Below are 56776 nucleotides of genomic sequence, written 5' to 3' on the forward strand. Positions count from 1 at the left end.
CGCGAACCCGCCGGGCGCCGCCGTCGGCAGCTCGGCCGTGGGCTCGGCGGTCCCGGGCGCGGTCACCGGCAGCGGCATGGTCGGCCCGGCCGGCTCCGCCGTGGTGGCGGGCGGAACCGTGCCCGCGGCCAGGGTCGCGTCGCCCGGCGCGGGTGCCGGGTACCCGACCGGGGCCGGGTAGGCCACCGGCGGCACCGGGCCGGGCGGCGCGGCGACGGCACCGGGCGGCGCGGCGCCGACCGGCGGGCCACCGGGGCGCTCGCGGTTGAGCAGCAGCGCCCCGCAGACCAGGATGGCCGCGCCGAGCAGCACGGCCCGGAACGCGTCGGTGACGATGAAGGCGAAGCTGACCGCCACCAGAATGCTGAGGACGATCACGGTGACCGGGGACATGCTGGACCGTCCCCGGCCCAGCATCGACTCGACCGGCGAGGCGCTGTCGCCCTCACCTGGGATGATCAGCCAGGCGGAGACGTACACCAGGATGCCGATGCCACCGAAGAAGCCGAGCACCGCCAACAGCACCCGCCAGAGCACCGGGTCGGTGTTGGTCGCCCGGCCGATCGCCGCGCACACGCCGGCCAGGTAGCGGCCGTCGTGCGGGCGGACCAGCCCGTACCGCGAGGTGAAGCTGGTGCCCCCGCCCGGCGGTGGCGGGGCGGCGGTCGCCGTGGTGGGCGGCGCGCCGATCGGGTCCCCCGGCGGGGGCGGCGGCCCGCCGGCCGGCGCGGACGCCACGGGCGGCGGCGTCGCCCCGGGCGTCGGGGACTGGGCGGCTTCCTCGGTCATGTCCTCGATCCTGCTCCCCGCTTCGCGTCGGCGACCTCAGGAGGAGACCCTGACGCCACCCTGAGATCCGGGACGCCCGGATGTCGGGGGCGTCCCCGTGGTCGGACGGCGGCGTGCCGTGTGACGATCGAACCGGCGCCGGCAGCGGACGGTCGCCCACACCGTACCCGTCGTGACCAGGGAGCCCCCGATCAGCGCCGTGACCCAGCCCCCTCGCCTCTACCGCGCCCCCGAGCACCGGATGGCCGCCGGGGTGGCCGCGGGCATCGCCGAGCACCTCGGCATCTCGGTGCTCCGCGTCCGGGTCGCCTTCATGGTGCTGCTCGGGCTGAGCGGTCTCGGTCTGCTGCTCTACGCCGCCTTCTGGGCGGTCGTGCCGCTACGGCCGGGTGACACCGCCGTACCGCCGCGCCGCGACGTCGCGCAGCTGCTGCCGTTCGTGGCGATCGGGCTGGTGGTGCTGCTGCTCCAGATGGTGCTCTTCGACTCGGTGGGCGCGGCCGGGACCGCCGGCTGGCTGGTCGCGATCATCGCGGTCGGCGCCGGCGTGATCTGGCACCAGTCCGCCCCGGAGCGGCGGCGGCAGTGGGGCGAGACGATGCCGGTGCCCTGGCTGAGCGCGGTGGTCGAGGAGAGCGACCGGCGGGCGTTCGTGCTGCGGTTCATCGGCGGCGGTGTGCTGGTCGCGGTGGGCATCATCGGCGTCGCCGCCGTCTACTCCCCGGCGCAGAACTTCGACGCGGTGCTCAACGGCGTGATCTTCGCGCTGGTCGGGCTCGCCGGCGTCGGGGTGGTCGCCGCGCCGGTGCTCTGGCGGACGTGGAACCAGCTCCGCTCGGAGCGCGAGGGGCGCATCCGCGAGCAGGAGCGGGCCGAGCTGGCCGCGATGGTGCACGACCAGGTGCTGCACACCCTCGCCCTGATCCAGCGCAACGCCGGTGACGTGAAGACCGTGCAGCGGCTCGCCCGGGGTCAGGAGCGCTCGCTGCGCAACTGGCTCTACAAGCCGGCCGCCTCCCCGACCGAGCGTTTCGCGGCGGCCCTGGAGCAGGCGGCGGCCGAGGTGGAGGACACCTTCGCGATCACCGTGGAGACGGTGGTGGTCGGTGACCGGGAGACCGACGAACGGGTGGGCGCGCTGGTGGCGGCCGCGCGGGAGGCCCTGGTCAACGCCGCCCGGCACGCCGGCGTGCAGACCGTCTCGCTGTACGCCGAGGTCGAGCCCGAGCAGGTCAGTGTCTTCGTCCGGGACCGGGGGAAGGGCTTCGATCCGGATACCGTGGAGGACCACCGGCACGGAGTCCGGGGCTCGATCATCGGGCGGATGAAGCGGCACGGCGGCCGGGCGGAGATCCGGTCCGGGCCGGGGGAGGGGACCGAGGTCCGGTTGATCCTGTCGATCTCCCGGGACTCGTCCACGGCGGAAAGGGACAGGTGATGGTGGACCAGACGACGGGCCCGGTCGAGGAGACGGGGGCCGCCCCGGAGCAGCTGCGGGTCTTCCTCGTCGACGACCACGCGATGTTCCGGGCCGGGGTACGCGCCGAGCTCGGCGCGCACGTCGAGGTGGTGGGCGAGGCGAGCACGGTGGCCGAGGCGGTCAGCCGGATCGCCGTCACGGAGCCCGACGTGGTGCTCCTGGACGTGCACATGCCCGACGGCGGCGGCCGGGCGGTGCTCGAGGCCATGCGGCGTACGCACCCGCAGGTGCGGTTCCTGGCGCTGAGCGTCTCGGACGCCGCCGAGGACGTGATCGGGCTGATCCGCGCCGGCGCCCGCGGCTACGTCACCAAGACCATCTCGCCGGACGAGCTGGCCGCGGCGATCCGCCGGGTCGCCGATGGCGACGCCGTGTTCAGCCCCCGGCTGGCCGGGTTCGTGCTGGACGCCTTCGCCGCCCGGCCGGACGCGCCCGTGTCCGACCCCGAGCTGGACCAGCTCACCAACCGGGAGCGCGAGGTGCTGCGCCTGCTCGCCCGGGGGTACGCGTACAAGGAGATCGCCAAGGAGCTGTACATCTCGATCAAGACGGTCGAGACGCACGTGTCGAACGTGCTGCGCAAGCTCCAGATGTCGAACCGCTACGAGCTGTCCCGCTGGGCGGCCGACCGCCGCCTCGTCTGATCGTGTCCGCTGCGCCGGCCCGGCCGCCGCTCACTCCGTCCGGAGGACGGTGAACGCCTCGGCCAGGCGGCCGGGCGGCAGGCCGGCGTCGGCCGCGATGGCGGCGAGCTGGTCGCGTACCCACGTGTCCACGTCGAGGTGGGCCGTCTGCGACCGGTGGGCACGCATCGCGGCCACCTTGCGCTCGTAACAGTCCGTCACGTCGACGGCATGATCGGGTGCCGGTCCGCCCGCGTACCAGACCTCCCGCACGACCCACGGCTCCAGGCCGGCGGCGAGCAGGTCGGGGTACGCGAACGGGTTGCGGGCGTCCGGGTAGATCGCGCAGGTGACCGCCTCGCCGACCGCCTGGTGGTCGGGGTGGCCGGGCCCGGCGATGTGCTCCCACCGGCGCAGCGGAGAGCTGGTCAGCACCCGGTCCGGGCGGAACCGGCGGATGGCCGCGGTGAGGTCCCGGCGCAGTTGCGGCGTCGGCGCGAGCGTGCCGTCGGCGTACCCGGTCAGCACGTCGACCTGGCGGACGCCGAGGGCGGCGGCCGCCACGCGCTGCTCCTCCGCCCGCTGCCGGACCAGCTCCGGCCGGGGCGTGTCGTCGTAGCCCCCGGCGTCACCCTGAGTGACCACGAGGTACGCTACGTCGATGCCGCTGTCCGTCCAGGTGGCCACCGTGCCCGCAGAGCCGAAGTCGACATCGTCCGGATGGGCGAAGATGGCGAGGACCCGGCGCACGTCGGCCAGGGGCGTGGCGGAGGGCGGAAAGGTCATCGTGGATCGAGCGTATCCGTCGCAAATGGGCCGGGCGGCGGCGTTCCCGCAGCTCCTACCATGCGCGGCTGGGCGCGGCGACGTCGCCTCCGGGTCGATGTCGGCGCCGTCCCGGCCGGGTATCGGGTTGATAACACGCCTTCCCGCCAGGACGCATCGAGTGTCACAGTGGCAGGCACCTCACAACCCCCTCGTGAGCCGAGCGCCCTGAGGAGGCACTCCCATGCGCGGGAAATTCCTGAAGGTGGCGGTCGCGGCGACCGCCACCGCCTTGTTGGCCACCGCTTGCAGCGGTGGCGGCAACGACTCGGACGACGCCGCTGGCAAAGCCGGCGGCGAGCTCCGCGTGTACGCGGCGGAGCCGGCGTTCCTGCTGCCGTCCGCCGGTGACGACGAGCCGTCGATCTACGTGATCCGCCAGCTCTACCGTGGTCTGGTCAAGTACAACGCCGAGACCGCCGCTCCGGAGAACGACCTGGCCGAGTCGATTACCTCGGACGACCAGAAGCTCTGGACGATCAAGATCAAGAGCGGCTACACCTTCGACAACGGTGAGCCGGTCAACGCCGACGCCTTCATCCGGTCGTGGAACTACGCGGCGTACGGGCCGAACGCCCAGAACAACGCGTACTTCATGAAGCGGATCGCCGGCATCAAGGACGTCTCGTCCGAGGACCCGGACGGCGAGGGCCCGAAGAAGGCCCCGGAGCCGAAGTCCAAGGAGCTGTCCGGCCTGAAGAAGGTCGACGACCAGACCTTCACCGTCGAGCTGTCGGAGCCCTTCTCCGGCTTCCCGACCACGATCGGCTACTCGGGCTTCTTCCCGATGGCCAAGGCGTGCGTCGAGGCCGCGGACAAGTGCAACGAGACCCCGATCGGCAACGGCCCCTACAAGATCGAGGGCAGCTGGCAGCACAACGTTGCCATCAACCTGGTCCGCAGCGACACCTGGAAGGGTGACGCGGGCAAGCCCGACAAGATCACCTACCGGATCTTCGCGGACGTCGACGCCGGCTACGCCGCCTTCCAGGCCGGCGAGCTGGACGTGATGTACACCCTGCCGCCGGCCCGCTACAAGGAGGCCAAGGCCACCTACGGCGACCGCCTGTACGAGCAGCCGGGTGACAACTTCACCTACGTCGGCATGCCGATCTACCAGCCGGAGTTCAAGGACAAGCGGGTCCGCCAGGCGCTCTCGCTGGCGATCGACCGGCAGTCCATCATCGACGCCGTCTTCGACGGCCGGTTCACCCCGGCCACCGGCTACATCGCGCCGTCCTTCCAGGGCGCCCGCGAGAACGTCTGCACGTACTGCAAGAAGGACGTCGAGAAGGCCAAGCAGCTCCTGGCCGAGGCCGGCGGCTGGCCGGCCGGCAAGAAGCTGACCCTGTGGGCCAACGCCGGTGCCGGCCACGAGAAGTGGCTGCAGGCCGTCGGCGACCAGATCAAGGCCGCGCTGGGCATCGACTACGAGCTGAAGGTCAACCTGCAGTTCGCCGAGTACCTGGAGACCGCGGACAGCAAGAAGTTCACCGGTCCGTTCCGCCTCGGCTGGGGCCCGGACTACCCGTACCTCGAGACCTACCTGGGTCCGCTGTACAGCACGGGCGCCGACAGCAACAACTCCACCTTCGCCAACCCGGAGTTCGACTCGCTGCTGCAGCAGGGTGGTTCGGCCAAGTCCATCGACGAGGCGATCCCCTTCTACCAGAAGGCGGAGGACATCCTGGTCGAGGAGCTGCCGGTCATCCCGATGTGGTGGGGCAAGGTCGGCGCGGTCTACGGTGAGAACGTGGACAAGTTCGTCTGGAACGCTGTCTCGGACGCCGACTACGGTGCGACCTCGCTGAAGCAGAACTGAGCTTCAGTTCCCTGATCCAGCCGTAACACGACGTGGCGGCAACGGTCACCCCACCAGGGCGATCGTTGCCGCCACGTCAGCGCCGAGAGGAGACCCCGACATGGGGCGCTACGTCATACGACGGTTGCTCCAGTTCATCCCCACCGTGCTGTTCACGATGTTCCTGCTCCACTACATCACCTCGCTGGCGATCCAGTTCAGCGGGAACCCGGTCCGCGCTCTCTTCGGTGACCGGACCCCGCCGCCGGCCCTGCTCCAGGCGGTCACCGACCGCCTCGGCTACGGCGACCCCTGCCTCGACCAGAAGGGGAACCCCTGCTTCGGGCTGTTCCTGGACCGGTTGCAGAAGATCTTCAGCTTGAATCCGGACTTCGGTGTCAACCTGCGCCTGCGGCCGGTCACCGAGCTGGTGGCCGACGCCCTTCCGCACACGCTGAAGCTGCTGGTGATCGCGATCGTCTTCGAGGCGGTCGTGGGTATCGCCGCCGGTGTGTGGGCGGGGCTCCGGGGCGGCAGCTTCGCCGACAACCTGGTCAAGATCAGCACGGTCTTCGTGATCTCCGTGCCGATCTTCGTGCTCGGCGTCGTGGTGCGGGAGTTCGTCGGGGTCAAGTTCGGCAACATCCTGCGCGACCAGGCGTGGATCCCCGAGGTCCTCGCCAACGGTGTCTTCAGCCCGGGCTTCAAGCCCGACTACCCCTTTGCCAGCCTGGTCATCCCCGGCATGGTGCTGGGCGCGGTCTCGCTGGCCACGACGGCGCGGCTCACCCGGACCAGCATCATGGAGAACATCCGGGCCGACTACGTCCGCACCGCGCGGGCCAAGGGGCTCGCCAACAAGCGCGTCATCGGCGTGCACACGCTGCGCAACTCGCTGATCCCGGTGATCACGTTCCTCGGTGTCGACATCGGATCGGCCATGGCCGGCGCGGTGGTCACCGAGACCATCTTCAACGTGCCCGGCATCGGCCGGCTGGTGACGCTCTCGGCCCGCACCGGTGAGTCGTCCGTGGTCATCGGCGTGGTGACCATGCTGGTGCTGGTCGTCCTGATCGCCAACCTGCTGGTCGACCTCCTGTACGCCGTGCTCGACCCGAGGATTCGCCATGACTGACGGCGGCGTGGTCAGCGAGCGGCGACCGGCGATCCTGGTCGCTGACGGCAGGGCGAAGCGAAACGAGGTGTGGACATGAGCGACTTGACGAGCGCCGGCACCGCCATCGGCGGCGGCCCGGTGGGCGGCGACGGCCCGATGCCGGACGCCCGGGCAACCGGGGGCAAGGAGCGCAGCGCGAGCCTGTGGGCGGACGCCCGGCGGCAGTTGGTCCGTGATCCGGTGTTCATGATCGCCTTCCTCTACGTACTCGTGGTCGGCTCCATGGCGGCCTTTCCGAAGCTGTGGACCAGCCAGGACCCGGGTGCGTGCAACACCGACCGGTCCCGGGTCACGCCGAGCGCGGACCACCCGTTCGGCTTCGACATCCTGGGCTGCGACTACTACTCGCACGCCATCTACGGGGCACGGCCGTCGATGGTGATCGCGATCATGGCCACCGGCGCGATGGTGACGGTCGGCGGTGCACTCGGTCTGCTCGCCGGCTACTACGGCGGCTGGGTCGACGCGATCATCTCCCGGCTGATGGACGTCTTTCTCTCGCTGCCGTTCCTGCTCGGCGCGATCGTGTTCCTCACCGTGATCAAGCGGCAGAACATCTGGACCATCGCACTCGTGCTGTTCCTGCTGAGCTGGCCGACGATCGCGCGGATCATCCGCGGCAGCGTCATCTCCTCCAAGGACCTGGACTACGTGCACGCGGCCAAGGCGGTCGGCGCCGGCAACGGTCGGCTGATGTTCCGGCACATCCTGCCGAACGCGGTCGCCCCGATGCTCGTGTACGCGACCATCGTGCTCGGCGCGTTCGTCGCCGCGGAGGCCACGCTGACCTTCCTCGGTGTCGGGCTTCAGCCGCCCGCGGAGTCCTGGGGCATCATGATCTCGGCCCACCAGGTGTACTTCCTGGAGGACCCGTGGCTGCTGCTCTTCCCCTGCGGTCTGCTGGTCGGCACGGTGCTGTCCTTCATCCTCATGGGTGACGCCCTGCGTGACGCCCTCGACCCGAAGTTCCGGTGAGTCCCGTGAGCACTGATGTGAACGTCAAGCTGGACGCCCTGCCCGGCCTTGACCCGAACGCCATGCCGCTGCAGGTCAAGGACCTCCACGTCGAGTTCCGCACCCGCAACGGCATCGCGCACGCGGTCAACGGCGTGAGCTTCGACCTGCGGCCGGGTGAGACCCGGGCCATCCTGGGCGAGTCCGGCTGCGGCAAGAGCGTCACCGCCCAGGCGATCATGGGCATCCTGGACAGCCCGCCCGGCTTCGTCACCGGCGGCCAGATCCTCTACCGCGGTGTCGACCTGCTCAAGCTGCCGGAGGCGCAGCGGCGCAAGGTCCGGGCCAACAGAATCGCGATGATCTTCCAGGACGCCCTGTCCGCGCTGAACCCGGTCTTCACCGTCGGCTTCCAGCTCGGCGAGATGTTCCGCAAGCACCGCGGCATGTCCCGCAAGGACAGCAAGGCACGCGCGATCGAGCTGCTCGACCTCGTGAGGATCCCGGCGGCGAACCAGCGGGTGAACGACTACCCGCACCAGTTCTCCGGTGGTATGCGCCAGCGCGTCATGATCGCCATGGCGCTCGCGCTCGACCCGGAGGTGCTGATCGCCGACGAGCCGACCACCGCCCTGGACGTGACGGTGCAGGCACAGATCATGACCCTGCTCGCTGAGCTCCAGCGCGAGCGGAACATGAGCCTCGTGTTGATCACGCACGACATGGGCGTCGTGGCCGACGTGGCCGACCGCATCTCGGTGATGTACGCCGGTCGGGTCATCGAGGAGGCGCCGGTCGAGGACATCTACGCCAGCCCGGCCCACCCGTACACCAAGGGCCTGCTGGAGTCGATTCCGCGACTGGACCTCAAGGGCCAGGAGCTCTCGGCCATCAAGGGGCTGCCGCCGGCGCTGACGAACATTCCCAAGGGCTGCGCGTTCAACCCGCGGTGCCGGTACGCGCAGGACGTCTGCCGCCAGGACCCGGCGCCGCCGCTGTACCAGGTGTCGCCGGCCCGGACCGCCGCCTGCCACTTCTGGAAGGAGGTCAAGGGCGATGTCTGACATCGTGCTGGAGACCCGCGACCTGGTGAAGCACTTCCCGCTGACCCGGGGGATCGTCTTCAAGAGGCAGATCGGCGCGGTCCGCGCGGTCGACGGGATCAACCTGCAGCTGCGCCGGGGCGAGACGCTCGGCATCGTGGGCGAGTCGGGCTGCGGCAAGTCCACGCTGGCCCGGATGCTGGTGGGTCTGGAGACCCCGACCTCCGGTGACCTGTTCGTGCAGGGCCGGAACATGTCGAAGGTCAGCGCCGCCGAGCGGCGCCGCGGCCGGCGCAACATCCAGCTGGTCATGCAGGACCCGTACACCTCGCTCAACCCGCGGATGACCGTCGGCGACATCGTCGGTGAGCCCTTCGAGGTGCACCCCGACGTGCTGCCGAGGGCGAAGCGGCGGGCGCGGGTACAGGAACTGCTGGAGCTGGTCGGCCTCAACCCCGACCACATCAACCGGTACCCGCACCAGTTCTCCGGCGGCCAGCGCCAGCGCATCGGCATCGCCCGGGCGCTCGCGCTCAACCCGGAGATCATCCTCTGCGACGAGCCGGTCTCCGCCCTGGACGTGTCGATCCAGGCGCAGGTGATCAACCTGCTGGAGAAGCTTCAGAACGAGCTGGGCCTGTCGTACATCTTCATCGCCCACGACCTGTCCGTGGTCCGGCACATCGCCGACCGGGTCGCGGTGATGTACCTCGGCAAGGTCGTCGAGATCGGCACCGAGGACCAGATCTACGACAAGCCGACGCACCCGTACACCCAGGCGCTGCTCTCGGCGGTGCCGGTGCCGGACCCGACGCTGCGCGGCCTGCGGGACCAGATCGTCCTGACCGGTGACGTCCCGTCGCCGGCCAACCCGCCGTCGGGCTGCCGGTTCCGGACCCGGTGCTGGAAGGCCCAGGACATCTGCGCCCAGGAGGAACCCGCCCTGATGGCCCGGGAGAAGTCGGCGCACCCGAGCGCCTGCCACTTCGCCGAGGTACGCGACGTGGTGCACGCGGTCGAGTAGCCGTTCAGACGCCGTCGCCCGGACCACCCTGACCGGGCCGGCGGTGAAGGTAGTGCCTCCTCAGTGATCCGGGGCGTCGGCCGCACCACGGCCGGCGCCCCGGTCCTGTTTCCCGGCCCGCCGCACGGGCGGCGTCGTGGCCGACCTCAGAGCGGGCCGCGGCCGGCCCGGAGCAGCAGCAGGGCGAACTGGGTGCCGTCCGCGCCGAGCGCCGACCGGAACCGCTCCAGGATCTCCTGCTCGCGGGAGAGCACCAGGCGGGTGCCGCCGGACGCCATCCGGGTGGCGCCGACCTGCTGGGAGAGTCGGGCCCGCTCCTGCCAGAGCTCGATCAGCGCCTGGTCGATCTCGTCGATGCGCTGGCGGATCTCCGCGATCCGGGCCGCCGCCATCGGCTCCTGCGTGCCGGTGCGGGGATCCACGGAGCCGCCGGCCCCGCCCGCTCCGGCCCGGCTCCCGTTCTGCTCCGCCACGTCTGTCATCATCGCCGTACCCCTCGGATGTCGGGCCCGGTGCCCGGATCCCGGGACGGAAAAGCCCCGGGCTCGCGGAGCCCGGGGCTTTCGTAGGTCTGGTTGATCAGGCGCGACCCACGGCTGCCGGACTCCCGGAGCCGTAGTAAAAGTAGAAGCGCTGACCGAACACGCCGTCGAGTATGCCCGGGGCGTGGTGGGCGGCGCAAGGAAAGACGTTAACAAGGGCCCCTTCCTCTACCTCAGGCGTTAAGAAGGGACCCTTCCTTACACCCCAGCTGTGCGTGGCGGGTTTCGTCGGGGCGGCGGCATAGACTCGCCGTGCGATGCATCCTCTCTTCGACATCCCCGTGTCCCCGCCCGCGCCCGAGCCTGCCCCGCCGCGCCGGCCCGCCGCCGCGCGCCTCGACGCGCAGCAGCTCCTCGAAGGGCTGAACGGCCCACAACGGGACGCGGTCACCCATGCCGGGTCGCCGCTGCTCATCGTGGCCGGCGCCGGCTCCGGCAAGACCCGGGTGCTGACCCACCGGGTCGCGTACCTGCTCGCGGCCCGGGACGTGCACCCCGGCCAGATCATCGCGATCACCTTCACCAACAAGGCCGCCGGCGAGATGAAGGACCGGGTGGCCGCGCTGGTCGGCCCGCGCGCCCGGCTGATGTGGGTGTCGACGTTCCACTCCGCGTGCGTCCGCATCCTGCGGGCCGAGCACGAGCACGCCGGCCTCAAGTCCACGTTCTCGATCTACGACGCGGACGACTCCCGCCGGCTGATGCAGCTCGTCGCCCGCGAGCTGGATCTCGACCCGAAGCGCTACCCGGCGCGCGGCCTGGCCGCCCAGGTGTCCAACCTGAAGAACGAGCTGGTCGACCCGGAGGCGTTCGCCGCGCGGGCCAAGGGCCCGAACGAGCGGGCGCTCGCCGAGGCGTACACGCTCTACCAGCGGCGGCTGCGGGAGGCGCACGCGCTGGACTTCGACGACCTGATCATGACGACGGTGCACCTGCTCCAGTCGCACCCGCACGTCGCGGAGACCTACCGGCGCCGGTTCCGGCACGTGCTGGTCGACGAGTACCAGGACACCAACCACGCCCAGTACGTGCTGATCAAGGAGCTGGTGTCCGGCACCGAGGGGCTCGACCCGGCCGAGCTGTGCGTGGTGGGCGACGCCGACCAGTCGATCTACGCGTTCCGGGGCGCGACGATCCGCAACATCCTGGAGTTCGAGCGCGACTTCAGCGACGCCCGGACGATCCTGCTGGAGCAGAACTACCGCTCCACCCAGACCATCCTCAACGCGGCCAATGCGGTGATCGACCGCAACACGTCGCGCAAGCCGAAGCGGTTGTGGAGCGACGCCGGGTCCGGTGACCCGATCGTGGGCTACGTCGCCGACACCGAGCACGCCGAGGCGGACTGGGTGGCCCGGGAGATCGACCGGTTGGTCGACGACGGGGACACCCGCCCGGGGGACGTGGCGGTGTTCTACCGCACCAACGCCCAGTCGCGGGTCTTCGAGGAGGTGTTCATCCGGGTCGGCCTGCCGTACAAGGTGGTCGGCGGGGTGCGCTTCTACGAGCGCAAGGAGGTCCGCGACGCCCTGGCGTACCTGCGCGCGGTGGTCAACGACGACGACACGGTCAGCCTCCGCCGGATCCTGAACACGCCGCGCCGGGGCATCGGCGAGCGGGCCGAGGCGTGCGTCGAGGCGCTCGCCAGCCGGGACCGGATCTCCTTCGGCGCGGCCCTGCGCCGGGCCAAGGACGCGCCGGGCATCTCCACCCGGGCCGCCAACGGCATCGGCGAGTTCGTCGCGCTGCTCGACGGCGCCCGGGAGCTGGCCGAGACCGGCGCGCCCGAGGAGGTGCTGGAGGCGCTGCTGACCCGCTCGGGCTACCTGACCGAGCTGGAGGAGAGCCTCGACCCGCAGGACGCCGGTCGGGTCGACAACCTCCAGGAGCTGGTCAGCGTCGCCCGGGAGTACACCGAGCGCATCGAGGCGCTCGGCGCCGAGGGGGAGCGGGCCACGGTCGCCGGCTTCCTGGAGCAGGTCGCGCTGGTGGCCGACGCCGACCAGGTGCCGAGCGACGATCCCGAGCACCAGGGCGTGGTCACCCTCATGACCCTTCACACCGCCAAGGGCCTGGAGTTCCCGGTGGTGTTCCTGACCGGCCTGGAGGACGGGGTCTTCCCCCACCTGCGTGCCCTCGGCGACACGCGGGAGCTGGAGGAGGAGCGGCGCCTCGCGTACGTGGGGATCACCCGGGCCCGCCAGCGCCTCTACCTGTCCCGGGCGGTGACGCGCTCGGCGTGGGGGCAACCGGCCTACAACCCGCCGTCCCGGTTCCTGGAGGAGCTTCCCACGGAGCTGGTCCGCTGGGAGCGCACCGAGGGCTCGTACACGTCGTGGGCCGGCGGTGGCGGGGGCGTGGGCGGTCGCGCGGACCGCGCGGACCGCGGCCGCGGCGGCTTCGCCGGGGGTACGCCGAAGGCGGCGCAGCTCGCGCGGCGCCTCGGCGTGGACGGCAGCCGGCTGGCCACGGCGAGCGAGCTGCCGCAGGCGCCGAAGGTGGCGGTCGGGGACCGGGTCAACCACCAGCGGTACGGGCTGGGCCGGGTGCTCGCCGTGGAGGGGCACGGCCCGGGGGCGCGGGCGCAGATCGACTTCGGCGACCAGACGATGTGGCTGGTCCTGCGGCACGCCCCGATCGACAAGCTTACATGAGCGGCGGCCCGGGCCGGTCTCCGCGGTTCCGGGCTCTGCACGGCGGGGCCCGACCCGGCTGAGCGCCGGGCCGGGCCCCTCCTCGTGCCGTGGCCGTCAGCAGGCCACGTCGATGCCCCGGGCGCGCAGGAACGACGCCGGGTCGATCTGGTTCCACATCTGGCCCTGGTGCACCTCGAAGTGCAGGTGGGGGCCGGTGGAGTCGCCGGTGGAGCCCTCCAGCCCGATGGTCTCGCCGGCGCTGACCTTGTCACCCACGCTCACCTTCGCGGTGCTGAGGTGGGCGTAGTGGGTGAGGTAGCCGTTGCCGTGGTTGACCACCACGGAGATGCCGTAGCCGTCGCCGACGTCGCCGGCCTTCTCCACGGTGCCGCCGAACGCGGCGCGGACCGGCGTGCCGGCGGGCATGGCGAAGTCGATTCCGGCGTGCAGGACTCCCCAGCGGGGCCCGTAGCAGGAGGTGATCTCCGCCCCCTTCATGGGGATCACCCACGCCGGCTTCGGCCTGGTGGTCTTCTTCGGCGCCGGCTTGGCCGTCACCGTGGGCTTGGCGGTTGCCTTGGGCGTGGGGCTCGCCGTGGACGGGGCGGGCGTCGGGCTGGCCGGGGTGGGGCTGGCCGACTCGCGGGCGGAGCGGTCGGCCCGGGCGGCGGCGTCGGCGCGGGCCTGCGCGTCGATCGCGGCGGCGGCCGGCACGGTGCGGTCGTCGTCACCGGCGGAGGCGACCGCGACGCCCCCGAGGCCGAGCCCGGCCACCGCGACCGCCGCGGTCACCAGGATCCGGGTACGGGTGCTGACCCGCCTGCGGTGCCGGGCGGGGGCGATGTTCTCGTTCGGGATGAAGCTGTCGTCCTGCACTGCGGACCTTCACTGATCGAGGGGCACGTGACCTCGAAATACTGGTGTCGGTCCAGATCGGGCCGGGTAAGGGGACCGGGGCGGCTGCGGCGGGGTCCGATGTGGTCGAGGGCTCTATGTCCGCCGCTGTCCGGGATGCCGGCAAAAGTGATCATGGGTGGCCGTGCCCTTGGTCACATCACGTGATGTGACCGGAGACACTTTCCGGTCCCAGGCACCGACGAAAAACCGCCCGGATCATACGATCCGGGCGGTCATCTGGCGTAACGCAGCGTCAGGACGTGGCCACCTCGTTGTAAATTGCCTCCACCTGGAGCTTGATGTCCACTCCGCGATCCTCGAGCCAGGGCACCGGGTCGAGCGGCTCGCCCTTGACATGGATCTCCAGGTGTAGGTGAGGGCCGTAGGAGTGGCCGGTGTTGCCGACCAGGCCGAGCTGGTCGCCCGCCTTGACCTGCTGCCCCTCCTTGACCGTGACCGCGGAGGAGTGGCCGTAGATGGCCTCGCTGCCGTCGGCGTGGCGGACGATCACCGTGTAGCCGTACCCGCCGAACCAGCCGGCCTTCGTGACGGTGCCGTCGTGGATGGCGACGTAGGGGGTGCCCTCGGGGGCGACCAGGTCGACGCCGGTGTGCAGCTTGCCCCAGCGCACCCCGTACGGCGAGTTGAAGTCGTAACCCTGCAGGGGGAGCAGCCAGACCTCGGGCTCGGCCTCGGCGCCGCCGCGGGTGTTGCCGCGCGTGGCGCGGTCCGCGGCGTCGCCGCGCTCGGCGGCGTCCTGGCTCAGCGTGGACGCGGCCTTCAGTTCGTCGAGGACCGACGGGCTGACGCTCTTGGCATCCGGCAGGGCTCCCGCGAGGAGTGCGACTCCACCGGCACCGACGAAAGCGGTGGTGACGACGGCGGCGTAGCGGCTCCGCGGCGGGGTGGGTACGCGGCGGCGGCCGCGATATCTATCGGGCTCAGACGACAGGCGCTGGCGCACGCACACCCTCCGTTGTCGGGGTACCGAAGCGGCCCTCGGGGGTTCGTGAAGCTCCACTGAACTTCCGCTGACCGCGTCGCCACCCGTCCATGGACCTGATGACAACCGTGGACACGTTAGCCAACCGCCACGCCCGTCACAAGCCGCATCGCCGAATTGGTGTTGCGATCTGTCCGATTGCGTCCACGATTGTGGTACCTCGAGGCCCGGTAAAGGTGCCCCCGATACCGACCGTTCGTCGCGCAGCGTGACCGAACGGCGGAGTCGTCCCGCTTGACGACCGAGACCGTCTCTGTCACTGCCCGGCCACGCACCGGTGTCCGTCGTCCGCTGGATGTGACGCGGCCCGGATTTCCGGGCCCGGCCCGGTCGGGTTACCGTTCGTTCAGGTAAAGCCGCGGAGCCGGTGAAAGGGATGCGCAGATGAGCTCTCGTGTTCGGGTCGTCGTCGCCAAGCCGGGCCTGGACGGCCACGACCGTGGCGCCAAGGTCGTCGCGCGTGCCCTTCGGGACGCCGGTATGGAGGTCATCTACACCGGGCTGCACCAGACCCCCGAGCAGATCGTGGAGACCGCGATCCAGGAGGACGCCGACGCCGTCGGGCTCTCCGTTCTCTCCGGGGCCCACATGACGCTCTTCCGTCGGGTGCTGGAGCTGCTCGGCGAGCGGGACGCGCGGGACATCGTCGTGTTCGGCGGCGGCATCATTCCGGACGCCGACATCCCGGAGCTGGAGAAGCTCGGGGTCGCCAAGATCTTCACGCCGGGGGCGACCACCCAGTCGATCGTGGAGTGGGTCCGGCAGAACGTGGCGCAGCCCGTCAGCTGACGCGTACGGCCGCGCACGGCCGGCCGACCCGCGGCCGGACCGGGACAGGGGGAGGGGCCGGACGCACCCCTCACACGTCCGGCCCCTCTATGCACGATGCCCCGCCGCCACCCCTCGACCGACAGGGCATCGGCCGTCTCCCGTCGTCGCGCCGAACCAGCGCTCCGACACCTGACTCAACGACGCCCCTCCGGAGGGGTTACGCACCCCCGGCAACATCGCCCAGAAGGCTGACGCGGGGGTGACGGGCGGGTCGCGGCGGGGCGGTTGTGCATTACCGCACACCGCGCACCCGCTCGGTTGCCAGCGGTGCCGACGTCGCTAGGCTGCGCCCAATGGCCTGTCTCGACTGATGACAGGCGTCAAACTGTTTTCCATAACGCTGGTGGCGGCGCGACGGCGCGCCGCGGAGACGGGACGGGACGCGCAAACGTGGACCTGTACGAGTACCAGGGGCGGGACCTGTTCGAGCGGCACGGCTTGCCCGTGCTCGCCGGCGGCGTCGCCACGACCCCGGAGGAGGCCCGCGCGATCGCCGAACGCCTCGGCGGTCGGGTGGTCGTCAAGGCACAGGTGAAGGTCGGCGGCCGTGGCAAGGCCGGCGGTGTGAAGCTGGCCGAGGGCGCGGAGGAGACGGTGGCCCGGGCCACCGACATCCTCGGCATGGACATCAAGGGACACACCGTCCACAAGGTCATGATCACCGTGACCGCGGACGTGGCCGAGGAGTACTACTTCTCCTACCTGCTCGACCGGGCGAACCGCACCTTCCTCTGCATCGCCAGCGTGGCCGGCGGCATGGACATCGAGCAGGTCGCCGCCGAGACCCCGGAGAAGGTCGTCAAGGCCCCGATCGACGCGAACACCGGCGTCGACGAGGCGAAGGCCCGCGAGATCGTCGCCGCCGCCGGCTTCCCGGCCGAGGTCGCCGACCAGGTCGTCGAGGTCGCCGTGGGCCTGTGGAAGGCCTTCGTCGCCGAGGACGCCACGCTGGTCGAGGTGAACCCGCTGGCGAAGACGGGCGAGGGCAAGATGCTGCTGCTCGACGCCAAGGTCACCCTGGACGAGAACGCCGCGTTCCGGCACCCGGACCACGAGGCGCTGGTCGACCAGTCCGCGGTGGACCCGCTGGAGCAGGCCGCCAAGGCGAAGGACCTCAACTACGTCAAGCTCGACGGCGAGGTCGGCATCATCGGCAACGGCGCGGGTCTGGTCATGTCGACCCTCGACGTGGTCGCGTACGCCGGTGAGCGGCACGGCGGCGTCAAGCCGGCCAACTTCCTCGACATCGGCGGCGGCGCGAGCGCGGCTGTCATGGCCAACGGCCTGGAGATCGTGCTTTCCGACCCGTCGGTCAGGAGCGTCTTCGTCAACGTCTTCGGCGGCATCACCGCCTGCGACGAGGTCGCCAACGGCATCGTGCAGGCGCTGGCCCTGCTCGAGCAGCGTGGCGAGAAGGTCACCAAGCCGCTGGTCGTCCGCCTCGACGGCAACAACGCCGAGGCCGGTCGGGCGATCCTCGACGGCGCGAACAACCCGCTCGTGCAGCGGGTCGACACGATGGACGGCGCGGCCGAGCGGGCCGCCGAGCTGGCCGTTGCGGGGGTCTGACAAATGGCGATCTGGCTGACCAAGGACTCGAAGGTCATCGTCCAGGGGATGACCGGTTCCGAGGGTTCCAAGCACACCCGGCGGATGCTCGCGGCGGGCACCAACGTCGTCGGCGGCGTGAACCCGCGCAAGGCGGGCACCACCGTCGACTTCGACGGCACCGAGCTGCCGGTCTTCGCGAACGTCGCGGACGCCATGAAGGAGACCGGCGCCGACGTGACGGTCATCTTCGTGCCGCCGCAGTTCACCAAGGGCGCGGTGATCGAGGCGATCGACGCCGGCATCCCGCTGGCCGTGGTGATCACCGAGGGCGTGCCGGTGCACGACACCGCTGCCTTCTGGGCGTACAACGTGGCGCAGGGGGAGCGGACCCGGATCATCGGCCCGAACTGCCCCGGCATCGCCTCGCCGGGCGCCTCCAACGCCGGCATCATCCCGGCCGACATCACCGGCACCGGCCGCATCGGTCTGGTCAGCAAGAGCGGCACGCTGACCTACCAGATGATGTACGAGCTGCGGGACATCGGCTTCTCCACCTGCGTCGGCATCGGCGGTGACCCGATCATCGGCACCACCCACATCGACGCGCTGGCCGCGTTCGAGGCCGACCCGGACACCGACGCGATCGTCATGATCGGTGAGATCGGCGGCGACGCCGAGGAGCGGGCCGCCGAGTTCATCAAGGCGAACGTGACCAAGCCGGTGGTCGGCTACATCGCCGGCTTCACCGCGCCGCCCGGCAAGACCATGGGCCACGCGGGCGCCATCATCTCCGGCTCGGCCGGCACCGCCGACGCGAAGAAGGCGGCGCTGGAGGCGGTCGGCGTCAAGGTCGGCAAGACCCCGACCGAGACCGCGAAGCTGATGCGGGAGATCATGTCCGCGGGCTGAGCCCTCAGAGGCTGTCGGGAAGGGGTCGACCGTGCACGGTCGACCCCTTCCGCCGTTCCCGGATCCTGGCGGCCTGGCGCTCAGTCGTTGTAGAGCGGATAGTTGCCGCCGGCCCAGAGGATGCCGCCACCGATGATGTTGACCACACCGAAGGCGATGGCCAGCCAGCCCAGCACCGGTGACTGACCGAAGCGCCGGGCGTCGCGGATCGACAGGTAGCCGAAGACGATCCCCAGGATGCCGCAGCAGAGCAGGCCGGTGATGATGCCGAGCACACCCCAGAGGGTGGTCCGGTCCCGGCCGCCCGCCGGTGGCGGCGGGGGCGGTGGATAGGGAGCGTTCACGGCGTGCCTCCTCCGCCTCGCGACCACGTCCTGTGGTCGAGGCTAGACGCGATCGGAGGTGGGAGACGGTGGATCACGGAACTCGCCGCCGTCCGGGCGCGCTATCGGACTGCCATCGCCGGTGCGGCGTGCCAGAGTAGACCCGATGTCGTTCACCCCCGATCAGCCCAGCCGACCCGCGGAGGCCGGCCCGCGGCCGCCCGGGCGCCCCGGCACGGCCCGGCGGATCCCCGCGCCGCGCACGGGTGAGCCGCCGCGCCGCCGGCCGCCGCTCGCCGTCGCCGCCGGGGTCGCCGCCGCCGGGGCCGCGTTCACCTCCTGGCTGCCGGTCGCGGTGGTGCTCTGGCTCTTCCAGCTCAGCGAGGGGGCCGCGACGGTGCCGGGCGCGGTCCGCGCCGGGCTGGCCGGCTGGCTTCTCGGGCACGGTGTCCCGTTGACGACCGACGCCGGGTCGATAGGGCTCGCCCCGCTGGCCCTGACGATGCTCGCCGTCTGGCGGCTCACCCGCGCCGGGGTGCACACCAGCCGCGCGATCGGCGCGCGCGGCAGCCGCTCCCCGCGCCGCGCGCTCGTCGCCGCCGGCGCGGTCGGTCTCGCGTACGCGATGCTCGGTGCGCTCGCCGCGTTGCTGGTGGCGGCCGACGGGCCCGGCGTGTCACCGGTGCGGGCGGGAGTGACGCTGGCCGTGTTCGGCACGCTCGCCGCCCTGGTCGGTGCCATCCGCACGACCGGCGTCGCCCACCTGCTCGCCGAACGGGCGCCGCTGCCGCTGCGCGACGGGATACGGACCGGCTTGGTCGCCGGGCTGCTGCTGCTCGGCGCCGGGGCCGGCACGGCGGGGCTGGCGGTGGCGACCGGGGGCGGCGACGCCGCCGACCTGATCGGGGCGTACCGGACCGGAGTGGCCGGCCAGGCGGGCATCACGCTGGTCAGCCTGGCCTACGCCCCGAACGCCGCCGTCTGGTCGGCCAGTTACCTGCTCGGTCCCGGCTTCGCCGTCGGCACCGACACCGCCGTCCGGACCAGCGAGGTGTCGGTGGGCGCGCTGCCGGCCGTACCACTGGTGGCCGGACTCCCCAGCGGTCCGGTCGACGGTCCCGCCGCCGCGCTGCTCGCGGTGCCGGTCCTGGCCGGGATGGCGGCGGGCTGGCTGCTGGCCCGCCGGGTGCTCCGGCTCGCCGCCGACGAGAAGGCACCGCTGCGCTGGGCGCCCCTGCTGCGGCCGGCGGTGCTCGCCGGGCCCGTCGCGGGCCTGCTGACGGGCGTCGCCGCGGCGGCCTCCGCCGGGCCGCTGGGCGGCGGCCGGCTGGCCGACATCGGCCCGGTGCCGTGGCACGTGGCGGCCGTCGCGACCGCGGTGACCGGGGTGGGCGTGCTGCTCGGCGCCGCCGCGACCCGGATCCTGTCCCGCCCCTGACCCGTCGGGCGTCCCGCCCACCCGCCGGGGACCGGCCCGGAGCGCTTCTCGCCCTTCAGCGCCGCCGCCCGCTGGGGCCGCGAACGGCGGCGGGGACGCCCGGATCGTCCGGGCGTCCCCGCCGGATGCCTCATGGGTGCGCCGGTCACGGCCCGGACAGGCTGAACCCGACGATCGCCAGGGCACCCCAGGCCAGGCCCAGGAGCGCGCCGATCGCGCCGCAGATCAGGCCGGCCATCGCCTGACCCTGGTTTCCCGCCAGGCCCTGGTCCGCCTTCTGCTTCCCGAGCCATCCGGTCACCACGGCGGCGATGCCCAACGGCAGGCCGAGGTGGCAGCAGACCAGTGGGACCGACGCGATGCCGAGGATCATGGAGATCAGGCCGAGCGTGTTCTGCTGCCCCTGCGGAAACGGGTAACCCGCGTTCGGGTAGATCGGCGTCCCGCCGTACGGATCCTGGTACGCCACGCCGTACGGCTGCCCCGGCGTCCCACCGTACGGTTGCCCCGGCGCCGCGCCGTACGGCTGTGCCGGCGGCGGGCCGTACGGGTCGTACGGCGCTCCGGGTGGTGCGCCGTACGGCGGTGCCGGCGGCGGGCCGTACGGGTCGTGGGGCTGGCCGGGTGCCGACCCGTACAGCGGCGCGTACGGGTCGTGGGGCGGCGGTGCGGTGGGGTCCGTCGGCGGCGGGCCGTACGGATCCGGGCCGGGCTGCATGTGTGTTACCCCGTCCGGGTCAGAGGCTGTTGGTGGTGCTGCCGCTCAGCGCGAACGAGGCCAGGCAGCACAGGATGGTGATGGCCCAGATGACGATGCCGACGATGAGCGCCCACTTCGACCACTTCTTCGACTCCGCGGCGGCGGCCTGGGCGCCCGCGTAGTCGCCCTGCTGGAGCAGCGGGTTGACCTTGCTGGCGTTGATGATGGCGGGGATGGCCAACGGCCAGAACAGGAAGATGGAGACGATCGACATCGTCATGTTGTTGTCGACGGGGGCCGGCTGCTGGGGCGGGTATCCGGGCTGCATCTCTCGCTACTCCTCATCGGGGGCTCGACGCCGGGGCGTCGGATCGTGACGGCCGGGCACGCGCCGGCCAAAGCGACCGGCAGCGTACCCGGTTCGTGCCAGTCAGGGCGTCCGTGACCGGCGCGCCGCCCAGCGGCTGGACGGCGTGGCCGCCCCGATAGGGTTGTCCGGTGACCGAGCCCGCGTCCGTCGCCCGCATCGTCGTCCTCGTCTCCGGCTCCGGCAGCAACCTCCAGGCACTGCTCGACGCGAGCGCCGACCCGGCGTACGGGGCCCGGGTGGTCGCGGTCGGCGCCGACCGGGACGGCATCGCGGGGGTGGACCGGGCCGCCGCGGCGGGGGTGCCGACGTTCGTCGAGCGGGTCAAGGACCACGCGACCCGCGAGGACTGGGACGCCGCCCTCACGGCGCGGGTCGCCGAGCACAAGCCGGACCTGGTCATCTCCGCCGGCTTCCTGAAGCTGGTCGGCCCGCACTTCCTCGCCGCGTTCGGCGACCGCTACCTCAACACGCACAACACGCTGCTGCCGGCGTTCCCCGGCATCCACGGGCCTCGTGACGCGCTCGCCTACGGCGTCAAGATCACCGGGGCCACCCTCTTCTTCGTCGACGCCGGTATGGATACCGGGCCGATCGTCGCGCAGGTCGCCGTGCCGGTGCTCGACGACGACGACGTGGAGACGCTCACCGAGCGCATCAAGGAAGCCGAGCGGCGCCAACTCGTCGAGCAGGTGGGCCGCCTGGTCCGCGAAGGTTGGACGATCACCGGAAGAAAGGTCACGGTCCCGTGAGTTCCAGTCAGGACGAGCGCCGCCCGATCCGGCGGGCGCTGGTCAGCGTCTACGACAAGACCGGCCTGGTCGAGCTGGCCCGGGCGTTGCACAACGCCGGCGTGGAGATCGTCTCGACCGGGAGCACGGCCTCGACCATCGCCGGTGCGGGCGTACCGGTGACCGCGGTGGAGTCGGTGACCGGCTTCCCGGAGATCCTCGACGGCCGGGTCAAGACGCTGCACCCGAAGATCCACGGCGGCCTCCTCGCCGACCTGCGCAAGGAGTCGCACGCCGCGCAGCTCACCGAGCACGGCATCGCCGGGATCGACCTGCTGGTCTCCAACCTGTACCCGTTCCAGGCCACCGTCGCCTCCGGCGCCAGCCAGGACGAGTGCGTCGAGCAGATCGACATCGGCGGGCCGGCGATGGTCCGGGCCGCCGCCAAGAACCACGCCTCGGTCGCGGTCGTGACCGACCCGGTCGCGTACCCGGTGCTGCTGGAGGCCGTGCGGGCCGGCGGGTTCACGCTGGCGCAGCGCAAGGCGCTCGCGGCCCGCGCCTTCGCGGTGATCGCCGACTACGACGTGGCCGTCGCCGAGTGGTGCGCCCAGGAGCTCGTCGAGGACAACTGGTGGCCGGAGTTCGCCGGGCTGGCACTGCGCCGGCAGGCCGTGCTGCGGTACGGGGAGAACCCGCACCAGGCGGCCGCCATCTACTCCGACCCGTCCAGCCCGGCCGGGCTCGCCCAGGCCGAGCAGTTGCACGGCAAGGAGATGTCGTACAACAACTACCTCGACGCGGACGCCGCGTGGCGGGCCGCGAACGACTTCGCCGACCAGCCGGCGGTCGCCATCATCAAGCACGCCAACCCGTGCGGCATCGCGGTCGGCGCGGACGTCGCCGAGGCGCACCGGAAGGCGCACGCCTGCGACCCGGTCTCGGCGTTCGGTGGCGTCATCGCGGTGAACCGCCCGGTCAGCGTGGAGCTGGCCCGGCAGGTCGCGGAGATCTTCACCGAGGTGGTCGTCGCGCCGGAGTTCGAGCCCGGCGCCGTCGACATCCTCCGGGGGAAGAAGAACATCCGGCTGCTGCGGGCACCCGCGTACGCCCCGCTGCCGGCCGAGTGGCGGCAGGTCACCGGCGGGGTGCTGGTGCAGATGCGGGACCGGATCGACGCCGAGGGCGACGACCCGGCGACCTGGCGCCTGGCCACCGGCGAGGCGGCCGACGAGGCGACCCTGCGCGACCTCGCCTTCGCCTGGCGGGCGGTCCGGGCGGTGAAGAGCAACGCGATCCTGCTCGCGAAGGACGGCGCGACCGTCGGGGTCGGCATGGGCCAGGTCAACCGGGTCGACTCGGCCCGCCTGGCGGTGGACCGTGCCGGCACCGAGCGGGCTCGCGGAGCGGTGTGCGCCTCCGACGCCTTCTTCCCCTTCGCGGACGGCCCGAAGATCCTCATCGACGCGGGCGTGCGGGCGATCGTCCAGCCCGGCGGCTCGATCCGGGACGAGGAGACCATCGCGGCCTGCAAGGAGGCCGGCGTGACCATGTACCTGACCGGCACCCGCCACTTCTTCCACTGAGCAACGCGGCGGGCCCGCCGCTCCATCGCCCTTGAACAGAGAAAGAGTTGCTATTCCGCGCCGAATAGCAACTCTTTCTCTGTATCTGCGGGTGCCCTGCGCGCGCCGTTGGCGTTAGCGTTACGCGCGGAGCTCCGCGAAATGGCAGGCCGACGGGTGCGGGTCGGCGGCGCGGGGTACCGCGGGCGGGTCCTCGCGGGCGCAGACCTCCTGGGCCTTCCAGCAGCGGGTACGGAAGTGGCAGCCGCTCGGCGGGTTCGCCGGGCTCGGCACGTCGCCGACCAGCCGGATCATGTTCCGGTTGTCGCGCTGCTCCGGGTCCGGCACCGGCACGGCCGACAGCAGCGCCTGCGTGTACGGGTGGGTGGCGCGCTCGTAGATCTCGTCCTCGGTGCCGATCTCCACGATCCGTCCCAGGTACATCACCGCGACCCGGTCCGAGATGTGCCGCACCACCGACAGGTCGTGCGCGATGAAGATGTACGAGAGCCCGAGCTCGTCCTGGAGCTGCTCCAGCAGGTTGATCACCTGGGCCTGGATCGACACGTCCAGGGCGGACACCGGCTCGTCGCAGACGATGACCTCGGGCCGCAGGGCGAGCGCGCGGGCGATGCCGATGCGCTGCCGCTGGCCGCCGGAGAACTGGTGCGGGTACCGGTTGATGTGTTCGGGGTTCAGGCCGACCACGTCCAGCAGTTCCTGCACCCGCCGCTGCCGGCTGCCCTTCGGCGCCGCCTCGGGGTGGATCTCGAACGGCTCGCCGATGATGTCGCCGACGGTCATCCGCGGGTTGAGCGACGTGTACGGGTCCTGGAGCACCATCTGCATGTTGCGGCGGAGCCGGCGCAACTCGGCACCCGAGGCCTTGAACAGGTCCCGGCCCTCCAGCGTCGCCTTGCCGGAGGTCGGCGTCTCCAGCCGCATCAGCAGGCGGGCCAGGGTGGACTTGCCGCAGCCGGACTCGCCGACGATGCCGAGTGTCTCGCCGCGACGCAGCTCGAAGCTGACCCCGTCGACGGCCTTGACCGCGCCGACCTGCCTCTGGAACACCACACCCCGGCTGATCGGGAAGTGCTTGACCAGGTTCTCGACGGAGAGGATCGTCTCGCCGCGGACCTTGGTCGGGCTAGCGGGCGCTGTCATCACGGACCTCCTGCGCGAAGTGGCACGCGCTGGTCCGGCCGTCGCCGAGGACCAGGTCGTGCGGCACGACGTCCACGCAGACCTGCTGGACGTACGGGCACCGGGGGTGGAACGGGCAGCCGGACGGGATCCGCATCAGGTTCGGTGGCAGACCCCGGATCGTCGACAGTTGCTGGCCGCGGACGTCCATCCGCGGGATCGACTCCAGCAGCCCCTTGGTGTACGGGTGGGCCGGCGCCTTGTACAGCGACCGCACGTCGGCGTGCTCGACGATGCGCCCGGCGTACATGACGGCGATCCGGTCCGCGACGCCGGCGACCACGCCGAGGTCGTGGGTGATGAGGATCATCGCCATGTCGAGGTCGCGGCGCAGGTCGGCGAGGAGGTCCATGATCTGGGCCTGCACCGTCACGTCCAGCGCCGTGGTCGGCTCGTCGGCGATGAGGACCTTCGGGTTCATCGCCAGCGCCATGGCGATCATGACGCGCTGCCGCATGCCCCCGGAGAACTGGTGCGGGTAGTCGCCGAGCCGGTCGGCCGGGGCCGGGATCTTCACCAGGTCCATCAGCTCGACCGCGCGGCGGCGGGCGTCGGACCGCGACATGCCCGAGCGCTGGCGCAGCGTCTCGCCGATCTGCCAGCCGACGGGGAAGGTCGGGTTCAGCGCGGACAGAGCGTCCTGGAAGATCATCGCGATCTCCTTGCCCCGCACCTGCCGGCGCTGCTCCTCGGACCGGGTGAGCAGGTCCCGGCCCTGGTAGAGGATCTGGCCGGAGCGGATCACCGCGGGCGGGGTGTCGAGGATCCCCATGATCGCCTGGGCGGTGACGGACTTGCCGGAGCCGGACTCGCCAAGGACGGCGAGGGTCTCACCGGCGTCCAGGTGGTACGAGACGCCGTTGATCACCTTCGCCACACCCTCGCTGGTGCGGAACTCGACGTGCAGGTCCCGCACCTCGAGCAGGTGACCGCCCTCCGGCGTCGGGGAGGCGGGGGTGGGGTGGACAGCGGACTGGGTCATGAGTGCCTCACCGGAGCTTCGGGTCGAAGGCGTCACGGATCGCGTCGCCGAGCATGATGAACGCGAGCACGGTCAGCGCCAGGAACGTCGACGGGACGACCAGCGGGATCGCGTCCTCCCGCATGTGCTGCTGGCCCTTGTTGATGTCGATGCCCCAGGAGACGGTCGGATCCTTCAGCCCGATGCCGAGGAAGGAGAGCGTCGCCTCGGCGGCGATGAACGACCCGAGCGCGATGGTCAGCACCACGATCGCCGGGGCGAGGGCATTGGGCAGGATGTGCCGCCACATGATCCGGCCGTTGCTCGCGCCGAGCATCCGGGCGGCGGCGACGTAGTCCTGCTCCTTGGCGGTGATCACCGACGAGCGGACCACCCGGGCCGCCGTGGTCCAGCCGAGCACCGCGAGCACGAAGATCACCGCGGCGATCCGGACCGTCGGGCTGTCACTGGCGACCCGCTTGAGCAGGACGATCGCGGCGAGCAGCAGCGGGATGCCGAGCACGATGTCGATCAGGCGGGAGAGGATCGAGTCGACCCACCGTCCGAAGTACCCGGCGAGCATTCCGACAGCGAGCGCGATCAGACCGGTGAACAACGCGGAGAGCGCGCCGACCAGCAGCGAGGCTCGGGTTCCGTACACCGCCCGGGCGTACGTGTCGCAGCCCTGGAAGTCGTACCCGAAGATGGCCCCGCCGGACGGCCCGGCGTGCTGCCGGCGGAGCACGCAGTCCGTCGGGTCGTTGCCCGTGAACAGGCCCGGCACGGCGGCCATCGCGGTGGCCAGCACGACCAGCGTGAGGCTGATCCAGAAGATCGGCTTGCGGCGCAGGTCGCGCCACGCGTCGCCGGCGAGGCTGCGGGGCCTGCCGGTGACGGTCGACGTGCCGCCGACCTGATTCGGGGCGCCGGGCTCGCCGGAGGGCCCCCGCCGCGCGGTGTGGTCCTCCGACGCCGCCACCGTTTCGAAGTCACTCATGCCCGCACCTCGCTCCGCTCGGTGCGGACCTGAGCGATTGAGCACGCTGCATTGCTGATTCGTTCGCTGCGCTCACTCATAGCGGATCCTCGGGTCGAGTACGGCGTACAGGACGTCCACCACCAGGTTGGCGACGAGGTAGACCACGACCAGCACGCTGACGATGCCCACCACCAGCGGGCCGTCCTCGGTGCGGATGCCGCGGAAGAGGTTGAAGCCGACACCGGGGATGTTGAACACGCCCTCGGTGATGATCGCGCCGCTCATCAGGTTGCCCAGTTCGACGCCGAGGAAGGTGATCACCGGGATGAGCGAGTTGCGCAGCACGTGGACCCCGACGATCCGTCGCTTGACCAGGCCCTTGGACCGGGCGGTGCGGACGTAGTCGGCGCGGAGGTTCTCCGCCACCGAGGTCCGGGTCAGCCGCAGCGCGGTGGCCAGGGAGAGCGAGCCCAGCACGATGCCGGGCAGGAGCAGCGCGTACAGGTCGGGATCGGCGCCGGCGGTGGGCGGGAAGAGCTGCCACCGGACGCCGAGGAAGTACTGCGCGAGCGGCGCCAGCACGATGGTCGGGATGCCGAGCACCAGCAGCGTCAGCAGCAACGTGGAGTTGTCGAAGATGCTGGCCCGCCGGATGCCGGCGAGGACGCCGGCGGTGACGCCGAAGAGCACGGCGACCGCCATGGCGATCAACGCGAGCTTGATGGTCACCGGCCAGGCGGCGGCCAGGATGTCGCTGATCTGGCGTCCGGTGAGGGACTGCCCGAGGTCACCCTGGAGCAGGTTCTTGACGTAGTCGAAGTAGCGGTAGAAGAAGCCGCCGACCCCGGTCTGGTCCAGGTGGAACTTCTCGGTCAGGTATGCCCGCTGGGCGGCGGTCACCGGGCGTTCGCCGGCGAGTGCCTGGATCGGGTCGCCCTGACCGGCGAACATCAGCGCGTAGACGATCAGCGTGGTCCCGAAGAACGCGAGAACCATCTGGAGCAGTCGCCGCAGAATGAAGCGGAACATACTAGGCAGTCTCTCTGAAAAAGGGCGAAGGTGAAGGCGGGTCGGGTCACCGTCCACCGGTGACCCGACCCGTCGCGCCGTGTTACTGAACGGCCTCGATCTTCAGCAGGTCGACCCGGTCGAAGAGATCCATCTCCACGTTCGCGACCTTGGTCGAGTGACCGAAGCTGTTCTGGCCGAACCGGAGCGGGATCACCGGCATGTCCTTGGCCAGAAGGTCCTCGGCCTGCTGGTACTTCTTGATCGCCTCTTCCTCGGTGGCTGCCGCCGAGCCCTCGGCGAGGAGCTTGTCGAACTGCGGGTTGCTGTAGCCGTAGTAGTTCGACGAGCCGTTGCTGCTGTACAGCGGGCCGAGGTAGTTCTCCATGGACGGGTAGTCCATGATCCAGCCCATCCGGAACAGGCCGACCGGCTGCTTCGCCTTGACCTTGGTCAGCAGGTCCGCGAACTTCGGCTCGGCCGTGCCGACGCAGTCCACGCCCAGGTTGGCCTTGAGCTGGTTGCAGGTCGCGTCGATCCAGTCCTTGTGGCCACCGTCGCCGTTGTAGGACAGCTCGATCTTCGACGGGCCGCCGGCGGCCTGGTACAGGGCCTTCGCCTTGGCCGGGTCGAACCGGCCGGCCTCGCCGATGGTGTCGTCGCGGTAGCCGGCGACCACCGGGGAGACGAACGAGTGGGCGGGCGTCTGCGAGTCCTTGAAGATCGACTTGGTGATCTCGTCCCGGTCGATCGCCATCGAGATGGCCTTGCGCACGTCCGGGTTGCTGAACTCCTTCTGGTACGTCGGGAAGGAGAGGAACTGGAACGACGAGGCGGGGCTGGTCTTGAACCGGTCGCCAAGGTCGGTCGAGGCGGTCGACAGGTTCTCGGTCGGGATGGTCTTGATGACGTCGAGGTTGTCCGACAGCACGTCCGCGTACGCGGCGGTGAGCTGCTGGTAGATCCGGAACTCGACGCCGGCCACCTTCGGCTTCTCGCCAGGGAAGGCGTCGTACTTCTCGACCTCGACCTTGGCGTCGTGCTGCCAGTTGCCCTTCATCTTGAACGGGCCCTGGCCGATCGGCGCCTGCTCGTAGCCCTCGACCAGCACGCCGGGGGCGGAGAACGCGGCCTTCGGCAGCGGGTAGAAGGCGGTGTATCCGAGCATGGTCTTGAACTCGGTGTACGGCTGCGACAGGGTCACGGTGAAGGTCAGGTCGTCGACCTTCGCCAGGCCGGAGAGCGTCTTCGCCTTCGGCTGCTCGCCCTGCAGGTCCTCGTACCCGGCGATCTTCTCGAAGAAGTAGCTCGCGTTCTGGCCGTTCGGGGCGTACGCGCCGTAGTTCCAGGCGTCGATGTAGTTCTCGGCGGTCACCTTCTCACCGTTGTGGAAGGTGTAGCCGTCCTTCAGCTTGATCGTCCAGGTCTTGTTGTCCTCGGACGTCACGGACTCGGCCGCCACCTCGTACGCCTTGTTGGCGTCGTCGTAGTCGACCAGCGGGCTGAACAGGGCGGCGAGCACCTGGGAGCCGCTCGTCTCGGTGGTGTTGGTCGGCACCAGGTGCTGCGGCTCGGCGATCTCGATTCGCACCGCCGCGCTGGGGTTGGTCCCGCCGGATCCGCCGTCGCCGCCCGAGCCGCAGGCCATCAGGCCCAGGGTCACCGCGAGCGGGAGGGCGGTCCAGGCGGCGAGCCTACGAACGCGCATGAAGTCTCCTCATCTCCTCACACTGCGCAGTCAGGCCCGGCGCTGGGTTTACGCTGCGCAACGATGGGCAACGGTAGATCGCACAATCGCGATCGACAACGAAGCCGTTGCGAACCGATAACGGAGCGTGGCGTCCTGGCTTGCGCCTGGCTGGCCGGCCTGGTAGGGGTTGGGCCTTCCTGTGGCACTTCACCAGGCGTGATCGGTGTAAGTTGGCGTTGCCGGACGGGCTGATGCGACGCCCTTCTGATCAGTTCGCCCCGCTGTTCCGATCCTCCCGTCCCGCCGCCGTCGTCGGGTTGTCGGCCCGGCGACAGCGATAGAGAATCACTCACGGTGACCAACCCCACGTCACGCACCGTCATGCGATCGGCGGTCGCGTTCGGGCGGCGGTGGCTGGCCGGGTCGTCGGCCCGCCGAGGCTCGGGCGTGAGACGATCTGGGCGTGACGGCGACGCTTCTGGACGGCAAGGCGACCGCGGCCGAGATCAAGGACGAGCTGCGGGTTCGGGTGAAGGCTCTGGCGGAGCGGGGCGTCACGCCCGGGCTCGGCACCGTCCTGGTCGGCGCCGATCCCGGCTCCCAGGCGTACGTCAACGGCAAGCACCGCGACTGCGCCGAGGTGGGCATCGCCTCCATCCGGCGCGAGCTGCCGGCGGACGCCACCCAGGAGCAGGTCGACGCCATCCTCGCCGAGCTGAACGCCGACCCGGCCTGCCACGGCTACATCGTCCAGCTGCCGCTCCCCGCCCACCTGGACACCCAGCGGGTGCTGGAGCTGATCGACCCGGACAAGGACGCCGACGGCCTGCACCCGGTGAACCTGGGCCGGCTGGTGCTCGGCTACCCGGGTCCACTGCCCTGCACCCCGCGCGGCATCGTCGAGCTGCTCCGCCGGCACGACGTGGCGCTGCGCGGCGCCAAGGTCGCCGTGGTCGGCCGGGGCAACACGGTGGGCCGCCCGCTCGGCCTGCTGCTCACCCGCCGCAGTGAGAACGCGACCGTCACCCTGTGCCACACCGGCACCCTCGACCTCGCCTCGCACACCCGCGCTGCGGACATCGTGATCGTCGCGGCCGGCGTACCCGGGCTGCTCACCGCCGACATGGTCACGCCCGGCGCGGTCGTGGTCGACGTCGGCATCACCCGGGTGATCGGCCCCGACGGCAAGGGCCGTTACACCGGCGACGTGGGCCCGGAGGTGGCCGAGGTCGCCGGCGCCCTGGTGCCGATGCCCGGTGGCGTCGGCCCGATGACCCGCGCCATGCTGCTGACCAACGTCGTCGAGCGGGCCGAGCGCGACTGAGACGTCCCACCCATCAGGGTCATAACCGTCCGCCCCTGGCCGGATCGGTGCCAGGATGGCTGATACGGTCCGGTAAACCGACTGGTATCAGGGGAGTGGGACGACCATGGGTAAGAAGGTCACTGTCGTCGGGGCCGGCTTCTACGGCTCCACCACCGCACAGCGCCTGGCCGAGTACGACGTCTTCGACACCGTCGTGATCACCGACATCGTGGAGGGCAAGCCCGCCGGCCTCGCCCTGGACCTCAACCAGTCGCGCGCGATCGAGGGCTTCGAGACCAAGGTCGTCGGCGTCACGACCGGCCCGAGCGGTGAGGGCTACGAGGCCATCGAGGGCTCGGACGTCGTCGTGATCACCGCCGGCCTGCCGCGCAAGCCCGGCATGAGCCGGATGGACCTGCTGGAGACGAACGCCAAGATCGTCCGCCAGGTCTCGGAGAACGTCGCCAAGTACGCCCCGAACGCCGTCGTCATCGTCGTCTCCAACCCGCTCGACGAGATGACCGCGCTGGCCCAGCTCGCCACCCAGTTCCCGAAGAACCGGGTGCTGGGCCAGGCCGGCATGCTCGACAGCGCCCGGTTCACCAACTTCGTGGCCGAGGCGCTGGGCGTACCGGTGGCGTCGGTGCGCACCCTGACCCTCGGCTCGCACGGCGACACCATGGTCCCGGTGCCCTCGCGGAGCACCGTCGACGGCAAGCCGCTGCGCGACGTGATGCCGGCCGAGCAGATCGAGGAGCTGGTCGTCAAGACCCGCAACGGCGGCGCCGAGGTGGTCGCGCTGCTGAAGACCGGGTCGGCGTACTACGCGCCGTCCGCCGCCGCGGCCCGGATGGCGAAGGCCGTCGCGGAGGACTCCGGCGAGACCATGCCGGTCTGCGCCTGGGTCGACGGCGAGTACGGCATCTCCGGCGTCTACCTGGGCGTCGAGGCCGAGATCGGCGCCGAGGGCGTCAAGCGGGTCGTCGAGACCGACCTGGACGCCGACGAGCTGGCCGCCCTGAAGGAGGCCGCCGAGGCCGTCCGCGCCAAGCAGGCCGACGTCGGCGGCATGTGAGCTGACCTGATCCCCGTGAAGGGCCGCCGGCGTCGCCGGCGGCCCTTCGCCGTTCCCGACGCCGTACCCAATGCCACCCTCGCCGCTGTCGTGGGGCGGCGGCCGTGATAGACCCAGGGGTACGGCTCAGTGGCACGCGGCGACGCCTGCCAGTGACCTCCGCGCCGCCCGCGCCGACCGGGGCGAGGCCGGCTGGGGGCCGCCGGCCTGTTTCCAGTACGCTCGTACTGCTTGAGCACGTGTCCCCCGAGAGGAGCGCCGGCCGATGGCGAAGATCAAGGTAAACAACCCGGTCGTGGAAATCGACGGCGACGAGATGACCCGGATCATCTGGAAGCAGATCCGGGAGCAGCTGATCCTGCCGTACCTCGACGTCGACCTGCACTACTACGACCTGTCGATCCAGCACCGTGACGAGACCGACGACCAGGTCACCGTCGACGCCGCCAACGCCATCAAGGAGCACGGCGTCGGCGTCAAGTGCGCCACCATCACGCCGGACGAGGCCCGGGTGGAGGAGTTCGGCCTCAAGAAGATGTGGCGGTCGCCGAACGGCACCATCCGCAACATCCTCGGCGGCGTGGTGTTCCGCGAGCCGATCATCATGTCCAACGTGCCGCGGCTGGTCCCGGGCTGGACCAAGCCGATCATCATCGGCCGGCACGCCCACGGTGACCAGTACAAGGCCACCGACTTCGTCGTCCCCGGCCCGGGCACGGTGACCATCACCTACACCCCCGCCGACGGTTCCGCCCCGATCGAGATGGAGGTCGCCAACTTCCCCGGCGGCGGCGTCGCGATGGGCATGTACAACTTCGACGAGTCGATCCGGGACTTCGCCCGCGCCTCCATGCGCTACGGCCTGGACCGTGGCTACCCGGTGTACCTGTCGACCAAGAACACGATCCTCAAGGCGTACGACGGCCGGTTCAAGGACATCTTCGCCGAGGTCTTCGAGAACGAGTTCAAGGCCGAGTTCGACGCCGCCGGCATCACCTACGAGCACCGGCTGATCGACGACATGGTCGCCGCCGCGCTCAAGTGGGAGGGCGGGTTCGTCTGGGCCTGCAAGAACTACGACGGTGACGTCCAGTCCGACACCGTGGCGCAGGGCTTCGGCTCGCTGGGCCTGATGACCTCGGTGCTGATGACCCCGGACGGCCGGACCGTCGAGGCCGAGGCCGCGCACGGCACCGTCACCCGGCACTACCGGCAGTGGCAGAAGGGCGAGAAGACCTCGACGAACCCGATCGCGTCGATCTACGCCTGGACCCGCGGCCTCGCCCACCGGGGCAAGCTCGACAACACCCCGGCGGTCACCGAGTTCGCCAACACCCTGGAGCAGGTCATCGTCGACACCGTCGAGGGTGGCCAGATGACCAAGGACCTCGCGCTGCTCATCTCGCGGGACGCCCCGTGGCTGACCACCGACGAGTTCATGAACGCGCTGGACGAGAACCTGGCCCGCAAGCTCGGCGCCTGAGGTGTAAGGAAGGGCCCCTTGTTAACGCCTGGCGTTGTACAAGGGGCCCTTCTTAACGCCGTCGGCGCGGCGGTCCGCGGCGTGTCGGGCAGGCGACACGCCGGTTTGCGTCACTTTGCCCGGCGCGCCTCGTTGACCTGAGTGGACGAGATGCCAGTCACGTCCAGGAAGGTTGACCGCGGTCGCCCCGCGACATGCGTGCCGATCAGCCAGCCTTCCCGGCTGTCGCGCACAGCCAGCCGTCCCTTCCCAGCGGGGGGCCCAGTCCCGGGCCCCCCGCGCCCTGTCCGCCTGTTGACAAGGGGCCCCTCCGCTACCGGAGGCGTTAAGAAGGGGCCCCTCCTTCAGGCCGCGCGGAGGAGTTCGGCGGCGCGCTCCGGGGCGATGTCGTTGATGAACACGCCCATCCCGGACTCCGACCCGGCCAGGTACTTCAGCTTGTCCTTCGCGCGCCGGATGGTGAACAGCTGAAGGTGCAGGTGGCCCAGTTCGCGCTCGACGCGGACCGGGGCCTGGTGCCAGGCCGCGATGTACGGCATCGGCAGGTCGAACAGCCCGTCGAAGCGGCGCAGCAGGTCCAGGTACAGCAGCCCGAAGGCGGCCCGCTCCGCGTCGGTGAGCGCCGGGATGTCCGGCACCGGCCGGTGCGGCGCCACGTGCACCTCGAACGGCCACCGGGCGGCCGCCGGGACGTACGCCGTCCAGTGCTCGTTGCCGGCGACCACGCGATCCCCGGCGGCGCGCTCGGCGGCGAGCACGTCGGCGTACAGGTTCCGGCCCCCGGTGCGGTGAGCGTGCCGGCGGGCGGCGGCCAGCATCGCCCGGGTCCGCGGCGTCACGAAGGGGTACGCGTAGATCTGCCCGTGCGGGTGGTGCAGCGTCACGCCGATCTCGACTCCCCGGTTCTCGAACGGGAAGACCTGCTCCACGCCGGGCAGGTCGCTCAGCGCGGTGGTCCGGTCGGCCAGCGCGTCGAGCACCGTCCGCACCCGGCGGGGGGAGAGGCTGGCGAAGGAGGCGTTGTGGTCGTCGGTGAAGCAGACCACCTCGCACCGGCCCTGCCCGGGCCGGACCGGGGTGAACGGCGTGATCTCCGCCGGCTCCTCGGCGATCCGGCCGCTCAGCGAGGGGAAGCGGTTCTCGAAGACCACCACGTCGTAGTCGGGGGCCGGAATCTCGCTGAGCCGGTCGGCGGTGGACGGGCAGAGCGGGCACTGGTCGGCGGGGGGGAGGAAGGTGCGGGTCTGCCGGTGCACGGCGACCGCCACCCACTCGTCGGTCAGCGGGTCGTACCGCAGCTGCGACGCCGGTGGGGGCGGTGGCAGCTCCCGGCGGTCCGGCTGGTCGCGGGCGGCGTCGTCCCACTCGTCGAAGTAGATCAGCTCCCGGCCGTCGGCCAGCTCGATCGCGGTGCGCTTCACTCCGCCACCCCTCCACTCGTCGGCATGGTCCGGCCCGCGCCACTCACGGTCAGCAGCTCGCCCACCTGCTCGTCGAGTACCCGCCGGGCGTCGGGGGGCAGCCGGTCGTCGGTGACCAGGACGTCGGCCGCCGAGAGCTCGACGATCGACGAGAGCCCGACGGTGCCCCACTTGGTGTGGTCGGCGAGCACCACCAGGCGGTCGGACGCGGTCACCAGGGCGCGGTCGGTCTCGGCCTCCATCAGGTTGGGCGTGGTGAATCCCGCCCGCTCACTGATCCCGTGCACGCCGAGGAACAGCAGGTCCAGGTGCAGCGAGCGGATCGCGCCGACGGCGAGCGGTCCGACCAGCGCGTCCGAGGGCGTACGGACACCGCCGGTGAGCACCACCGTCTGGTCCGGCCGGCCGCCGGCGTGCAGGATCTCGGCGACCGGCAGGGAGTTGGTCACCACGGTGAGGCCGGGTACGTCGATGAGCCGGCGGGCCAGCTCGGCGGTGGTGGTGCCGGCGGAGAGGGCGATGGCCGCCCCGGGCCGGACCAGCTCGGCGGCCCGGCTGGCGATGGCGGCCTTCTCGGCGAGCTGGCGCACCGACTTGGCCCGGAAGCCCGGCTCGTCTGTGGAGCCCGGCCCGGCGACCGTCGCGCCGCCGTGCACCTTGGCCAGCAGCCCGCGCTCGTGCAGCAGGTCGAGATCGCGTCGGATGGTCATGTCCGACACGCCGAACTCGGCCGCCAGCTCGGTCACCCGGACCCCGCCGGCGGCGCGCACCCGGTCGAGGATGGCCGCCTGCCGCTGCTGCGCCAGCAATGCGCCGCACCTCCGCGCCTTCACCGCGCACTCCCACGCGGTCGAACGTGTTCCAACAAGAATGAACACTAGCGCGGTGGCGTCACCCACGAAAGGGAAGGGTGTGATCTAGACGGTCGGGTGGCGCGGCTCGACCCAGCCCGTCTCGGTCAGGTGGTGCAGCACCGACTGCACCGCCTCGTCGACCGACAGATCCGTCGTGTCGATCACCAGGTCGGCGTCGGTCGGCTCCTCGTACGGGTCGTCGATGCCGGTCATCCCGCTCAGCAGGCCGGCCCGGGCCCGCGCGTACAGGCCCTTGCGGTCCCGCTGCTCGCAGACCTCAAGCGGGGTGGCGACGTGGATCAGCAGGAAGCCCGCTCCGGCGGCCAGGGCCATCTCCCGGGCGGTGGCGCGGGCCTGGGCGTACGGGGCGATCGGGCAGCAGATCGACACTCCCCGGTGCCGGGCGATCTCGGCCGCCACCCAGCCGATCCGGCGGACGTTCGCGTCCCGGTCGGCCTTGCTGAAGCCCAGGCCGGCCGACAGTTCCCGGCGGACCACGTCGCCGTCGAGCAGGGTGACCGTCCGTTCGCCCTGCTCCCGGAGCGCGTCGGCGAGACCCCGGGCGATGGTGGACTTGCCGGAACCGGACAGGCCGGTCAGGAAGATCACCAGACCCCGGTAGCGCCGGGGCGGGCGGGCCCGGACCAGCTCCTTCGCCACCGCCGGCGGCGTGTGCCACTCGGGCAGCGGGAAGCCCCGGTCCAGCAGGTCGTCAATCTCCGCCTGGCTCAGCGCCAGCCGCCGGTTGCGCGGCGGGATGTCCTCCCGCCAGCGCCACTGGCCGTCCCGGTTGTCGTACGCAAGCTCGCGGGGCACCAGCACCCGCAGCCCGGCGCCGGAGAGCATCTCGCCGGTGGAGAGCAGGTGGGTCACCCCGTAGGCGGCCGACACCCGGGCCCGCAGCAGCGCGTCGCTGATCTCCTCACGGCGGTGGGACAGCGGCACGGCGACCAGGGTCGCCGGGGGCATCCGGTCCCGGGCGGCGAAGACGCTGCGGACCAGCGCCTCCGGCGGCAGGCCGCCGCCGTTGTCCTCACCGACCGGGATCAGCACCAGCAGGTGGGCGCCCAGCGTACGGGCGGCGTGCGCGATCTGCGCGAGCTGCGGCCGGTGCAGCGGGCGGTCGGCGATCACCCCGAGCACCCGCCCGGGCGGCAGCAGCGCGCGGATCTCCTCGGGAGTGCGGCGCAGCCGCTGGAACGGCCCGTGGCCCCCGTCGCCCAGCCGGCGCACCGGGCCGCCGACGCCCGCCACCCCGTCGCGGACCGGCCACGCGTCGGTGACCTCCAGCGCCGCCACGGGAGCGCCCTCGCCGTCGGTCAGCACCAGCGTGCGGCGCGCCGGGTCGCGCACGTCCAGCCCCTGCGCGAGCGCCGTGGGCACCTGGAGGGTCACCGGCACGGGCCAGGGCGAGCCGTCGGCGAGGCGACTGCGCCGGCTCACCGACACCAGGTCGGCCCGGGTCATGAAGCCGGTCAGCGGCGTGTACGCCCCGGTCAGCAGAAGCTCCAGATCGGCCAACTCGCCCGGGCGCGGCGTGTACGCCGGCGCGTCCCGGAGCACCTCGTCCGGCAGCACCCAGCCGTTGCTCATCGAACCCCCAACCCGCTGATCGGCACACAGTTTCTCAGCCCACCCCGGGATCGGTCGAGTGCCACTCCCGGTGACGGAGGAGACGCGGGTGACCGGCGCGACGGATCCGAGGTGACGGCCCGGTGGCGGGTCGGTGACCGGTCAGGCCGGGGTCAGCGGCGCGGCGCCGAAGGACACGGCGAATCGCTTGCACCAGATCGACACGCTGGTCAGCCCGGTCAGGTCCACGTCGGCCGGGATGTCGTACGCCTGGTCGCCCCGGTTGCCCTTGAGCCGGCCCAGCTCCACCCAGCGGCCGTCGTCGAACACCCGCCACCCGGCGGTGCCGTTGCGGACCGGCTGGTCGGTCAGCCAGACCCGCAGGTCCGGGCCGTTGGACGTGTCCAGCCCGACCAGTTCCAACCGCAGCCGGCCGTCGGCTCCCCGGACGATCCGGGCGGTGCCGGTCGTGTCGTGCTCGTGGGTGACGAACTCACCACTGCGGACGACCACCGGCCCGGCCGGGGCGGCGGTCGCGCCGGACGTTGTGCTGGTCGCGGCGGACGGCGGTGCCGGGGTAGCGACCACGGTCAGGTCGTCGTCCACCTCGGTGTCGGTGACCAGCTTCCAGGGCTGGAACCACCAGAGGCCGACCGCGGCCCCGGCGGCGAGCACGGCGACCGCGACCCAGGTGAGCGGGGCGCGCAGCAGTCGGGAGAGCATGCCGCACAGTCTTCCGTCCCGGAGCCGCCGGAGGGATTACCGGAGCCTTACGCCGTACCCCTAGTGGGCGGATCAGGGGCGCGCCGGATGCCCGAGACGTGCGTGACCTGCCTAGGCTGGCGGGCGTGACACTCATCGCGACGGAGTCGCTGACCAAGACGTACGGGGGTGGGGTCACCGCGCTGGCCGACCTGACCGTCGCGGTCGAACCCGGGATCATCGGCCTGGTCGGGGCGAACGGCGCCGGCAAGTCGACGCTGATCAAGATCCTGCTCGGCCTGCTCCCTCCCACCAGCGGGCGGGTGCGGGTCCTCGACCTGGACCCGACCACCCAGTCCGACCAGGTGCGCGCCCGGGTCGGCTACATGCCCGAGCACGACGCCCTGCCGCCGGACCTCAGCGCCGCCGAGCTGGTCACCCACCTCGGCCGGATGAGCGGCCTGCCCCGGACGGTGGCCCGCGAACGCGCCAGCGAGGCGCTGCGGCACGTCGGGCTCTACGAGGAGCGGTACCGCCCGGTGGGCGGCTACTCGACCGGCATGAAGCAGCGGGTCAAGCTCGCCCAGGCGCTCGTCCACGACCCGGACCTGCTGCTGCTCGACGAGCCCACCAACGGCCTCGACCCGGCCGGCCGGGACGCCATGCTCGCCCTGGTCCACCGGATCGGCACCGAGTTCGGCATCTCCGTGCTCGTCTGCTCGCACCTGCTCGGCGAGGTGGAGCGGATCTGCGACACACTGGTCGCCATCGACGGTGGTCGCCTGCTGCGCGCCGACCACATCGCCGCGATGACCACGGCCACCGACATCCTCGCGGTCGAGGTCAGCGAGGGTACGGAGGAGCTGGCCGCCCGGCTCGCCGCGTACCGCCTGCCGGTGAGCCGGGAGGGACGGCTGCTGCTCGTCCCGCTCGCCGACGACGCCACCTACGACCTGATCCTCGGCGCGGTCGCCGAGCTGGACCTGCCGCTGCACCGGCTGGACCAGCGCCGGCACCGGGTCGCCGAGCTGTTCGCCACGAGGGAGCCCAGCCATGTCTGAGCCGGCCGGTGTCATCCACGACATCGGGTACCAGCGCTACACCGGCCCCCGGCTGGGCCGGGGCGCCGTGTTCGGAGCCCTGTACCTGCACGGGCTGCGGACGGTCTTCGGCTTCGGCCGCAGCGCCAAGGCCAAGATCTTCCCCTGGCTGGTGGTGGGCATCGTGACGCTGGTGGCGGCCGGGGTCACCGCGGTGCGCAGCCAGATCGGCGAGGTCGTCATGACGTACGCGCAGTTCGCCGACAACATGAGCTGGCTGGTCATCTTCTTCGTCGCGGTGGCCGCCCCCGAGCTGGTGAGCCGTGACCTGCGCAGCGGCGTGCTGCCGCTGTACTTCTCCCGGCCGCTGCCCCGGTCGGACTACCCGGTGGCCAAGCTGCTCGCGCTGGTCACCGCCCTGTGGCTGCTGCTCGGCGGGCCGCAGCTGGTGATGTTCCTCGGCGCCGCGTTCACCACCAAGGAGGGGATGCGGGGCGTCTGGAACGAGCTGCTCGACCTGCTGCCCGGCCTGCTCTACGCCGGCCTCTGGGCGGTGGTCTTCGCCTCGATCGGCCTGCTGATCGCCTCGCTCACCGGCAAGCGGGCGTTCGCCGCCGGTGGCATCGTCGCGGTCTTCCTGATGACCACGCCGATCGTGGGCATCCTCTCCGTCCTGCCCTCGCGGACGGTCAACGAGCTGGCCTTCCTCGCCTCGCCGTCCACCCTGGTGCAGGGGGTCGGGGTCTGGTCCCTCGGCGACCTGCTGATCACCGACGATGCCGCCGAGGCGGCCGGTTCCCTGATCGGGGACTTCGGCCCGGTCTACGCGCTCGCCGCCGTGCTGCTCGTCGCCGCCTGCGTCACCCTGCTGCTGGCCCGGTACCGGAAGGTGGCCGCCCGATGAGCGCGATCAGTGCCGAGCGGACGCCGGCGCCCACCCGCACGACGAGCACGCTGGACCTGGTGGGGGTCTCCCGCTGGTACGGCAACGTCGTCGCCGTCAACGACGTCAGCATGGCCCTCGGGCCGGGCGTCACCGGCCTGCTCGGCCCCAACGGCGCCGGCAAGACGACGCTGCTGCACATGATGGCCGGCTTCCTGGCACCGTCCCGGGGCACGGTCGCCCTCGACGGGGCGCCGACCTGGCGCAACCCGGACGTCTACCGGCGGCTGGGCCTGGTCAGCGAGCGGGAGGCGGTGCACACCTTCCTCACCGCGTACGAGTTCGTGCTGGCCAGCGCCCAACTGCACCGACTGCCCGACCCGGAGGAGGCGGCCCGCCGGGCGATCGCCCTGGTCGAGTTGGAGGGCGCGCAGTCCCGCCGGATCGGCACCTACTCCAAGGGCATGCGGCAGCGCGCGCGGGTGGCGGCGGCGCTGGTCCACGACCCGCAGGTGCTGCTGCTCGACGAGCCGTTCAACGGCATGGACCCGCGGCAGCGGCTGCACATGATGGACCTGCTGCACCGCCTCGGCGCCGCCGGACGGACCATCCTGTTCAGCTCGCACATTCTGGAGGAGGTCGAGCAGGTCTCCGGCACCGTCCAGGTGATGGTGGCCGGCCGGCTCGCCGCCTCGGGTGACTTCCGGACCATCCGCCGCCTGATGACCAACCGGCCGCACGTCTTCGCGATCCGGTCCACCGACGACCGGGCCCTCGCGGTGGCGCTGATGGCCGAGCCGTCGGTGACCGGCGTGGAGCTGGGCCGTACCGGGCTGACGGTGCGGGCCGGGGACTACGGCGCCTTCACCCGGGCGCTGCCGAAGATCGCCCTGGCGGGGGGCATCCGGGTCCGCCAACTGGTGCCCGAGGACGAGTCCCTGGAGAGCGTCTTCTCCTACCTGGTGGAGGCCTGATGTCTACCGTTACCTGGATCACCGCACGTGGACTGTTCGGGCGGCGGCGCTTCCTGCTGTTGTTCCCGCTGCCGGCGCTGCTGGTCCTGCTCGCCGTGCTGTCCCGCGCGCTCGGGGTCGACCCGGGCGCCTGGGGCCCGCCGGTGCTGGTCGGCCTCGGGCTCGCCGTGGTGCTGCCGGTGATCGCCCTGATCGTCGGCACCGGCGTGCTCGGCGCCGAGATCGACGACGGCACGGTGGTGCACATCCTGACCAAGCCGCTGCCGCGCTGGCAGATCGTGCTGCCGAAGCTCGCGGTCGCCGCCGGCGTCACCGCGGTCACCGTCGCCGTGCCGCTCTACGTCGCGGGCGTGCTCGCCGACTCGGTACGCCTCGGCCTGGCGCTCGCCGCCGCCGCGGCGATCGGGGCGCTGGCGTACTGCGCGTTCTTCGTGGCGCTCAGCCTGGTCACCCGGCGCCCGGTACTCCTCGGCCTGGTCTACGTGCTGATCTGGGAGGGGCTGCTCGGCAACTTCGTGAGCGGCACGAAGGTGCTCTCCATCCAGCAGTACGTGATCGCGCTCGCCGACCGGTTCGCTCCGACCGAGCTGCTCGCCACGGACGTGTCGGTCCCGGTCGCGGCGGTGATGAGCACGCTCATCGCGGTCGGCTTCACCGTCCTTGCGATCGACCGCCTCCGCTCGTTCAGCGTGGCCGGCGAAACCAGCTGACCCGACGTCCGCCGCTCCGGTCGAGGGCACTCTTTCACGGAAAGAGTGCCCTCGACGGCGTTCATGGCCACTCTTTCCGTGAAAGTGCGCGGATCTCGACGGTCAGAAGGCGCAGGCGATGACCAGCTCCGGGGTGCGGCCGGGGAGCAGGTCGAGCTTCCCGATCCGGCCCGCCGCCTTCAGGTCGTCGGCGACCACGGTGAGCTGGTCCAGCAGCGCGGCCGGGCCGAGCGCCTCGGCCAGCGGCACCTCCGCCTTCATCGACAGCTTCCGCTCCGACTTGGCGCGGCGCACCTGGCTGAGCGCGTCACCGGCGAGGCGCAGCAGCTCCGGGTCACCCGTGCCGGAGATCGCCCGCCCCACCTCGTACGTGGTGGGCCACGGCGCGCGGTGCACCGAGCCGTACCGCCACCAGGACCACACCTCCTCGGTCGCGTACGGCAGCGCCGGGGCGAAGAGCCGCAGCTGCACCGAGAGCGCGCTGGCCAGCGCCGCCCGGGCCGAGTCCGCCCCCGGCCCGCTGCCGTAGGCGCGCTCCTTCACCAGCTCGATGTAGTCGTCGCAGAACCGCCAGAAGAACGCCTCCGCGGCCTGCAGGGCCGCCGTGTGGTCGTACGCCTCGAACGCGGACGTCGCCGTGACGACGACGCCGGACAGTTCGGTGAGCATCGACCGGTCGAGCGGTTCGGTCGCCGAGGCGCGTAACGCGTCGGCGGCGCCGAGCCCGAGGGCGAACCGCGACGCGTTCAGCAGCTTCGTGGCGAGCCGCCGGCCCACCTTGATCTGCGCCGGGTCGAAGGCCAGGTCGGTGCCGGGCCGGCCGTTCGCCGCCCAGTACCGCACCGCGTCGGAGCCGTGCTCCTCCAGCAGCGCCATCGGGGTGACCACGTTCCCCTTCGACTTGGACATCTTCTTGCGGTCCGGGTCGAGGATCCAGCCGGACAGTTCCGCGTCGCGCCAGGGCAGCACCCCGTGCTCCAGGTGGCTGCGGACCACCGTGGCGAACAGCCAGGTGCGGATGATCTCCTGCCCCTGCGGGCGCAGGTCCATCGGGAACACCCGGCGGAACAGGTCCGGGTCGGTCTCCCAGCCGCCCACGATCTGCGGGGTCAGCGACGACGTGGCCCAGGTGTCCAGCACGTCCGGATCGCCGACGAAGCCGCCCGGCACCCCGCGCTGCGACTCGTCGTACCCGGGCGGCGCGTCCGTGGACGGGTCGATCGGCAGCGCCGACTCCTCCGGCGTGAGAGGGTGGGTCCAGTCCGGCTCGCCAGCGTCGTCGAGCCGGTACCACACCGGCACCGGCACCCCGAAGAAGCGCTGCCGGCTGACCAGCCAGTCACCGGTCAGGCCGCCCACCCAGTGCTCGTAGCGGTGCCGCATGTGCTCCGGCACCCAGCGCAGCTCCCGGCCCCGGGCCAGCAACTCCTCGCGCAGGCCGACGTCCCGGCCGCCGTTGCGCAGGTACCACTGCCGGGTCGACACGATCTCCAACGGACGGTCGCCCCGCTCGTAGAACTTCACCGGGTGGGTGATCGGACGCGGCTCGCCGACCAGGTCGCCGGCGTCGGCCAGCATCTCCACGATCGTCCGGCGGGCGCCGTTCACGGTCTGCCCGGCCAGCGCCGCGTACGGCTCCGCCGGCACGCCGGCCGGCGCCTCCGGCAGCAGCCGGCCGTCCCGGCCGATCACCACCCGGGTGTCCAGGTGGAGTTCGCGCCACCAGGTCACGTCGGTCAGGTCACCGAACGTGCAGACCATCGCGATGCCGGTGCCCTTGGCCGGGTCCGCCAGCGGGTGCGCGCGCACCGGCACCTCGGCCCCGAAGACCGGCGTACGCACAACCGCGCCGACCAGGTCCGCGTACCGCTCGTCGTCGGGGTGGCAGACCAGCGCCACGCACGCCGGCAGCAGCTCCGGCCGGGTGGTGTCGATCAGCACCTCCCGGCCGCCGGACCCGTGGAAGCGCAGCCGGTGGTACGCGCCCGGCCGCTCCCGGTCCTCCAGTTCCGCCTGGGCGACGGCGGTGGCGAACCCGACGTCCCACAGCGTCGGCGCCTCCGCCTGGTACGCCTCACCCCGCGCCAGGTTGCGCAGGAACGCCCGCTGGCTGGTCGCCCGCGCGACCCGCCCGATCGTCGTGTACGTCAGCGACCAGTCCACCGACAGCCCGAGCCGCCGCCACAGCGCCTCGAAAACCTGCTCGTCGGCCACGGTCAGCCGCTCGCACAGCTCGATGAAGTTCCGTCGGGAGATCGGCGTCGGGTCCTTGCGGGCGGCGTCGTCCACGGGCGCGGCCGGCGGCACCCACGACGGGTCGTACGGCAGCTCCGGGTCGCAGCGCACCCCGTACACGTTCTGCACCCGGCGCTCGGTCGGCAGGCCGTTGTCGTCCCAACCCATCGGGTAGAAGACCGTGCGGCCGCGCATCCGCTGGAACCGGGCCACCAGGTCGGTGTGCGTGTACGAGAAGACGTGTCCCATGTGGAGCTCGCCGGATACGGTCGGCGGCGGGGTGTCGATCGCGTACACGTCCGACCTACGGCCATCCGGGCTCGGCGAGTCTGACGCCTCGCCGCGACCCCGGACGGTCGCCTTGCTGCGGTCGAACGCGTACGTGCCCTCCTCCTGCCAGCGGCGCGCCCAGGTCTCCTCGAGCCCGTCCAGGGTCGGACGCTCGGGGACGCCGGCGCGGGCCGTCCTCGCCGTATCAGTCATCCGTCGATCGTAGGCACGGCCCGCCGCCCGAACGACGGGTTATCCGCGTGGCGCTTCGGTGTCCAGCGGCGGTCAGGACGGCTGCTGCCGGACGAGCATCGGGCCGCGGGTGGCCAGCGTGAGGCTGAGCGACCCACCGGTCTGCGCGTTCGCCCGGTCCAGGATGGTGGAGACCGGCGCGTAGACGTTGCGCTCGTTCCGGTTGGTGCACGGGCCGCTGCCCGGGTCGCCGTAGGAGAGGATGCCGATCGCTTTGCCGTCGGCCTCGGTGAAGAGCGGGCCGCCGCTGTCGCCCGGTCGGGCGCAGATCCGGACCCCGATGCCGCCGCTCGCCTTGTCGGTGACCTCGCCGCACCGGGTCCCGGGCAGGTAGCCCGCGCCGGCGCCGGAGTCGACGTACTGCTCGCCCGACTTCGGGGTGTAGCCCGAGCCGGTCGCGCAGACGACCCAGCCGACCTGCACGGCGCTCGCCGGCACCAGACCGGTGATCCGGACGTCCCGGCTCGTGGTGCACCGCGGGTTGTCCGCCACGCACCAGTAGTTGACGAGGCTGGGCTGGTCGCCGGGGCGCCTCGGGTACGCCCAGCGCTCGATCGCGTTCGAGATGTACGGCATGATCGCGTAGTCGTACGGGAAGGCGTTCTCGGCGAGCACCGGCGTGGTCGACTCGATGCCCACCCGGACCTTCTTTCCGAGGTACTGGTGCCAGGTCATGTCGACGTGCTGGTGCCGCCCACCGACGACGCAGTGCCCGGCGGTCAGCACGTATGAGACCGCGTTCCGGCCCACGATGTTGAAGCCGGTGGTGCAGCCACCGACCGTGCCGTCGTCGCGGGGCACGTCCAGCCGGATCCCGCCCCGCATCGGCGCCTGGGCGCAGTAGCGCGGGTCGCACGCCTTCGGCACGCTCGTCCCGGCGATCCGGGCCTGCGCGCGGGCGGTCACGTCGGCGTCGGCGAGCGCGTCGGCCAGTCGCGGGTCGTCGGCGGCGATCCGGTCGCCGGTGAGCACGACGACCTCGTTGGCCTGCTGGTCCACCACCACGTCGGTTCCCGCGACCCCGTCGAGCGCGGTGGCGAGCCGGGAGGCCGCGGCGGTGAGGCGGGCCAGCGGGACGCGTACCGGAACCACGCGGAGGTGCGCCCGGTCCGGATCGCCGGCCAGCGCGGCCCGGACCGGCCCGGTGTCGGTCGCCGCGATAGTGAGGAGCCCGCCGCCGGCCTGGTCCAGCCACATGCCGCCGTAGGTGTCGGGGAACCGGTCGGTGAGCCGCTCGGCGAGCGACGGCGACCGCTCCTGGAGGGCGAGCCGGCGGGTGGCCTCGGTCGCCGACACCCGGTACCGGTCCCGGAGGTACGCGACGGAGGCGGGCGCGACCCGGCCCACCGCGGCGGTGGCGGAGCCACCGGCGGCCGCGGCGCGACCCTCAACCGGGGACGGCTGGGCGTCGCCGATCGCCTCGTCGGCGCTCGGCGACGGGTCGCTCCCCGCGCCGACGACGCCGGACTCTTCCGTAGCGCCCACCGGGGCCGCCGGCGCCCGCCCGGCCTCGTCCCTGGGTGCCAGCGCGACGGCCGCCGCGCCGATCGCACATGCGGCAGCCAGTCCCGCGACCGCGATCCGTGTCCTGGTACGCACGCCGCAACCTCCCCGTGTGTCCGGCGGTGCGCGATCGGCGGGTACCGGGAGCCGGAGCCGATCGACGAGCCGTGATTCTAGCCATGGCCCGGTGTGGCGGTGTCGACCGAGCCGGTGCCCGTTCAGGGGACACCCGTCCGCCGACGTCTGTGGCAGCATCACCGCGTCCGTACGGCGCGCGGGGGAGGGCCACCATGGACGAGGACATGCGACCACGCGCGGTGTGGCCCGAGCTGCTCGGCGTCGTCGCGGCCGCGGCGGTCGGACTGGTCGTCGCGGCCGGCGGGTTCCCGCTGACGCTGTTCGCCGCCTTCACCGACATCCTGGCCCGCGGGCCCATGGGGCCGGGCGTGTACGCGGCGGCTGTGCTCGCGGTGGCGATCGCCGTGCCGGCGCTGCTGCCGCGGCTGCCGGGGTGGCCGGTGGCGGCAGCCGGTCTGGCGGTCTACCTCGCCGGCGACCTGACCGACGCGGACCTGATGATGAAGGCGCTGCTGCCCATCGAGGTGGGCACGACACGCGAGGTCGCCCTCGCGCTCGCCGCCACCGCCGGCCTCGGGCTCGCCCTGGGCGGGGTGCTGCTCGCGCTCGCGCAGGCGTCGCCGGCCACCTCGTGGTGGGTCGGCGCGGGCCTGGCCGCCGGGCTGGTCCTGCACCCGGTCAGCGGCGAGCTGTTCCGCGCGGTGCTGCCCCCGTACGGTGCGACGGTTCCGGGCGCGGACCGTGGGACCGGCGACCTTGAGCTCTGGCTCGCCCTCGGGCTCGCCCTGGTCGCCGCCGTCGTCGCGTACATCCGGGGGAGCGGCCCGCTCGGCTCCGCCCGGTTCCGGCCCGGCGCGCCCGTGGCGGTGATCGCCGTCGCCGCGCTGCTCCTCCTGGGTCTCGCACTGCGGATGGGGATGCTCCGGGAGTTCCGCCCCAGTTCCGACGAGATGGCCGGCCAGGACCGCACGGAAGAGTCGTTCGCCCAGGTGTCCGCTGTGGTCCTCGCCGCCGTCGCCGCGCTCCTGCTGACCGCCTACGCCTACCGGCTCGGCCGTGCACGGGCCGCCCGCTGGGTGGTGCTCGGCGCCGCGGCGGCGCCGATCGCGGTGGTCACGTTCCCGGACACCGGCCCGTCGTCGGCGACCCGGACGGCGCTCGTCCTGCTGCTCGGGCTCCTGGCGGTGGCCGGCGGTGCGCTGGCGGGTCGGCACGCGGCGGGGATGCTGCCCTGGGACGCGCTCGGACTGGTGGTGGCCGCCGCCGCGACTGCCCTGACCTGGCCGGTGGCCCGGGCGGACCTCCCGGCCGACACGGTCGGGCCGGTGCTGGTCGCCGTCGGTCTCGGCCTGGCCTTCGGGTCCGGCATCGTCCTGGTGACCGGTCCGGCGGGGACGCCGACCGCGGGCCCGCCCGGCACGGTGAACGGTGGTGCGGTGGGCTCGCCGGCTGCCGGCCCGGCGGGAGGATCGACTGCCGGTCCGGCCGACGGGCAGGCCATCGCGCCCCTGGGAGAGCGGACCGGTGGTCGGACCCGTGACGCGTCCGCCGCCGGTGTGCTCGTCCTCGGGCCGGCCGCGCTGATGCTCTGCGCGACGGCGCTCGCGCCGGTCGTGCTCCGCGCCCAGGCCGGCGTGCCGGAGCAGGATCCGTCCTTCACCGTGCCGCTCTTCACCACGATGGGCGCCGTGCTGCTGGTGCTGCTCTTCGGGTTCGCCCGGACGGTCGACCGTCTGCCCCGGGACCTGCGCGCCGAGGCGGCCGCGTCCGCCTCGTAGCGAAGCCGGGGCAACCTACACGAGGGAGTCGCGCCACTGCCGGTGCAGCGCGGCGTACCGGCCGTCGGCCGCGATCAGCTCGGCCGGCGGGCCGTCCTCGACGATCCGTCCCGCCTCCACCACCACCACCCGGTCGGCGATCTCGACCGTGGACAGCCGGTGCGCGATCACCAGCGCGGTGCGGTCCCGCAGGATGGTGCCGAGGGCGTGCTGGACCGCCCGTTCGGTGGGGACGTCCAGCGACGAGGTCGCCTCGTCGAGGATCAGCACCGCCGGGTCGGCGAGGAACGCGCGGGCGAAGGCGACGAGCTGCCGCTGACCGGCGGAAAGCCGACCGCCCCGGCGGTGCACCTGGGTGGCGTACCCCTCGGGGAGCGCGGCGATGAAGTCGTGCGCGCCGATCGCCCGCGCGGCCGCCGCCACGGCGGCGTCGTCGGCGTCGGGACGGCCGAACCGGATGTTCTCCGCCACCGTGCCGCCGAAGAGGTGCGTCTCCTGGGTGACCAGCACGAGCGCGCGGCGCAGCTCGGCGTCGACGACGTCCCGCAGGTCGACGCCGTCCAGCAGCACCTGGCCGGCGACCGGGTCGTGGAAGCGCGCCAGCAGCTTGGCGATGGTCGACTTGCCGGCGCCGGTGGGCCCGATCAGCGCGACGGTCTGCCCGGCCGGGATGTCCAGGTCCAGTCCGGTGAGAATCGGGGCGTCCGGGCGGTACCCGAAGGTGACCGACCGGAAGGTGACCGCGCCGCGGGCCGGCCCGGCCGGCAGCGGCACCGGGCGGGCCGGCTCGGGCACGGCCGGCCGCTCGTCGAGCACCCCGGCGAGTTTCTCCAGCGCCGCGGTGGCCGACTGCAACGAGTTGTAGAACTGGCTCAGCTCCTGCATGGGCTCGAAGAACCGCCGCAGGTAGAGCAGGAAGGCGGCGAGTACGCCGATCTCGGTGTGGCCGCCGAGCACCCGCCAGCCGCCGTAACAGAGCACCACCGCCACGGTGACGTTGCCGATCACCTTGATGCCGGGGGAGTACGTGGCGATCAGCCGGAAGGCGTTCAGACTGGCCCGCCGGTAGTCGTCGCTGACCGCGTCGAAGATCCGCTGGTTGCGGGGCTCGCGGCGGAACGCCTGCACCGCCCGGATGCCGCGCATCGACTCGACGACGTGGACGATGACCAGCGCGATCGTCTCCCGGGTGCGCCGGTACGCGGCGGCCGAGGCGCGCGCGAACCAGCGTGACAGCCCGTACAGGAAAGGGAACGCGAGCAGGGTCACGGCGGCCAGCGGCGGGTCGAGCCAAAGCATGATGGCGGCCACCGACAGGATGGACAGGGCGGCGAGCACGAGGCTGTCGATGCCGCCGCCGACCAGCTCGCCGATCGAGTCGAGGTCGCTGGTGAGCCGGGAGACCATCCGACCCGACGTGTACCGCTCGTGGAACGCCACCGACAGCCGCAGGAACTGGCCGTACACCCGCTGTCGCAGGTCGAGCAGGACGGCCTGGCCGATCCGCGCGGAGAGGACGAGGAAGCCGCGCCGTGCCGCGTACTCCACGGCGGTGGCGACGGCGAACGCGGCGGCGATCCCGATCAGCGGGCCGGGATTCCCGGCCCGTAGTGGCGCGATGGCCCGGTCGATGCCGAGCATCACGAGGTACGGCCCGGCCATGCCGGCCGCGTTCTGGCTGAGCAGCAGCGCTACCGCGACGGCGAGCCGCCAGCGGTGCGGGCGCAGCAGGTCCCGCAGCAGCACCCGGCTGCGGGCGCGCAGCCGGGCCACCGCCACCGGGTCGGTGTCCTCGGCGTGGCTGCGGTCGGCGTCCGGGTCGGTGGCGATCCCGCGCCAACTGTCCAGGTCGGGCGGTCGGCGCGGCGGCGGATCGGACGGCCGCCGTGGCGACGGCACGGGCCGAGGCGGCAATTCCGTGTCGCCGTCGGCCCCCGTCACGACCGCACCAGGCCCCGCCCGCCGGGTGCGGGGTCACCCGCCGCCGGGTCGGGCGCGCCCGACGGCGGGCCGGGCGCGCGCGCCGGCGGTTCCGCCGAGAGCAGCGCACGGTACGCGGGCACGGCGGCGAGCAGCTGTGAGTGCCGACCCACCGCCGTGATCCGCCCCTCCTCCAGCAGGGCGACCCGGTCGGCGAGCGCGATGGTGGACGGCCGGTGCGCCACCACCAGCGCCGTGGTGTTGCGCAGCACCCGGCGCAGCGCCGCCTCCACCATCGCCTCGGTGTGCACGTCGAGGGCGGACAGCGGGTCGTCGAGCACGAGCACCGCCGGCCGGCCGAGTACGGCCCGGGCCAACGCCAGCCGCTGCCGCTGCCCGCCGGAGAGCGACAGACCCTGCTCGCCGACGCGGGTGGCGAGCCCCCACGGCAGGTCGTACGCGAAGTCGGCCTGCGCCAACGCGAGCGCCGCGCGGACCTCCTCCTCGCCGGCGTCCGGCCGGCCCAGCGTGAGGTTCTCCCATACCGACATGGAGAACAGCGTCGGCTCCTCGAAGGCCACCCCGACCAGCCGGCGCAGCGAGGCGAGACGCAGGTCCCGCAGGTCGTGCCCGTCCAGCGTGATCCGCCCGCCGCTCACCTCGTGCAGCCGGGGCACCAGCGACAGCAGGGTGCTCTTGCCCGAGCCGGTCGCACCCGCCAGCGCCACCGTCTCTCCCGGCTCGACGGTCAGGTCGAGGGCCTGCAGGACGGGTGCCGTGGCTCCCGGGTAGCGGAACGAGACCCCCTCGAACACCAGCCGGCCGCGCACGTCGGCCCGGGGCAGCGCGACCGCGTGCGGACGGTCCACGATGGCGGGCGGGGTGTCCAGCACCTCCCGGACCCGGTCGGCCGCGGTCGCCGCCTCCTGCCCGCCGGCGATGATCCAGCCGAGGCCCTGCACCGGCCAGACCAGCATGAGCTGGAGGCTGACGAACGCCACCAGCTCCCCGATGGTGAGGACGCCGTTCGCGGCGGCGGCCGCGCCGGCGACCAGCACGACGGCCAGGGTCAGGTTCGGCACCAGGTCGAGGCGGGCCGACGTCGCGGCGAGCAGCCGCCCCTTGCCGACCCCGGTGTCGTGCAGGGCCCGGGCTCCCTCGGCGAACCGTGCGGCGAGTTCCGGCCCCCGCCCGTACGCCTTCATCGTGCGCAGCCCCTGCGCCGTCTCCTCGACCAGGGTCGCCACGTCGCCCTGCTGGTCCTGCATGCGCCGGGAGGCGGTGTGGTAGGCCTGCGCGAAGCGCCGGGCGATGCGGAACAGCGGCACCGCGCTCGCCGCCACCAGCAGGCCCAGCACGGGGTGCAGCCGGATCAGCAGCACCACCACGACCACGTACGTGACCAGGTTGAGGATCAGGAAGAACAGGCCGAAGGAGAGGAACCGGCGGATCACCGACAGGTCGGTGGTGATCCGGGACAGCAACTGGCCGGACTGCCACCGGTCGTGGAAGCTGGGCGGCAGCCGTTGCAGGTGGGCGTAGACGTCGGCGCGGATGGCCGCCTCCATCCCCACCGAGGAGGACGACTGCACCCAGCGCCGGACGAAGATCAGCAGTGCCTCGGCGAGGCCCAGCAGCAGCGCCAGGCCGGCGAGGCGGACCAGCCCGCCCGGATCCTGCCGGGCGACCGGGCCGTCCACCACCCGCTGGGCCACCAGCGGCACCGCGATCCCCGCCGCGGTGGCGGCCAGCCCGGCGACGAGCAGCCAGGCGAACTGCACCGCGTACGGGCGCAGGTAGTGCCGGAGGCGCCAGAGGTTGTGCAGCGGATGTCGGCCCGTGGCGGGGACCGAGTCTCCTTCACTGTCCGCAGGCACTACCCGACGGTAGCGGGATTGGGAGCGGTGCCGGTGTCAGCTTGTTGTCAACCGCCGCTCATGACCGAGAAGCCACTTCTTCACGTCCAGCCCCCATCGGTAGCCACCGAGCGTCCCGTCGGTGCGCAGCACCCGGTGGCAGGGGACGAAGAGCGCGGCGGCGTTGCGGGCGCAGGCCGCCGCGGCGGCGCGGACCGCCGCCGGGCGTCCGGCCAGCCCGGCGAAGCCGGTGTACGTGACGGGCTCGCCCGGCTTCACGTCGCGCAGCACCGTCCAGGCGTACGCCATGAACGCCCCTCCGGTGTGCTGCTCGACCGGCACCGTGTCGATCGCGGTCAGGTCGCCGTCCAGGTAGGACGCCACGGCGGCGCTGACCGAGCCGAGGTCCGGCCGGGGCCGCAGCGGCGCCCGCAGGCTCGGGTGGATGAGGGGGACCAGGGTCTGCGGATCGGCGGTGAAGCCGGCGGCCCGGACCGCCCCGTCGGGCCCGGCGACGATGCTGAGGGGGCCGGCCGGGGTGGCGATGAGGGTGCTGTCGATCGTGCTCATGCTGCTCTCCAGAGTCGGATGACCGCGTACGAGCGCCAGGGGCGCCAGCGGTCGGCGTACGTGTCGAGGGTCTTCGGGTCGTCGGGCAGGCCGAGGGCGGCGGCCCCGCGGCGTACGGCGAGGTCGGTGGGGAGGAACGCGTCCGGGTCGCCGAGCGCGCGCAGCGCGACGTAGTCCGCCGTCCACGCCCCGATACCGGGCAGCGCCAGCAGCCGCCGGCGGGTCTCCTCCCGATCCCCACCCGGCTCCAGATCCAGCGACCCGTCGGCGACCGCCCGAGCAAGCCCCCGAATGGTCTCCCGCCGCGCCACCGGCATCCCAAACCCGTGATCCGGAATGCCAAGCACCTCCTCAGCCGACGCAAACCCCCGCACCCCCCGCCACTCTCCCTGTTGATCATGAGGTTGGCGGCGATGTGGATCTCCCTGACTGCCGCCAACCTCATGATCAACGGGGTGGGGGTGGGTGAGGGGTGGGAGGTGGGTTAGGAGGCGGGTCAGGGTGGTGCGGGCGGAGGTGACCGAGACCTGCTGGCCGATGATCGCGCGGACGGCCGTCTCGAAGCCGTCGGCCGCTCTCGGGACGCGGACACCCGGTTCGGCGGTCACCGCCGGGGCGAGGGCGGGGTCGGCGGCGAGCGTCTGGTCCACCGCCACCGGGTCGGCGTCGAGGTCGAGCAGACGGCGGCAGCGGGCCACCGCCGGCGCCAGATCGCGCATGTCGGTCAGCCGCAGCGTCGCGACCACGTGCCCGTCCGCGGGGGTCAGGGCGGCCTCGCCGGTGCCGTGCGGCAGCCGCAGCCCCCGGCGGTACGTCCCGTCGCGCACCTCGTCGACGCCCGGCAACGCGCGCAGGGCGAGGAAGTCCAGCAGCGCCCGGGCGTGCAACGGCGGCCGGTACGCGAGCCGTACCGTGATCGTGCCCGCCCCTCCCGGCGCCGGGCGCTGCCCCCGGGCGGTCCGCAGCTCGGTCGGCGCGACCCCGTACACCTCGCGGACGGTGTCGTTGAACTGCCGGACACTGCCGAACCCGGCCGCGAACGCGACGTCCGCCATCCCGAGCCCGGTGGTCTCGATCAGCGTGCGCGCGGTCTGCGCGCGTTGCGCCCGGGCCAGGGCGAGCGGCCCGGCCCCGAGTTCGGCGCGGAGCATCCGGTGCAGGTGCCGCTCGGTGTAGCCGAGGCGCGCCGCCAGGCCGGGCACCCCGTCCCGGTCGACGACACCGTCGGCGATCAGCCTCATGGCGCGCCCGACGACGTCCGCCCGCACGTCCCACTGCGGCGAGCCGGGTGCGGCGTCCGGCCGGCACCGGCGGCAGGCGCGCAGGCCCGCGCCCTGCGCAGCGGCGGCCGACGGGAAGAACCGGACGTTCTGCCGCTTCGGGGTGATCGCCGGGCAGGACGGGCGGCAGTAGATGCCGGTCGAGGTCACGCCGGTGTAGAACCAGCCGTCGAACCGCTGGTCGCGGCTGTCGACGGCCCGGTAACACCGTTCGAAGTCCAGGTCCACGCACCGATGATGCCCCCAGCCCGGAGACACTGGCTGGCGGGATTCGGACGTGGGTGTAAGGAAGGGCCCCTGGTTAACGCCTCCGGTAGAAGAAGGGCCCCTGGTTAACACCCACGGTCCTGCCCGCGGACCGGGGCGCGCAGGATCCCGTCGCCGGAGCCGCCAACCGGCCGCCGAAACTGTCGGTTGTGGTCGGTACCGTCCCGCCACCAACTCAAGAAGGGGTGCGGCGATGGCGAGCGGGGCGGGTCGGCAGGCGGCGTCGACGCGGGAGGGGCATCCTCCACCGGACCGGGCGGTGGTGCAGGGCTTCTACGTCCGCATGCGCGCCGTCGCCCCCGCGGCGGTCGGCGCACTCGACCGCGACCGCGCCGGCGACCCGGGGCGGGCCTTCGGCGACACCGCCTGCGGCCGGCTCGTCCGTTCCCTGGACGACGACGGGCTCCGCGCCCTCGGCATGTGGGTGCACCACTGGTGCATGCGCTTCTACGACGACGACACGCGGGCAGCGCTGCGCCTGCTGCGGGAGATCGCCGCCCGGCCGGGGCTGGGGTGGACGGCCGACGAGGTCCGCTGGATGCTCCGCGAGTCGTACGCCACCGGCCCGGCCGCCGAGGCCCGCTTCACCCTGCCGCTCGCCGCCGCCGCCGAGCTGGCCCCCGGCGCGCTGCGGATCGAGCCCGTCGTGCCGCGCCAGCCGGGTCCCCGCGACTGACGCTCGGCGGCCGGCCGGCGCGGGGGGAGCTGGCCGGCCACGGTGGCGCCGACCGCCAGCGCGAAGCCGGCGAGCTGCCCCCCGGTCATCGCCTGGCCGAGCACCGCCCAGCCGAGCACGGCGGCGGTCAGCGGGCTCAGTGCGCCGAGCAGGGAGACCTGGGTGACCGGCAGCCGGGCGGCGCCGCGGAACCAGAGAGCGTACGCCAGCGCCGTGCCGACCAGCGTCAGCCAGGCGTACCCGGCCAGCGCGGGCAGGTCGAGGGCGGGTGGGACCCCCTCGACCAGCAGCGCGGCGGGCACCACCAGCAACCCGCCGGCGGTGAGCTGCCACCCGGTGGCGGTGAGCGTGCCCACCCCCGGTGGGCGGCCCCAGCGCCGGGTCAGCACCAGCCCGGTCCCCATCGCCGCGGTGGCGGTCAGCCCCGCCGCCACGCCGAGGGCGTCCAGGCCGGCATCCGGGCGGAGCACGACCAGGGTGACGCCGACCAGTGCCGCGACCGCCGCGGCGAGCGCCCGTGGGCGGGGGCGCTCGCTCAGCACCAGCACGGTCAAACCGGCGACCAGCAGGGGCTGGGTGGCGCCGAGGACGGCAGCCGTCCCGCCGGGCAGTCGGTACGCGGCCAGGAACAGCAGCGGGAAGAAGGCCCCGATGTTCAGCGCGCCGAGCACTGCGCTCCGCCACCACCAGGAGCCGTGCGGTCGGTGTCGGGTGACGGCGAGCAGCAGCAGACCGGCGGGCAGGGCCCGGAGCGCGCCGGACCAGAGCGGCCGGTCCGGGGGCAGCAGCTCGCTGGTGACCAGGTACGTCGTACCCCAGGCGACCGGCGCGGCGGCGGTGACCAGGGGATCGAGGCGGCGGTGGTCCATTGCTCCTCCTCACAATGCTCTCGGCTAAGTAGCTTAGTGCTAAGCTACTTGGTGTCGAGCGATATGCGGGGTGCGAGGTGCGGCACAATCCGGATGTGGCGCAGCGGGACGACGTCGACGGCATCGTCGAGCAGTGGCAGCGGGAACGGCCGGGCATGCGACCCGAGCCCATGGCCGTCTTCGGCCGCATCTACCGCCTGGCGCGGCTGGTCGGCGACGAGCAGGAGCGCACGTACGCCCGGTGGTCGATCAGCCGGGGGGAGTTCGACGTGCTCGCCGCGCTGCGCCGCGCCGGTGCTCCGTACACCCTGGCGCCGAAGGCGCTCGCCGCGTCGCTGATGCTCACCTCCGGCGGCATGACCGGCCGGCTCGACCGGCTGGAACGGGCCGGGCTGGTCCGCCGCTCACCCGACCCGGCCGACCGGCGGGGCCTCCAGGTGACGCTGACGGACGCGGGCCGCGCGCTGGTCGAGGAGGCGGCGGACGCCGGGCTCGCCGTGCAGCGCCGGCTGCTCGACGCGCTGCCGCCGGAGGACCAGGAGCGCCTCGCCGACCTGCTACGTACCCTGCTCGGCGCGGCGACCGACGCCCAGCGTTGATCCGCGCCGCTTAACGCGCCCGGCGACGGCGCACGTTCACCAAAGGCGCACATTCACGGAAAGAGTGGCTGATCAGCCGGCTATAGCCACTCTTTCCGTGAAAGTGCGCGGGGCATGACCGGCGGCGGCTGGGTTCGGCGGCTGCGGCAGGATGGGCGACGCTCCCGACGGAAGGACGACCGTGGCCGCCAGCGAACCGACGATCCTCGCCACCAGCATGGGCATCTACGCGCCGCGCCGCGCCGGCGGGGCCCGGCGGATCAACCCGGTCTTCGACCTGGCCGCGGACCTGGCCGATGCCGGGCCCGAGCCGAAGATCTGCTTCCTCAACCAGGCCGAGGGGGACCAGCCGACCACGCTCACCCGGGTGTACGAGGCGTTCGCCGGCACCCGCTTCCGGATGACGCACCTGGCGCTGTTCCCGATGCCGAACGTGGAGGACGTCCGGGCGTGCCTGCGGGCGCAGGACGTCATCTGGGTGGGAGGTGGCAGCGTGGCGAACCTGATGGCCGTGTGGCGGGTGCACGGCCTCGGCGACATCCTGCGTGAGTGCTGGGAGGCCGGTGTCGTGCTGGGCGGGGTGTCGGCCGGCTCCATCTGCTGGCACGCCGGCGGCGCCACCGACAGCTTCGGCCTTGCGCTGCGCGGCTTCACCGACGGGCTGGGCTGGCTGCCGTACGGCAACGGCGTGCACTACGACAGCGAGGAGCAGCGCCGGCCGCTGATGCACCGGCTGGTGGGCGACGGCACGCTGCCGACCTCCCACTGCACGGACGACGGGACCGGCCTGCTGTACCGGGGCGAGCGGCTGGTCGAGGCGGTCGCGGACCGTCCGGGTGTGTCGGCGTACGAGGTCAGCCGCGGCCCGGACGGCAGCGTACGGGAGACACCGATCGGCCCCCGCCTGCTCGGCTGAGCGGGCTCGGGTCTGCGGGGCCGCCGGCTCAGACGCGGTCCTCGAAGGCGGCGCAGACGGTCGCCCGGACCCCGGGCCCCTCGATCGCGCGCAGCAGCTCCCGGGCCAGCGCGATCTGGTGCTCCTCGTCGACCGAGCGGTCGGTCGGGGTCAGCTCGACCCGCCAGCGGAAGTAGAGGTAGTCGTCCTCGTCGGTGGTGGCGAGGTGCGGGTCGAACCCCTCGTTGGGATTGATCTCCAGCAGGTTGCCCCGGACGTCCACCGAGTCCCGCCGGTACGGCACCGCGTCGGGCAGCCGGGTGCGGATCCGGTCCAGCAGCTCCGCCGCCTCGAGCGGGCCGTCGACCATGATCAGGAACTGCAACGTCGTCTGCACGTCTGCCACCTTGCCAGATGCGGTCCGGCTCAATCGAGCGGGAGGAACGGGCCGTTGTCGAACTTGCCGCCCCGGCGCAGCACCGAGAACTGCACCTTGTGCGGGACGTGGACGTCCATCAGCTCGCGCCGCAGGTGCGTGAAGTCGGTGCCCAGGTCGAAGCTCGCGAGCTGGCCGTTCTCGTTGATCCGGCGCAGCATCGTCTTGCGCAGCCGGGTGCCGTCGGGTGCCCGGGCGAGCGACCGCTCGGCGAGGTCGAAG

The 56776-nt window shown here is 72.4% G+C and carries 48 protein-coding genes and 4 pseudogenes (2 of these 52 running past the window's edge); 25 read left to right on the plus strand and 27 right to left on the minus strand.

The window, feature by feature from the left end:
• Window positions 1-789: the start of a PspC domain-containing protein gene (locus ACTMS0_RS11330; RefSeq protein ID WP_441155087.1), read on the minus strand. Its footprint begins 879 nt before the window's first position; only the first 789 of its 1668 coding nucleotides appear in the window; the start codon lies at window positions 787-789; the stop codon falls past the left edge of the window.
• A gap of 172 nt (window positions 790-961) precedes the next feature.
• On the opposite strand from ACTMS0_RS11330, the gene ACTMS0_RS11335 reads away from it, so the two are divergent.
• Entirely contained in the window at window positions 962-2227 is a 1266-nt protein-coding gene (locus ACTMS0_RS11335; protein WP_441155088.1) for a PspC domain-containing protein, read from the plus strand.
• On the plus strand, window positions 2227-2913 hold the full coding sequence (locus tag ACTMS0_RS11340; protein WP_441155089.1) for a response regulator: 687 nt from the start codon (window positions 2227-2229) through the stop codon (window positions 2911-2913). Before ACTMS0_RS11335 ends, ACTMS0_RS11340 begins: the two co-directional genes overlap by 1 nt.
• A 30-nt stretch (window positions 2914-2943) precedes the next feature.
• Here the strand turns inward: ACTMS0_RS11340 and ACTMS0_RS11345 are convergent, their stop codons facing one another.
• Window positions 2944-3678: a PIG-L deacetylase family protein gene (locus tag ACTMS0_RS11345; protein ID WP_441155090.1), complete on the minus strand. Its 735-nt coding sequence runs from the start codon at window positions 3676-3678 to the stop codon at window positions 2944-2946.
• A gap of 223 nt (window positions 3679-3901) precedes the next feature.
• Here ACTMS0_RS11345 and ACTMS0_RS11350 point away from each other — a divergent pair, with 223 nt between their 5' ends.
• The 5 genes from ACTMS0_RS11350 (at window position 3902) to ACTMS0_RS11370 (ending at window position 9716) form a co-directional block, all read left to right on the plus strand.
• On the plus strand, window positions 3902-5539 hold the full coding sequence (locus ACTMS0_RS11350; protein WP_441155091.1) for a peptide ABC transporter substrate-binding protein: 1638 nt from the start codon (window positions 3902-3904) through the stop codon (window positions 5537-5539).
• 100 nt (window positions 5540-5639) lie between these two features.
• Window positions 5640-6653, plus strand: coding sequence for an ABC transporter permease (locus tag ACTMS0_RS11355; protein WP_441155092.1), 1014 nt, complete (start codon window positions 5640-5642; stop codon window positions 6651-6653).
• A gap of 75 nt (window positions 6654-6728) precedes the next feature.
• Window positions 6729-7670 carry an ABC transporter permease gene (locus ACTMS0_RS11360; protein WP_441155093.1) on the plus strand — a complete coding sequence of 314 codons (942 nt, stop codon included), beginning with the start codon at window positions 6729-6731 and terminating at the stop codon, window positions 7668-7670.
• Between the two features lie 5 nt (window positions 7671-7675).
• Entirely contained in the window at window positions 7676-8713 is a 1038-nt protein-coding gene (locus tag ACTMS0_RS11365; RefSeq protein ID WP_441155094.1) for an ABC transporter ATP-binding protein, read from the plus strand.
• Window positions 8706-9716 (plus strand): ABC transporter ATP-binding protein, encoded by a 1011-nt coding sequence (locus tag ACTMS0_RS11370; protein WP_441155095.1) that lies wholly within the window; start codon window positions 8706-8708, stop codon window positions 9714-9716. Before ACTMS0_RS11365 ends, ACTMS0_RS11370 begins: the two co-directional genes overlap by 8 nt.
• A 146-nt stretch (window positions 9717-9862) precedes the next feature.
• Here ACTMS0_RS11370 and ACTMS0_RS11375 read toward each other — a convergent pair whose 3' ends face one another.
• On the minus strand, window positions 9863-10201 hold the full coding sequence (locus ACTMS0_RS11375) for a chorismate mutase (protein ID WP_441155096.1): 339 nt from the start codon (window positions 10199-10201) through the stop codon (window positions 9863-9865).
• Between the two features lie 314 nt (window positions 10202-10515).
• On the opposite strand from ACTMS0_RS11375, the gene pcrA reads away from it, so the two are divergent.
• Window positions 10516-12912 (plus strand): DNA helicase PcrA, encoded by a 2397-nt coding sequence (pcrA, locus tag ACTMS0_RS11380; protein ID WP_441155097.1) that lies wholly within the window; start codon window positions 10516-10518, stop codon window positions 12910-12912.
• Between the two features lie 96 nt (window positions 12913-13008).
• Here the strand turns inward: pcrA and ACTMS0_RS11385 are convergent, their stop codons facing one another.
• Window positions 13009-13770, minus strand: coding sequence for a M23 family metallopeptidase (locus tag ACTMS0_RS11385; protein ID WP_441155098.1), 762 nt, complete (start codon window positions 13768-13770; stop codon window positions 13009-13011).
• A 274-nt stretch (window positions 13771-14044) separates the two neighbouring features.
• A complete protein-coding gene (locus ACTMS0_RS11390; protein WP_441155099.1) occupies window positions 14045-14755 on the minus strand; it encodes a M23 family metallopeptidase in 711 nt (236 codons plus the stop codon).
• A 423-nt stretch (window positions 14756-15178) separates the two neighbouring features.
• Between ACTMS0_RS11390 and ACTMS0_RS11395 the strand changes: the two genes are divergently transcribed.
• The 3 genes from ACTMS0_RS11395 (at window position 15179) to sucD (ending at window position 18085) form a co-directional block, all read left to right on the plus strand.
• Window positions 15179-15583 (plus strand): cobalamin B12-binding domain-containing protein, encoded by a 405-nt coding sequence (locus tag ACTMS0_RS11395; protein ID WP_168001611.1) that lies wholly within the window; start codon window positions 15179-15181, stop codon window positions 15581-15583.
• A 432-nt stretch (window positions 15584-16015) separates the two neighbouring features.
• A complete protein-coding gene (sucC, locus tag ACTMS0_RS11400; protein ID WP_441155100.1) occupies window positions 16016-17194 on the plus strand; it encodes an ADP-forming succinate--CoA ligase subunit beta in 1179 nt (392 codons plus the stop codon).
• A 3-nt stretch (window positions 17195-17197) separates the two neighbouring features.
• Window positions 17198-18085 carry a succinate--CoA ligase subunit alpha gene (gene sucD / locus ACTMS0_RS11405; RefSeq protein ID WP_155330333.1) on the plus strand — a complete coding sequence of 296 codons (888 nt, stop codon included), beginning with the start codon at window positions 17198-17200 and terminating at the stop codon, window positions 18083-18085.
• Between the two features lie 80 nt (window positions 18086-18165).
• Here the strand turns inward: sucD and ACTMS0_RS11410 are convergent, their stop codons facing one another.
• The gene (locus ACTMS0_RS11410; RefSeq protein ID WP_441155101.1) at window positions 18166-18429 is read right to left on the minus strand and encodes a DUF4190 domain-containing protein; all 264 of its coding nucleotides are present in this window, start codon (window positions 18427-18429) and stop codon (window positions 18166-18168) included.
• Window positions 18430-18574: 145 nt separating this feature from the next.
• Here ACTMS0_RS11410 and ACTMS0_RS11415 point away from each other — a divergent pair, with 145 nt between their 5' ends.
• Complete coding sequence (locus ACTMS0_RS11415) at window positions 18575-19846, plus strand: cell division protein PerM (protein ID WP_441155102.1); 1272 nt, start codon at window positions 18575-18577, stop codon at window positions 19844-19846.
• A 145-nt stretch (window positions 19847-19991) separates the two neighbouring features.
• Here the strand turns inward: ACTMS0_RS11415 and ACTMS0_RS11420 are convergent, their stop codons facing one another.
• Entirely contained in the window at window positions 19992-20564 is a 573-nt protein-coding gene (locus ACTMS0_RS11420) for a DUF4190 domain-containing protein (protein WP_441155103.1), read from the minus strand.
• A gap of 19 nt (window positions 20565-20583) precedes the next feature.
• Window positions 20584-20874 carry a CD225/dispanin family protein gene (locus ACTMS0_RS11425; protein WP_441155104.1) on the minus strand — a complete coding sequence of 97 codons (291 nt, stop codon included), beginning with the start codon at window positions 20872-20874 and terminating at the stop codon, window positions 20584-20586.
• Between the two features lie 170 nt (window positions 20875-21044).
• On the opposite strand from ACTMS0_RS11425, the gene purN reads away from it, so the two are divergent.
• Window positions 21045-21665, plus strand: coding sequence for a phosphoribosylglycinamide formyltransferase (purN, locus tag ACTMS0_RS11430; protein ID WP_441155105.1), 621 nt, complete (start codon window positions 21045-21047; stop codon window positions 21663-21665).
• A complete protein-coding gene (gene purH, locus ACTMS0_RS11435) occupies window positions 21662-23230 on the plus strand; it encodes a bifunctional phosphoribosylaminoimidazolecarboxamide formyltransferase/IMP cyclohydrolase (RefSeq protein ID WP_441155106.1) in 1569 nt (522 codons plus the stop codon). Before purN ends, purH begins: the two co-directional genes overlap by 4 nt.
• 120 nt (window positions 23231-23350) lie before the next feature.
• Here purH and ACTMS0_RS11440 read toward each other — a convergent pair whose 3' ends face one another.
• The 5 genes from ACTMS0_RS11440 to ACTMS0_RS11460 form a co-directional block, all read right to left on the minus strand.
• On the minus strand, window positions 23351-24373 hold the full coding sequence (locus ACTMS0_RS11440; protein ID WP_441155107.1) for an ABC transporter ATP-binding protein: 1023 nt from the start codon (window positions 24371-24373) through the stop codon (window positions 23351-23353).
• Entirely contained in the window at window positions 24357-25394 is a 1038-nt protein-coding gene (locus ACTMS0_RS11445) for an ABC transporter ATP-binding protein (protein WP_441155108.1), read from the minus strand. Before ACTMS0_RS11445 ends, ACTMS0_RS11440 begins: the two co-directional genes overlap by 17 nt.
• A 7-nt stretch (window positions 25395-25401) precedes the next feature.
• Window positions 25402-26370 carry an ABC transporter permease gene (locus ACTMS0_RS11450; protein ID WP_441155109.1) on the minus strand — a complete coding sequence of 323 codons (969 nt, stop codon included), beginning with the start codon at window positions 26368-26370 and terminating at the stop codon, window positions 25402-25404.
• 72 nt (window positions 26371-26442) lie between these two features.
• Entirely contained in the window at window positions 26443-27381 is a 939-nt protein-coding gene (locus tag ACTMS0_RS11455) for an ABC transporter permease (protein WP_441155110.1), read from the minus strand.
• Between the two features lie 82 nt (window positions 27382-27463).
• Window positions 27464-29068 (minus strand): peptide ABC transporter substrate-binding protein, encoded by a 1605-nt coding sequence (locus ACTMS0_RS11460; protein ID WP_441155111.1) that lies wholly within the window; start codon window positions 29066-29068, stop codon window positions 27464-27466.
• 445 nt (window positions 29069-29513) lie between these two features.
• On the opposite strand from ACTMS0_RS11460, the gene ACTMS0_RS11465 reads away from it, so the two are divergent.
• The 3 genes from ACTMS0_RS11465 (at window position 29514) to ACTMS0_RS11475 (ending at window position 32914) form a co-directional block, all read left to right on the plus strand.
• A complete protein-coding gene (locus ACTMS0_RS11465) occupies window positions 29514-30374 on the plus strand; it encodes a bifunctional methylenetetrahydrofolate dehydrogenase/methenyltetrahydrofolate cyclohydrolase (protein WP_441155112.1) in 861 nt (286 codons plus the stop codon).
• 106 nt (window positions 30375-30480) lie between these two features.
• A complete protein-coding gene (locus ACTMS0_RS11470; RefSeq protein ID WP_441155113.1) occupies window positions 30481-31431 on the plus strand; it encodes a malate dehydrogenase in 951 nt (316 codons plus the stop codon).
• A 265-nt stretch (window positions 31432-31696) separates the two neighbouring features.
• A complete protein-coding gene (locus tag ACTMS0_RS11475) occupies window positions 31697-32914 on the plus strand; it encodes an NADP-dependent isocitrate dehydrogenase (protein ID WP_441155114.1) in 1218 nt (405 codons plus the stop codon).
• Between the two features lie 344 nt (window positions 32915-33258).
• Here the strand turns inward: ACTMS0_RS11475 and galT are convergent, their stop codons facing one another.
• The 4 genes from galT to ACTMS0_RS11495 form a co-directional block, all read right to left on the minus strand.
• A complete protein-coding gene (gene galT, locus ACTMS0_RS11480; protein ID WP_441155115.1) occupies window positions 33259-34335 on the minus strand; it encodes a galactose-1-phosphate uridylyltransferase in 1077 nt (358 codons plus the stop codon).
• Window positions 34332-35144, minus strand: a complete 813-nt coding sequence (locus tag ACTMS0_RS11485) for a DeoR/GlpR family DNA-binding transcription regulator (protein WP_441155172.1) — start codon at window positions 35142-35144, stop codon at window positions 34332-34334. Before ACTMS0_RS11485 ends, galT begins: the two co-directional genes overlap by 4 nt.
• Before the next feature lie 108 nt (window positions 35145-35252).
• Window positions 35253-36782, minus strand: coding sequence for an adenylyl-sulfate kinase (gene cysC / locus ACTMS0_RS11490; RefSeq protein WP_441155116.1), 1530 nt, complete (start codon window positions 36780-36782; stop codon window positions 35253-35255).
• A gap of 141 nt (window positions 36783-36923) precedes the next feature.
• Window positions 36924-37484 (minus strand): DM13 domain-containing protein, encoded by a 561-nt coding sequence (locus ACTMS0_RS11495; protein ID WP_441155117.1) that lies wholly within the window; start codon window positions 37482-37484, stop codon window positions 36924-36926.
• Between the two features lie 218 nt (window positions 37485-37702).
• On the opposite strand from ACTMS0_RS11495, the pseudogene ACTMS0_RS11500 reads away from it, so the two are divergent.
• The 4 genes and pseudogenes from ACTMS0_RS11500 to ACTMS0_RS11515 form a co-directional block, all read left to right on the plus strand.
• A pseudogene (locus ACTMS0_RS11500) lies at window positions 37703-38524 on the plus strand (ABC transporter ATP-binding protein); the annotation flags it as partial.
• Entirely contained in the window at window positions 38517-39407 is an 891-nt protein-coding gene (locus ACTMS0_RS11505) for an ABC transporter permease (protein WP_441155118.1), read from the plus strand. The pseudogene ACTMS0_RS11500 and the gene ACTMS0_RS11505, both read left to right, overlap by 8 nt.
• The gene (locus ACTMS0_RS11510) at window positions 39404-40360 is read left to right on the plus strand and encodes an ABC transporter ATP-binding protein (RefSeq protein WP_441155119.1); all 957 of its coding nucleotides are present in this window, start codon (window positions 39404-39406) and stop codon (window positions 40358-40360) included. The genes ACTMS0_RS11505 and ACTMS0_RS11510 overlap by 4 nt, the downstream gene beginning before the upstream one ends.
• Entirely contained in the window at window positions 40360-41070 is a 711-nt protein-coding gene (locus tag ACTMS0_RS11515) for an ABC transporter permease subunit (protein ID WP_441155120.1), read from the plus strand. Before ACTMS0_RS11510 ends, ACTMS0_RS11515 begins: the two co-directional genes overlap by 1 nt.
• Before the next feature lie 102 nt (window positions 41071-41172).
• Here the strand turns inward: ACTMS0_RS11515 and valS are convergent, their stop codons facing one another.
• Window positions 41173-43788 carry a valine--tRNA ligase gene (gene valS / locus ACTMS0_RS11520; protein ID WP_441155121.1) on the minus strand — a complete coding sequence of 872 codons (2616 nt, stop codon included), beginning with the start codon at window positions 43786-43788 and terminating at the stop codon, window positions 41173-41175.
• 72 nt (window positions 43789-43860) lie between these two features.
• Window positions 43861-45426 carry a trypsin-like serine protease gene (locus ACTMS0_RS11525; protein ID WP_441155122.1) on the minus strand — a complete coding sequence of 522 codons (1566 nt, stop codon included), beginning with the start codon at window positions 45424-45426 and terminating at the stop codon, window positions 43861-43863.
• 194 nt (window positions 45427-45620) lie between these two features.
• Here ACTMS0_RS11525 and ACTMS0_RS11530 point away from each other — a divergent pair, with 194 nt between their 5' ends.
• Complete coding sequence (locus tag ACTMS0_RS11530; protein WP_441155123.1) at window positions 45621-47186, plus strand: hypothetical protein; 1566 nt, start codon at window positions 45621-45623, stop codon at window positions 47184-47186.
• A gap of 15 nt (window positions 47187-47201) precedes the next feature.
• Here ACTMS0_RS11530 and ACTMS0_RS11535 read toward each other — a convergent pair whose 3' ends face one another.
• The 5 genes and pseudogenes from ACTMS0_RS11535 to ACTMS0_RS11555 form a co-directional block, all read right to left on the minus strand.
• Window positions 47202-49100, minus strand: coding sequence for an ABC transporter ATP-binding protein (locus ACTMS0_RS11535; RefSeq protein WP_441155173.1), 1899 nt, complete (start codon window positions 49098-49100; stop codon window positions 47202-47204).
• Window positions 49101-49123: 23 nt separating this feature from the next.
• Window positions 49124-50983: an ABC transporter ATP-binding protein gene (locus ACTMS0_RS11540; protein WP_441155124.1), complete on the minus strand. Its 1860-nt coding sequence runs from the start codon at window positions 50981-50983 to the stop codon at window positions 49124-49126.
• 36 nt (window positions 50984-51019) lie between these two features.
• The gene (locus tag ACTMS0_RS11545; protein WP_441155125.1) at window positions 51020-51532 is read right to left on the minus strand and encodes a methylated-DNA--[protein]-cysteine S-methyltransferase; all 513 of its coding nucleotides are present in this window, start codon (window positions 51530-51532) and stop codon (window positions 51020-51022) included.
• A pseudogene (locus tag ACTMS0_RS11550) lies at window positions 51529-51900 on the minus strand (DNA-3-methyladenine glycosylase family protein); the annotation flags it as partial. The pseudogene ACTMS0_RS11550 and the gene ACTMS0_RS11545, both read right to left, overlap by 4 nt.
• A gap of 98 nt (window positions 51901-51998) precedes the next feature.
• Window positions 51999-53040: pseudogene (locus tag ACTMS0_RS11555) on the minus strand (bifunctional transcriptional activator/DNA repair enzyme AdaA); the annotation flags it as partial.
• A gap of 232 nt (window positions 53041-53272) precedes the next feature.
• Here ACTMS0_RS11555 and ACTMS0_RS11560 point away from each other — a divergent pair.
• Window positions 53273-53755 carry a hypothetical protein gene (locus ACTMS0_RS11560; RefSeq protein ID WP_441155126.1) on the plus strand — a complete coding sequence of 161 codons (483 nt, stop codon included), beginning with the start codon at window positions 53273-53275 and terminating at the stop codon, window positions 53753-53755.
• Between the two features lie 101 nt (window positions 53756-53856).
• Here the strand turns inward: ACTMS0_RS11560 and ACTMS0_RS11565 are convergent.
• Window positions 53857-54624 (minus strand): annotated as a pseudogene (locus tag ACTMS0_RS11565) (EamA family transporter); the annotation flags it as partial.
• Window positions 54625-54719: 95 nt separating this feature from the next.
• Here ACTMS0_RS11565 and ACTMS0_RS11570 point away from each other — a divergent pair.
• Complete coding sequence (locus tag ACTMS0_RS11570; protein ID WP_441155127.1) at window positions 54720-55223, plus strand: MarR family winged helix-turn-helix transcriptional regulator; 504 nt, start codon at window positions 54720-54722, stop codon at window positions 55221-55223.
• Window positions 55224-55374: 151 nt separating this feature from the next.
• Entirely contained in the window at window positions 55375-56139 is a 765-nt protein-coding gene (locus tag ACTMS0_RS11575) for a Type 1 glutamine amidotransferase-like domain-containing protein (protein ID WP_441155128.1), read from the plus strand.
• Window positions 56140-56167: 28 nt separating this feature from the next.
• On the opposite strand, the gene ACTMS0_RS11580 is transcribed toward ACTMS0_RS11575, so the two are convergent.
• Entirely contained in the window at window positions 56168-56515 is a 348-nt protein-coding gene (locus ACTMS0_RS11580; protein WP_441155129.1) for a hypothetical protein, read from the minus strand.
• 29 nt (window positions 56516-56544) lie between these two features.
• On the minus strand, window positions 56545-56776 hold the end of the coding sequence (locus ACTMS0_RS11585) for a nucleotidyltransferase domain-containing protein (RefSeq protein WP_441155130.1). The gene runs 320 nt beyond the window's last position; the window shows 232 of its 552 coding nt (coding positions 321-552); its start codon lies off the right edge, out of view; the stop codon is at window positions 56545-56547.

The sequence above is a fragment of the Micromonospora sp. H33 genome, from assembly GCF_052068455.1.
Classification (GTDB): Bacteria; Actinomycetota; Actinomycetes; order Mycobacteriales; family Micromonosporaceae; genus Micromonospora.

Coding starts and splice junctions, on each gene's coding strand:
- ACTMS0_RS11340 (WP_441155089.1), top strand. CDS start 2,227: ATGGTGGACCAGACGACGGGCCCGGTCGAGGAGACGGGGGCCGCCCCG.
- ACTMS0_RS11345 (WP_441155090.1), bottom strand. CDS start 3,678: ATGACCTTTCCGCCCTCCGCCACGCCCCTGGCCGACGTGCGCCGGGTC.
- ACTMS0_RS11350 (WP_441155091.1), top strand. CDS start 3,902: ATGCGCGGGAAATTCCTGAAGGTGGCGGTCGCGGCGACCGCCACCGCC.
- ACTMS0_RS11355 (WP_441155092.1), top strand. CDS start 5,640: ATGGGGCGCTACGTCATACGACGGTTGCTCCAGTTCATCCCCACCGTG.
- ACTMS0_RS11360 (WP_441155093.1), top strand. CDS start 6,729: ATGAGCGACTTGACGAGCGCCGGCACCGCCATCGGCGGCGGCCCGGTG.
- ACTMS0_RS11370 (WP_441155095.1), top strand. CDS start 8,706: ATGTCTGACATCGTGCTGGAGACCCGCGACCTGGTGAAGCACTTCCCG.
- ACTMS0_RS11375 (WP_441155096.1), bottom strand. CDS start 10,201: ATGATGACAGACGTGGCGGAGCAGAACGGGAGCCGGGCCGGAGCGGGC.
- pcrA (WP_441155097.1), top strand. CDS start 10,516: ATGCATCCTCTCTTCGACATCCCCGTGTCCCCGCCCGCGCCCGAGCCT.
- ACTMS0_RS11395 (WP_168001611.1), top strand. CDS start 15,179: ATGAGCTCTCGTGTTCGGGTCGTCGTCGCCAAGCCGGGCCTGGACGGC.
- sucD (WP_155330333.1), top strand. CDS start 17,198: ATGGCGATCTGGCTGACCAAGGACTCGAAGGTCATCGTCCAGGGGATG.
- ACTMS0_RS11415 (WP_441155102.1), top strand. CDS start 18,575: ATGTCGTTCACCCCCGATCAGCCCAGCCGACCCGCGGAGGCCGGCCCG.
- ACTMS0_RS11420 (WP_441155103.1), bottom strand. CDS start 20,564: ATGCAGCCCGGCCCGGATCCGTACGGCCCGCCGCCGACGGACCCCACC.
- ACTMS0_RS11425 (WP_441155104.1), bottom strand. CDS start 20,874: ATGCAGCCCGGATACCCGCCCCAGCAGCCGGCCCCCGTCGACAACAAC.
- ACTMS0_RS11440 (WP_441155107.1), bottom strand. CDS start 24,373: ATGACAGCGCCCGCTAGCCCGACCAAGGTCCGCGGCGAGACGATCCTC.
- ACTMS0_RS11445 (WP_441155108.1), bottom strand. CDS start 25,394: ATGACCCAGTCCGCTGTCCACCCCACCCCCGCCTCCCCGACGCCGGAG.
- ACTMS0_RS11450 (WP_441155109.1), bottom strand. CDS start 26,370: ATGAGTGACTTCGAAACGGTGGCGGCGTCGGAGGACCACACCGCGCGG.
- ACTMS0_RS11455 (WP_441155110.1), bottom strand. CDS start 27,381: ATGTTCCGCTTCATTCTGCGGCGACTGCTCCAGATGGTTCTCGCGTTC.
- ACTMS0_RS11460 (WP_441155111.1), bottom strand. CDS start 29,068: ATGCGCGTTCGTAGGCTCGCCGCCTGGACCGCCCTCCCGCTCGCGGTG.
- ACTMS0_RS11470 (WP_441155113.1), top strand. CDS start 30,481: ATGGGTAAGAAGGTCACTGTCGTCGGGGCCGGCTTCTACGGCTCCACC.
- ACTMS0_RS11475 (WP_441155114.1), top strand. CDS start 31,697: ATGGCGAAGATCAAGGTAAACAACCCGGTCGTGGAAATCGACGGCGAC.
- cysC (WP_441155116.1), bottom strand. CDS start 36,782: ATGAGCAACGGCTGGGTGCTGCCGGACGAGGTGCTCCGGGACGCGCCG.
- ACTMS0_RS11495 (WP_441155117.1), bottom strand. CDS start 37,484: ATGCTCTCCCGACTGCTGCGCGCCCCGCTCACCTGGGTCGCGGTCGCC.
- ACTMS0_RS11505 (WP_441155118.1), top strand. CDS start 38,517: ATGTCTGAGCCGGCCGGTGTCATCCACGACATCGGGTACCAGCGCTAC.
- ACTMS0_RS11510 (WP_441155119.1), top strand. CDS start 39,404: ATGAGCGCGATCAGTGCCGAGCGGACGCCGGCGCCCACCCGCACGACG.
- ACTMS0_RS11515 (WP_441155120.1), top strand. CDS start 40,360: ATGTCTACCGTTACCTGGATCACCGCACGTGGACTGTTCGGGCGGCGG.
- valS (WP_441155121.1), bottom strand. CDS start 43,788: ATGACTGATACGGCGAGGACGGCCCGCGCCGGCGTCCCCGAGCGTCCG.
- ACTMS0_RS11530 (WP_441155123.1), top strand. CDS start 45,621: ATGGACGAGGACATGCGACCACGCGCGGTGTGGCCCGAGCTGCTCGGC.
- ACTMS0_RS11545 (WP_441155125.1), bottom strand. CDS start 51,532: ATGAGCACGATCGACAGCACCCTCATCGCCACCCCGGCCGGCCCCCTC.
- ACTMS0_RS11560 (WP_441155126.1), top strand. CDS start 53,273: ATGGCGAGCGGGGCGGGTCGGCAGGCGGCGTCGACGCGGGAGGGGCAT.
- ACTMS0_RS11575 (WP_441155128.1), top strand. CDS start 55,375: ATGGGCGACGCTCCCGACGGAAGGACGACCGTGGCCGCCAGCGAACCG.